The following is a 57671-nucleotide window of genomic DNA, read 5'->3' as shown; positions in this document are numbered from 1 at the left end:
ACAGCGAGCGTCATCAATAAGCTTTCGCGTGAGAGTCCGGTGACAAAGCCAGGAACCGTGCCAGAGAAAAGCGCTGCCGTCACATGCATGAGCACCTGCGAGAATGCCCAGCCAAGTGCCAGGCCGCACGCCAGCGACGTAGCGCCCACCAGCAGTGTTTCGCAGGCGGTTATCTTCAGTACATCGGAGGTTCGCATACCCAGCGTCAAATAGATGCCGAACTCGCGCTTGCGTCGACGAATGAGGAAACGGTCGGCATAGATGATCAGAAACGCCAGAATAACGGCGACGAATACACTCACGCCGCTCATAATGTATCCCAGCAAATCGCGCATCTTGCTGCCGTTAAAAGCATCTATCGCTTCTTGTCCGGTGATGGAGTTAAAGGCGTAAAACACCGCCACACCCAACACGATGGTGAGGAAGTATACGCCGAAATCACGCAGTGATCTGCGCACGTTGCCGAAGGCGAGCTTAGCGTACATAGTCGGCCTCTCCCCCCAGCTTCGCAGTTACGTTCACGATGTCGCGGTAGAACTCGCCGCGGCTCTTGCCTTTCCGCTCGATTTGTCCCCACAGCTTGCCGTCTTTTATGAACACGATGCGCGTGCAGTAGCTTGCCGACATGGGGTCGTGTGTGACCATGAGTAACGTGGCACCACGTGCGTTCATGAGCTCGAAGGTGCGCAGCAGCTGCGCGGCCGACTTCGAGTCGAGGGCTCCCGTGGGTTCGTCGGCAAGAATGAGGTGTGGGTTTCCCACAGTGGCGCGCGCCGCGGCTACGCGCTGCTTCTGGCCGCCAGATATCTGATAAGGGTACTTGTCTAGCACGTCGGCGATGTCGAGCGTGGCGGCTACGGCTTGCACGCGCTGGGTGATTTCGCGGGCAGGCGTGTGCTTGATAGTGAGTGAAAGCGCGATGTTCTCAAAACAGGTGAGCGTGTCGAGCAAGTTGGAGTCTTGAAACACAAAGCCCAGCTCGTCACGGCGAAACGCCGCCACACGGCGCGAGTCCATGGAAGTGATGTCGGTACCATTGATGATGATTTGCCCCTGTGTCACCCGATCGATGGTGGATATGCAGTTGAGCAGTGTCGACTTGCCCGAGCCGCTAGGGCCCATGATTCCCGTGAACTCCCCGCGGGCAACCGTCAGGCTCACACCATCGAGTGCCATCGTGGCGCTTTCCTGGTTGTTTCCGCCGTGTTTGCGTCCGAAGCGCGCCCCGTATCGTTTGGTGATGTTGCGTACATCGAGCACGGGTGCTTCTGCGCTTGGTGCCGCGTACGCGCCGGTAACACTCGGTGGGGTTGGGGCAGCTGACGCTGCGTTGCCGCCCGCTGCGCTGTTACACGCCGCCGTGTTGCCGCCCGTTACGTTGCCGCACGCTGTCGCGTTGTCGCCCGTTGCGTTGCCGCACGCTGTCGCGTTGCCGCTTTTCAGGCTGTTGTTCATGGAAGCCTCCTGTCGTTTCGGTTCGTTTTTCTACGTGCTTTCGTTGGTGTTCTAGTGTGAAAGCAGACACTTACGCCCTCCTTCGCCGTTCCTTACTTTTTCCTTACGCGGATAACTGACATACGTGGCAGCGTGCGGAGTGCGTGGTTTAATGGCGGAGAAGAGAACTGGCCGATTGGCATAAGGCGATTACGGGGCGAAAGGGCGCACATGAACGACGGAGACAGGCATTTGCTTGGCAAGCACGTGATGCTGGTCGATGACGAGCCAGGGTTGCTCGCTATGGTGGCGGCTATTCTGCGGCAAGAGGGCTTCTCTCGGGTGTCGCCGTTTACGAACCCGTTCGATGCGCTTGCCATGTGCCAGGAGGCAAGCGAGCGCGATCTTCCGCATTTGCTCGTGCTCGATGTGATGATGCCCGGCATGGATGGTCTGGCGCTTCTGTCGCAGGTGCGGGCGCTGCCACCACTTGCTCACGTGCCGGCGGTGTTCCTTACCGCAAAAGACGAGCCAGCCGATCGTGTGAGCGGGCTGGGGCTGGGTGCCGACGACTACATCGCCAAGCCGTTTTTGCCGCAGGAACTGGTGCTGCGCATTATGGCGGTACTGCGTCGCTGTTACGCTGCTGAGGCGACACGGGTCGATTTGCAGGCGTGTTCGGTCGACTTGTCCACTGCCGAGGTGACGCGCGCCGATGGGTTGGTGATGAGTCTAACGGCCAAGGAGCACGACATCTTGGGTGTGCTGGCGCGCAATCGCGGGCGTATCGTTACCATCGACGCCATCTGCGAAGCGTGCTGGGGCGACACTTTCGGCTATGAGAACACGCTTATGGCGCACATCCGTCGTCTACGCGAGAAGATAGAGGTTGACCCGTCGCACCCGGCGTCGCTGGTGACGGTGAAGGGTTTAGGCTACAAGTTAACCACGTTGCGGTAGCGAAAGGAGCGCATGCTGTGGGAGGATTGCTTCTCATGCTGTTCGCAGCTGTGGGTCTGCCTGTATGGGCGGGCTACCGGCTTGGTGTTAGCCGCTCGCGCGTTAGCAAGGAGCTGCCATCCCCGCCACGTCCGTTGGTTGACTCCTACGACGACGTTGATCGCTTGCGTCGCCGTCGCAGGGCGCGGCGACGTGGGTTTGCGGGTTTTTTCATTAAGCAGCTTACGAGTTTGCTGGTGTTTGTGATCGCGGTGGCGGTCATCGATTTTGTGTTGTTCGTCGGGCTTTCCATTCATGAGCGCGATCTTACGCAAGAGGGGACGCAGCTCGGCGTCACGCGAACGGTTGATGAGGGACTTGTATACGTGGGCGATGACGTTGATGCGGCCGATGCGGAAGGGGAAGCGGCAGCAGGTGATGCAACCGACGCCGGCGCGGAGGCTGGTTGGGAGCTGTCACAGGAAGCACGCGACACGCTTGATGGCATGGGTGCGTGGGCTATGTTGCTCGATGGTGCGGGGCAGGTACTGTGGGAATATCACGTGCCGGACGACGTACCGCGCTCGTTTACGTTAAACGATGTGGCTGTGATGGCGCGCCACACCAACATAAACGAATACTACGCCGCATTTTGGGACCGTGATGATGGTTTGCTGGTGATCGGATTTCCGCGTGAGGTGTTCTGGACGATGCGCTTTACCTATCCCGCAACGGTGGTCGAGCGACTTCCTCTGTATGTGGCACTTTTCTTCGGCGCGAATGTGGCGATGCTGTTCGTATATTTGTTAATTCTGCGGCGACGTACGCGCAGCGCCATCGACCCGATTGATGACGCGCTTGTGGCGCTGTCGAGGGGGCGGGCGGTTGATCTGAACCTTCGGGGCGACCTTGCTGAAGTGGGTGACTCAATCGCTCGGGCTTCCGAAGAGCTGCGGCGCAAGGATCAAGCTCGCGCCTTGTGGATACGCGGGGTGTCGCATGACATCCGCACACCGCTTTCGCTGATTACTGGCTACGCCGATGGTATTGCTGAAAGTGGCGCGCTGCCCGAGCACACACGTCTTGATGCCGCGCTCATCCGATCGCAAAGCATGCGAATTAAGGACTTGGTGTACGACTTGAATATCGCGTCGCGGTTGGAATACGACATGCAGCCGTTGGATGTAGGTACGGTGTCGCTTCCGCGCATGCTGCGGGAAACGGTGGCGGAGCACCTGAACGAGACGGCGTTCGATCGCTGTGAGTTCGATGTGAACATCGCACCTGATGCTGTCGATCTCGAGCTGAACGGCGACGCTCGTCTGTTGCAGCGGGCCATTCGGAATGTGTTACAGAATGCGGCGAGTCATAATCCCGATGGCTGCAAGGTGTTCGTTTCGCTTGCGGTGACTGATGTGTGTGGCGGGGCTCCGTCGCAGATGGCAGGCCCGCGTGCTCCACAGATGACAGGCCCGCGCGCGTACGATGAGTGCCAGGCGCGCATTGTGGTGCGCGATGACGGGTGCGGCCTGGCCGCCGACAAGTTGGCGCAGCTACGATGGAGACTGGAGGCGGCAGTGGGGCGCACGGCCGAAAGTGCTGCCACTTCCGCTTCGGATGCGTCTGCGGTACATGATGGGGAAGTAGGTGGCGCGTCTGTTTCAGTTGCTGCTTCCACTTCCGCACCTAATTCGGTTCCCACTTCCGCTTCTAATTCTGTACCCGACTTCGCTTCCTCAAGCGTTTCTTGTGTGGGCGCTGCGAAAGAATCCACGCGTGGCTTCGAGTCGGCTTTGGTCGGCAACGACGATGCATCTACACACGGTTTGGGTCTTGTGCTGGTGGCGAAGATCGTGCGGGCGCATAAGGGCGAAATGCAGGTTGATAGCGAAGTTGGCCAGGGGTTTTCTGTAACGATCAATCTTCCCGCGCACCACGGAGGAAAGGGCGCGCCAGCACGAACGGACGTGTGACGACTTGAAGCTTTTTTGCGCGGCGAGTGACGAATCGGTGGCGTTTTCGTTAAACGCTCCTAATGCGTGCACAATGGGGGTGAGGGTTGAAGGGAGGTGCTGCGATGGAGCAGAATGTCGACAAGGACTCGCCGGAAGTTGAGGGCGCGAAAAGTGTAGATAAGCTCGGCAAGCTTGGTAAGTTGGGCCAGGCTTTTGGTGATCTGTCGTTTTCCCAGGTTGTTGCCGCTGCGTTGGCGGCGATGACGTCGCTGTTGTTGTCGTCAAGCATTGGTATCGCCGGTTCGATCATCGGTGCGGCTGTGGGTTCGGTGGTTGCCACCGTGTCCACGCAGCTGTACAAGAACGCTTTGGCGGCCTCGGCTGAAAAGCTGCGTGATATTCCCGTCATCGTACAGAACGTTGCGGGCTCCACGCATGCTGAGGCCCCGCTCGATGGGTCGCACACCACAGCAGATGGCGATGCGGACGCCGGTGCACGCAGCGATGCGTATTCTGGCAAACGAAGCGTCGATTGCGACGATGAATCATGCGCTGTTCGTGATGTTTTGGCGTTTGACTCCAAAGACGATCACAAGGGGACAGCGTCTGAAACCGAAGGCGAAAGCGAAGCCGAAACGAGCACGCACAAGGGCGTGCAAACGAGCGAGCATGCTATCCAAGATGTCAAAGATCAAGCCGACCTCGACATGACACATGTTTCATCGTTTGCCGCATCACATGATGCCACGCTTGTTGCTCATGCGCGCGCCGATCGTGCACGGCGTCAGATGAAGATTCGCGCGTTTGTGGTGGGCGTTGTCGCATCACTTCTTGCTGTTGCTGCGGTGGCGATTATCGTGAATGTGGCGACGGCGGGCAATGGGTTAGGTGCCAAGCCAGAACCGGCGCGCTGGATGCCGTCGGCCTCGCAAAAGGCCACCGCTCCCGACACTTCTGCACAAGACCCTGCTGCAACAGCCGACAAAAACGAGTCGCAGAACGGAGAAGCAACGCCTGACGATCAGAAGTCGCAAGAGGGCGCTACGCCCGATTCGGGCAATAAGGACGATCAGGACTCGCCGGATGAAACGGGTGCTGCCCCAGAGCCGGGTACCGACGACGGCTCTGGCAATGCTTCCGGATCGGGTGACTCAACTGGCTCTGGATCAGGGTCGCCGGTGTCTCCTGGAGATACGGGCGGATCTGACGGATCGTCTTCGGGTGGTTCTTCCTCGGGCTCATCAGGCTCGTCAGGCACAACAAAGCCAGGTACGACAAAACCGGGCTCATCCGCGCCGTAGGGGTAGAGCCGCCAAAACACGGCAAAAAATTCATGAAATGCGCGATTGTGCAAAGTTAGCCTCCTCTTCTGCCACTTTTTCTACGAAATGTACGATTTGAAGCGGTAAAACGAGGAGAAATAGGCAAGAAACGAGAATTGCTCTTCATTTTCTAAGAATGCCTTTACGTTTTCCCTGGTCAGAGACGAGCGCTGTTTTCCCTGAAACTTCGGCGAGCTTTGCCGACTCCATCAAATCGCGCATTTCGTAGAAAAAGTGGCAGAAGGGGAGGCTAACTTTGCACAATCGCGCATATCGCGAATTTTTTGCCAGCTTCATCTGCGTGCACCTGTGCGCACAGCCTGCCCCTAGCTGATCTGTATGAAAAGTTACGGACTGATCCGTGGGAAGGGATTCATGGAAGGTAACCCTGGTCCGGGCCTTCGAGCCTTCAACCCTTCAGAAATTTCCCCAAAATTGGGGGTTGACCCAATTGGTGAAGCCGCTATACTGTCTCTTGCAGCTTTTTTCGGGGCCTTAGCTCAGCTGGGAGAGCGCATGGCTGGCAGCCATGAGGTCACGGGTTCGATCCCCGTAGGCTCCACCACCAATTGTCGCAGGTCAGAGGTAGTCTCTGGCCTGTTTTGTTTTACCCGCAACCTACCCTGTGGCGCAGACGATCCACATACGATGCGCCGCGCACGTGCACCACTGCGACGCGAGTGCGCCACCAAGGAGTCCACATGGAACAAAAGCACGCTTCCGAGCAGCGATACGCCCTGCTCATCGATGCCGACAACGTGTCTTCCAAGTATCTTAAGCCCATTATGGACGAGCTATCGAAATACGGCACCGTTACCATTAAGCGCATCTATGGCGACTGGACGCTCACCCTACACGCCAAATGGAAAGACGCCCTGCTGGAAAATTCAATCACACCCATTCAACAGTTCGGCTATACGCAAGGCAAAAACGCCACCGACTCCGCCATGATCATCGACGCCATGGACATCTTATATACCGGTTCGGTCGACGGATTCTGTATCGTATCGAGCGACAGCGATTTCACGCGTCTAGCTAGCCGCCTGCGCGAAAGTGGCCGCACCGTTATCGGCATGGGCGAGAAAAAGACCCCTACTCCCTTCCGCAAAGCGTGCGATATTTTCACCACGCTGGAGCTTTTGGTGGGTGAACGCGACGGAAAGAGTCGCTCAAAGAGCGAAGTAGCCAACACAAGCACAAGCAGTAGTCAGACCATGAGTAAGGCTGAGATCGAGCGTGCCGTGGTAGACATCATCACCGAGAACTTGAACAACGGTAAGTCAACCGGTCTTGGCGAAGTGGGTAGCCGTCTGCTGAAGCGCTATCCCGACTTCGACGTACGCAGCTACGGAACAAAACTGCTCTCCAAGCTGCTTGACGAGTTCACGCGCGTCAAGATCACTAAAGACCGCAGCTCGGTTACTGTCGAACTGGCCGACGACAAGGCACCCGCAACAGCACCAGCGGCAAACGACGCTGACGCTTCTCCAGCAAAACCAAAACGCACGAGGTCGCGCTCGCGCTCGAGAATGAGAAAGACCGCTTCCGCTTCGAATGAAACGAATTTGTCGGCTGTTGTTGCCTTAGCGACCAGCGAAAATGGCCAAGCTGCTGAACAAATAACTGTCGCAGAACAATCAAGCGTTGCTGAGCAGATGGGTAACACGACGCAGACGAACAGCCTGGTCGAAGTTTCCAGCGAAACTGAAGAACAAGTGAGCAGCACCGAGCGGGCGAGCCGCACCAAACAAGTGAGCGGTGCGGTCGAAGAGGCCGGCAAAACCGGCATGATTGGCAAACCCAGAAAAACTGCCGCCGTCGCCCAACCGGTGAACGAAACGCCAGCTGCACCCGCAGACACGGCGGCAGTCGAAGCCTACATTCGCCAGCTCATTCGCGACGCTGGACGCGAGGGTATCGCGCTGTCTACCCTTTCGCGACGTGTGCGCGGCAAGTTCCGTACGTTCAAAGTGCGCGATTTGGGATTCACGCAGCTAAAAAACTATGTCGCCAGCTTGGGTGATATCGAAATTGAGCAAACAGGATCGGGCCTCAACGCGCGCATGGGAGAGTAAGTACGCCGCCCTTTCCTGTCTGTGTGTTCCTTCTTATCGGGGTATCCCTTCTTGCTTGAGTGCCCCTTTTTATCTGTACGCCCCTGCTTGCTCAGACACCTCTCGTCTGTGTTCCCCTGCCGTGTGTTTCTCACAACCAAATCGTAAGGCGTGCGCAAGGTTGCCGCAAGGAGACGCGCGTAACATAGGTGCCATGAAGAACAAAACCGTACACCTGCGAACCATGGCATCATCGAGCAAGTAAGCAACGCTTACGGTTCGCGCACTGCGAGCAAGGAGCCGATCATGAAAGCGCTACTATTAGCACCCGTTGGCGCACTGATAGCCTTCGGCGTTTTCGTCAGTACGCAAAGCCCGAAATTGGAGCGTGCACGATGAACGATCTGGGGCGTTGGCTGTTCACTGGAGTGTGTGTAATTGTCATCTTGGCGCTTGGTCTAGCCGCAAGCTGGCTCGCCGGGGTTCAGCTCGAGCAGTAGCCCCAACCCCGCAAACGAACCGGCCATACGCGACCTTATATACACGGTGCGTGGGGTGCAGGTCATATTCGACAGTGATCTCATGATTCTCTACGGGGTGGAAACAGGCAATTTGAACAAAGCCGTAAGCGGAAACGCCAAGAGGTTTCCGAATGAATCCGCTTCAAGCCCACTTCCGACAAACGGACTCCATTTGCTCTTCCAAATTGGAAGAGCAAAGCCGGGGGTGCGGCAATAGACGAACGTCTCCTTACGCATAGAGAGAACAAGGTAGCTCTTGGGGTTGCTTACAGGACGATCTCTTCGTAGACCAGCCCTTTTTCTTCGTGTAGGTATGAGAAAAGTTCGGCGCAGTTAAGGACGGCGATTGTTGAGCGTTGGAAATCCTTTTTGTTTCGTGTGATGATAGCGTCGGCTTTCACCTGTCGAGCGCATTGATAAAGACATGCATCTTCAAAGTCATCCCAAGGAGAGTTGAGGGCGGCGTCAATAGCTCTCTCGCCAAGAGGGCACAAGCGAGCCAGCTTACGAACGGTTGCAAGGCGCGCTTTCGTTGTGTCGGCTAAGCTCTTTTTTCCGCCTTCCGACAACAGGTAGAATGCGTCTGTCATCTGAGAAGGGCTTAACCATAGCTCAAGTTCGCCCAAAGCGCCCAAAATGAGTAACTTTCTCGCATCGGTTGCAAATGGCTCACGACACTGCATACAATCGATGACAATGTTGGTATCTACAAGAAGTCTCATAAGGTAGCCTTAGAGGTTCAAGCGCCTGCGACGAACCTCTTTTAGCGACAGCTCAGACCAGGAGGTTTGCTGGCTATTCATCAGACTGTCCACGAGTGCCGTCGCCTTTGCAATCTCGTCCGGCGTGTGAGATAGGTGCGCTGTACCCTTGTTAAAGGGGAGGGATCGATGCTCTATCACGTAGTCGTACAGCGAGTTGATGACTTGAGACGCGTTCGTTCCTAGCGTTTCGAGGATCGCGCCGCCAAGCTCTTTTTTCTCTCGGCTCATGCGGGCGGTGACCATAGCTTCCGATGCTCCCATTGATCCTCCTAATATGTTGTACGTTGTACAAATCAGTATAACGGATTCGTGGTGCTGTTCAAGACCTCATTCGAGGTCATCCTTGTGATATTGGTGGCGATTGGCGGTTGCCGCCGGGGCGGGCCCAGTCCATCCAGGCTTCGGCGTCGGTGTTAGACAGGTCCCAGATAAGCTCGGTGGTGCCGCTAACGCCCGCGGCGGTGCGCGCGGCAACGGTTTGTACGCAGGCGGCACGTTGGAAGGGGTTTGTTTTGGTGGAGGCGAACTGCAGCTTCTTACGGGGTAGCGCAACGGTTTTCGATGCCAGACCCCCGTTGACAACAACCATGAAGCGTTCGTTGTAGCCAATGCCCGAGTGACGATGCCACAGCACGGCATCAATCGTGTTCACAACGAATGACAAGGCAAACAGCGCAAAGCAGCCATACACAACCGTTCGCAGCGCAGCCAACGCGATCGCGTCTTCCGCCGATGCGGTTATATCCCATGCGCCAGTTCCCACCGCTATGTTCAAGGCGACAAGCCCGATAGCTGCGCAAACGGCAAGCCAGAACGAAGCGCTACGAATAACACCCTTACGTATGATGGCGCGTCGGCGCGCTACGGGTGCGGGTTTCGCCATTATGCGGGGAAGGTCGGCAAGCTCGGGTGCGATACCCTGTAAGATTTCAGGCACGCGCGATGTTTTGACAAAAGGGTGCACCACAATGCCGTCTGATGGAGTGGCTGTCTGTTCGCCGTTTTGAGATTCCCTTGTGACTGAATCGATTTTTCCCAGCGACAGTTCGCAGTACCCAATGCAACGGCGGATGAACGACTGCTTAATTATCACCGACTGCACGCGGTCGATGTCCACGCCGTGAAACGTGCGTTGAAGCAGCCCATGCTCCACTTCGATACGGCTTTCGCGGCGGCGTACTTTAAAGCCGCCGTAACGCACGATGGTTCCTGCCGCCGACAGAAGCCACACAGCCACTACGCCCAGTGCGATCCAAGCCGCCAAGCTCCAAGCCGCTGCTGAAAAAAGCGAACTCAGAGCGTCGGTAGCGCTCGATGCGCTTACGTTCGCCATTGTTTCACCCAGCGACGATTCGAGCCATGACGCGATGGCGGACTCGAAGAACTCCATGCAGAAGCCTACAATGCCCAGTACGCCCACCAAGATGATGCCGAACGACGAACCCGCACCCGAAGCGCCCGCAAATACGAGTTCCTTGTTTGATAGGCCCGTTTCGTACGTGACAGTGCCTGTGGCAACGTGTGCGCCACCGAAGACGCCGCGCACGTCGGACAAGACGTCGTCAATTGCATCGAGTACGTTGCCGTATGCGTCAACGGCTGGCCCTGCGCCAGGCGCGTTTGCGGAAGGGAAGGGCGCTGGTGTGGGCGGGGTGCCGGGGGTTTGGGGTTGTAGGGACGCGTCCTCACGCATGCTGACGGCAGAGGCTGCGGAAACAGGAGAGGCTTGCGGGGTTGCGGGTTGCATCGGTGCGCCGAGCACGGCCATTGCTGCTCGCATATCGCCGCCAGTACAAGCGATCATCCATGCCGAGGGAACCACGGCACCCTGCACGCGAGCGTTGCCATATTGGTCGAGCTCCCCTTCGGCTAGCAGCACTTTCTTACGACGGAAGAGTTCGGCGCGCAATGCTTCGGCGTCGCTGTTGCGCACGTACTTCAGCATTACGGCGTCGTTTGACGCGCCACCTGCGGTGTCGATCTTCACGGTGCACAAGCCGAGCAGGCGCTGCAGCACCCCAGCTTGCTGGTTAACCGCCTGAACGCGCTGGTAGGGCACGTGTAGGCGTTTCTTGCTAATTATGCCCGAGAACAGGCTAAACTCGGTAGGCGATAGCTCGAAGGTGAGGTTTTTCCAGGAAAGCCACTGAATGAGCCCGACGATACCGCAGATCACCGCGAAAGCAAGTATCCCTATCAGTAAGGATATGCCTATTGTCACCAAAGGAGCCGTGCCCGCCGATCCGATTGAGGATAGTGCAGGAATCAGGCTGCCTATCGTCGACGCGATACCGGCGACAGCGATCGCCGCTACTGTCGACAGGCCTCCAAGCCATATGTAGGCGTGGTGTACGTGATGTTGTCCAGGGCGCAGCGATTCAGGAACGGAAGCGCGTGGGTCGGTGTTGGGGAAGTCGCGAGCGGTGTCATTCGCTGCGGCAAATACGGCGGCTCGGTAGGTCTCCCATTCGGGCGTGGGCGTGGGTGAAGTCGTTTGCGCGGGTGCGAATGATGCGGGCACGGGTGAGGTCGTTTGCGCGTGCGCAGATGCCGCGGCGTGCGCGGGTATAGGCATCGGAGTAGGCACAGACGTTGCGGCGTTTTGAGGGTTCTTTTCGGCGGTCATGGTTTACACATCCTCTTGGGCCAGGCGAGCCTGTTTGGCTATAAGGTCGCGCAGGCGGTCTGCTTCCTCGAAAGTGAGCCCAGGGATCACATGTTCTCCGGCGGCGGTGGCTGTTGTTACGCTGGCTAGGCCAAACGCGCGCAGAATAGGACCTTGTTTTGTATCGGTGTTTTGCACGCGAACGAAGGGGATAATAAAGCGCTTGCGCCAGATGATGCCGCATGCGATGTCAAGCTCGTGTTCGCCCACTTCGTAGCGCCACCGCGCATGGCGAATAGGAGGAAGAACAACGAGCCATATCACCAGGCATGCGGCGTATAGTGCCGTGGCGCCGGCAACAATCAGCCATGCCCACGATGCTTCCGGGTCAACTGCGGCTCCAATAAGAAACGGGCACTCGATACACACATAAGCGAGCGTGAGCCACAAAGCGTCGTTGATGCGCCAAACGCGCTTGATTTTAGGATTGAGGGTGTGGGAGGGTACTGCTCGCATGAATTCCTCGACTTTCTTGCCTGCATGTCAATGAGGCGGTCTGGGTTGTCGTGCGTGCGCCGACATGCTCGCCGACATTTCCTTCGCGAATCTGTTTACTATTGTAAGGGTTTGCAGGCTTCCCAATGAGCCGCATACACTTGTTTTTGTATTCAGACGCAATGTCGGGAGGATTCTCCCGAATCTTGTGGGATGCGTTCGTGTGCGTTCGCGCGTGCAAGGCGATGCGGTATGATGGGCTGAAGCTTTCGGCAAGAGAGAAAGAGGGCTTTCGTGGGACGATCGGGCGGTGGCGGCTTTTCCGGTGGGGGAGGCTTTGGGGGAGGCTTCGGCGGTTTTTCTGGTGGCGGCCGGTCGAGCGGAGGTTTTTCCGGTGGCGGCATCGGTGGGCGCTCGGGTTTCGGTGGTGGCCATGGAGGCGGCTTTGGCGGTGGCTTCGGTGGCGGCCCCCACTTCCATGGATGGGGCGGACTCTTTGGTCCTCGCATCATCGTGAATGCCCCACGTTTTTCCGGTGGACCGGGCTCGCCGAACGGATCGGGAGGCCCTTCCGGTATGCCACCCAACCAGCAGCCAAATGGATCAGGCGGACCAGACGGGCAGTACCCCGGCGGCAAAAGCGGGAGTGCGGGCGTGGTGTTCACCATTGTGGTCATTGCGCTGTTTGTGCTGTTTGCGTTCGTTATGCTGTCGGGCGGATGCAGCACGTCGGGGCAGGTGGCGGCGTCTACCGTGCAGCGTGAGGCGCTTCCTTCGGGCGCGGTGTCTGAAACCGCGTACTACACCGACGAGGACGGCGACTGGATTGGCTCTCCTGCCGAATTCGAGCGCGGACTGAAGTCGTTCTACGAAAAAACTGGCGTGCAGCCCTACGTGTACATTCTTCCCAACGACCAAACGACGTCAACGCAGGAACTCGGCGAACTTGCATCAGAACTGTACGGCCAGCTGTTCAGTGACGAAGGGCATTTCCTGCTCACGTTCTGCTATGACAGCACACGCGACGGCTATGCGTGCGGCTATGCGGTGGGCGCTCAGGCGAAAACGGTCATGGACGACGAGGCTATTGGTATTTTGAGCGACTACCTTGATCGTTACTGGTACGATTTCGATTCGGAAGAAACGTTCTTCTCGAACGCGTTTGCCGACACCGCCGAGCGCATTATGACAATTACCCCCTCGCCGTATCTGCCCATTGCGGTGGCGGCCATTGTGGTTGCCGTGGCGCTGGTGGTGTTTTTCGTGGTACGCAAGCGCAACGAGCGCGCTGCGGCAGAACGCGCCCATACCGAGCGCATTCTGAACACGCCACTGGAGAAGTTTGGCGACACCGAGCTGGCCGATTTAGAGAAGAAATACGCGGCGGCTGCACCGTCTGCAGAAACGCCGGCCGTGCCACCTGTTGCGCCGGCTGCAGCGCCTGTTGCGCCGCCGACCACACCACCTGCGGCACCGTCTGCAGCACCTTCTGGGAACTCTCCCGCTGGTAACGGCGGGGTGAATATGTCAACCAACAATCTGACAGGAGAGAACTGACATGGGCATTCTTGATCGTTTCAGCGACATCGTGAAGGCGAACGTTAACGAGCTGCTCGATCGGGCCGAAGATCCGGCGAAGATGATCGACCAGTACATGCGCAACCTTACCGATAGCCTGGCTGAGGTACGCGAGCAAACCGCGGGTGTTATGGCCGAAGAAGCCCGCTGCAAGCGCCTTGTTGACGCCAATGCTGCCGACGTTGCCAAGTACGATGGATTGGCTCGCACGGCGCTGGCTGCTGGCAACGAAGACGACGCGCGTACGTTCTTGGCGAAAAAGCAAGACCTGCAGGCACAGGGTCAGGCGGCAGCCGAAGCGTATGCGGCGGCGAAAGCTAACGCCGATAAGATGCGCCAGATGCACGACAAGTTGGTTGCCGACATCGAGGCGCTTTCCGCGCGTCGCGAGGGTATTAAGGCGAAGGTTGCCGTGGCGAAAACCCAGGAAATGGTGAACGACATTGCTTCTGGTGCCGACAAGGCGGCGGGTGCTATGAGCGCGTTTGATCGCATGGAAGCGAAGGCCGATGCAATGCTTGATCGGGCAAACGCCATGGAGGATCTGTCTAGCGCGCCGGCCGACCCCATCGCCGATCTGGAGCGCAAGTATGCAGCCGACGCTGCAGGTGCCCAGGTGGATGATGAGCTGGCTAAGATGAAAGCCGAAATGGGGCTGTAGCGCTTTTGGTCGTGTGCCAAAGTGTGACCTTTTGGTACGCAAAGAGGCGATGTGTGACATTTGGTGTGACTCTTTGACACACTTTGACACACAAGAAAGAGCCCGCAGCACGGTTTTTTAATCGTTCGCTGCGGGCTCTTGGCGTGTGGTTGGGAAAAACTGGCGTTTCCTATTCGGCGGCCTCTTCGTCAGCCTGTGTTGCGCCGAGTGCTTCGATCTGTTCAATGATGGGATCAAGCGCGCCCTTCACGTCATATTCTTCCACACGGCCCTCATCGCAGAGCTTGGCGAAGGCGGGGTTGATGGGCAGAGTGGTGTAGGCGGGAATTCCGTAGTGCTTTGCCACTTCGGCTCCCTGCGGCTCGCCATAGATGTAGTGTTTCTTGTCGCATTCGTCGCACACGAAGTATGCCATGTTCTCCACTAAGCCGATGACGTTAACATCCATGTGATGAGCCAAGTTCACGGCCTTGCCCACGATCATGGCAACCAGTTCCTGCGGGGCCGACACAGTGACGATGCCTTCGGTGGGCAGCATTTGGAACACGGTAAGCAGCACGTCGGAGGTTCCCGGAGGCATGTCGACCAGCAAGTAGTCGAGTTCGCCCCAGCAGGTTTCCTCGTAGAACTGCTTGATACAGTTCGACACTACCGGGCCACGCCACGCAACCGGCGCGTCGTCTTCGGGAAGCATCAAGTTCGTAGACACGATGCCGATGCCGCTGGCAGTTTCGCTGGGCAAAAGTCCTGCAACCGTGGCGCGCAGGCGGTCGGTCACACCGAACGTGCGGGGAATGGAAGGGCCGGTCACGTCGGCGTCCAGGATACCCACGCTATAGCCACGCCGGCGCAGTTCGGCAGCCACCAGGCTTGTCACCAGCGACTTTCCCACGCCTCCCTTGCCGGACACGATGCCTATGACGTGCTTGATGGTGGTGCCGGGGCGGGTTTGGGCCACAATCGGGCCTTGGTCGGTGCGGTCTCCGCAACCGGACACGCCGCATGAGCTGCAATTATGGGAGCATTCCTCTGCCATGTTGCCTTCTTTCTCGTCTTGTGCGCACATGGTTTTGCTGTGCGCCCTTCGTTTCTTCGGGCATAATAGCACAAGCTCATTCTTTCGTACCGAAAGGTGGAACACCGTGCTTTTCGAGAATGTTGACATCATAGACGAACGGTTCGAGCATCAGCCCAACCGGTGGGTTGGCGTGTGCGACGGCTTCATCACCTATGTGGGTGACAAGGCTCCCGCCGACGCTGCCTCCTTCGGCGAGCGCTACGACGGGCGCGGCAAGTTACTTATGCCCGCGCTGTACAACGCACATACGCATTCTTCCATGACACTTTTACGCGGGTACGCCGAGAATCTACCTCTCCAAATATGGCTGAACGAAAAGGTATTTCCCTTCGAGGCGAAAATGATGCCCGAGGACTGCTACTGGGGTACGCTGTTGTCGTGCGCCGAGATGGCGCGCTTTGGCGTGGTGTCGTTTTCCGACATGTACTATCACATGGACCACGTGGCTCGCGCGGTGGAGGAATCGGGTCTGAAAGCGAACTTGTGCGACGACCTGCTGGCGCTTAACGGCGAGCGGCTCGATGACCTGCCGTTGCGTGCGACTGTCGACCAGCTTATTTCCGAGGTACACGGGCGCGGTGGCGGGCGCGTGCTTATTGACTGCGGCGTTCATTCCGAGTATACGACGAACCCCGGCGCGGTTGCCGACATGGCAGAGTATGCCGCCAAGCACGGGCTGCGCATGCAGCTGCATTGCTCGGAGACGCGTTTGGAGCGTGAGGAATGCAAGCAGCGTCATGACGGCATGACTCCCATCAAGTATTTCGAGAGCTTAGGCGTACTCGATTTGCCCACCACGGCGGCGCATTGCGTATGGGTTGATGACGAGGACATTCGAATCATGGTCGAACGCGGCGTGTCGGTGGCGGCTAACCCGGTGTCGAACATGAAGCTGGGAAGCGGTTTCGCGCCCATCGCACGCATGTTGGAAGCGGGTGTGAACGTGTGCGTAGGTACCGATGGCATGGCGTCGAACAACAACTACGACATGTTGCAGGACCTGTACGTGCTGGCGCTTATTTCTAAGGGGTCGATGTTGGATCCGTCGGTGGTGTCGCCGAAGCAGGTGCTGTTTGCGGGCACCCGTGCCGGCGCGCTGTCGCAAGGGCGCGATGACTGTGGGCTTATTGCTGTGGGCATGCGTGCCGACCTGTGTGTGCTCGACGTGGCGGGGCCGTCGTGGACACCCATGACCAATCCGTTGTTTAACGTGGTGTTTTCCGGGCACGGCTCCGACGTAGTGTTAACCATGTGTGACGGGCGCGTGGTGTACCGCGACGGCGAATGGCCTACCGTGGACGTGGAGCGCGCGAAGGCCGAGGTGACCGCACGAACAAATCGCATCATCGGGTAGCTGTAGCGCGAGCATGTGAGCTTGTTGGCTCACAATGGTGTTACTGGCTAGACAGTAGTAACACCATTGTTGTTGTGGTGCGATCGTGCAAATTCGGTCTAGCGCTAAACGTTGTCGTGTGTTACCATGCAAAGGCTTGTCTTCGCCTTGGTCGGAAACCAAGGCTCGTAGAAGGAGAACCAGAGAATGAAACAAGGAATTCATCCGGAGTACATGGAGTGCACGGTTCGCTGCACCTGCGGCAATACGTTCACCACTCGCTCAACCAAGCCCGAACTGCGCATCGACATCTGCAACGCGTGCCATCCGTTCTACACTGGCACCCAGAAGCTGATCGACACCGGCGGACGCGTTCAGCGCTTTGCCAACAAGTTCGGCTCTGCAACCGAGATGGTTGCTGCTCGCGAAGCCGCTGCTAAGGCTAAGCGCGCTGCTGCTGTTGCCGAGCGCGAGGCCGCTAAGAAGGCGGAGCGCGAAGCGAAGGCCGCTGCTAAGGCTAAACGCGCCGAAGAGTTTGCGAAGAAGAACGTCGCTGCTGCCGCTAAGGCCGAGGCCGAGGCTTCCGCCGCTGAAGAAGTTGACGCCGAAACTCCCGCCGAGGAAACCGCCGCTGAATAAGCATCGTATTTCGTTATCGGAAACCAGAAACGGGGCTGCACAAGATGCAGCCCCGTTTTTATGCGAGCAGTATTGCGCTCGCATAAGACAAAGGGGAAAAGATCCAAAAGACGCGTCTAACTCTACACAGTTACGCATTTGTAAAATAGTAGTAGGAACTATGGCTAACGGCCGTGAACCAGATGATGAGGACGCAACGATCGATAAGTGACCCTTTTCTGTCGAATTGCCTTTCGTTGCATTTCTCATACAACGAAAGGGATGTCTTCTTGTTGCGCGCCGTTCGATGCTACCATGGTTTCGTGCACAGACGCGTGCTGCGGTGCTGTGTGTATCGCAGCTGGCATGAGTCGAAAGGGGATACGGATGGGTGTCGACAAGAAAGCATTTCGTAGTTTGAGTTACGGCTTGTACCTTATCACCGCGAAGAGCGATGGCAGTGCGAACGACGGCGCGGCGGGTTGCGTGGCGAACACGTTTGCGCAGGTTACTTCGTCGCCGTTTCAGGTGAGTGTTGCACTGAACAAGGAAAACGTTACGGCGAGCGTCGTGCAGGAATCGGGGCGTTTTGCTTGCACAGTGTTGGCGCAAAGTGCGACTATGGAGCTCATTGGGGCGTTCGGCTTTAGGACGAGCTCGGAGTTCGACAAGTTTGCCGACTTTCAAGTGGCACACGACGCCGCTGGTGTTCCCTATGTTGCCGAGCAGGCGGTTGCACGCTTCTCGGTGCGCGTGACGAAGTGTGTCGATGTAGGAACGCATGTGCTGTTCATTGGTGAGGTGGAAGAGGCTGAGAAACTTGCTGACGAAGAGCCTATGACGTACGCCTACTATCATCAGGTGAAAGGCGGCAAGACCCCGCCGAAGGCGTCGAGCTACACAGGAGCTGACGATTCCGAGCCTGCTAACAAGTCAACCAAGGGTGGCGAAAGCACTGATGAATCCGCATCAGATGCGGACGCACCCGCTGGTGAGACCGAAGGGCAGGATTCTGCCGCGCCCGCCAAGCGATATGGCAGGCGGTGTATGGTGTGCGGCTATGTTGTGGAGACAGACGAGCTGCCCGACGATTACGAATGCCCCATATGCGGTGCGGGAAAAGACATGTTTGAGCGCATCGAACTGTAAGGGTGTGTGAACCTATAGAGGAGTGTCTTATGCAAGTTGAGTTGTTGTACCATACGCCCGATCCCGAGCGCGCCATCGCAACGGCGGCGCGCTTATGCTACGCGCCCGTGGGGGCTGCCGAGCTGATGGAAACCATGCCGGAAGAGCGCATGCGCAGCGTGCTGTCAACGATTCTGGCGAGTGGGCATTTGTCGACGCTCGAACATGCAAGCTACACCTTCGCGGTTGACGGCGTGTCCCGCGCGCTCACGCATCAGTTGGTGCGCCATCGCATCGCCAGTTTCAATCAGCAAAGCCAGCGCTACGTGAAGTTTTCGGATGGTCTGGAATGCGTGAAGCCCCCAACCGTTGCGGCGGACGCGCAAGCCGAAGCGGTATTCGACCAGGCAATTGAGGCGGCTGTTACCGCGTATCGACAGCTGCTCGATGCAGGTATACCCGCAGAAGATGCTCGCTACCTGCTTCCCAACGCTGCAGAAAGCAAGATCGTTATCACCATGAACGTTCGCGAGCTGCTGCACTTCTTCAGTTTGCGCTGCTGCAACCGCGCGCAGTGGGAAATTCGCGACATGGCTCATCGCATGTTGGAGCTTGCGCGGCCTACGGCCCCGTTCATCTTCGCCGATGCCGGTGCACCGTGCGTGCGCGGTGCGTGCCCCGAGGGCAAGATGTCGTGCGGCAATCCTTATCCGCAGGTTCGGAGGGATTAGCGGTGGATGGTAGCGTTGAGGTTGAGCGCGATGGGCGCCGAAAAAGCGATCTGTCGCGCGCGTTTTCCGAGGATGGCGCGCTAAAAACGCACGTAGGAGGTCAAGCGCTCATCGAAGGCATCATGATGCGCGGCAAGCTGAACTGGGCGGTTGCTGTGCGTGAGCCAGACGGCGGCATCTACGTGGAAGAACACGAGCTGGGGCAGGCGTCGAAGGCGCGTTGGGCGTCGTGGCCTGTCGTGCGCGGGGTGGTTGCGTTTGTGAACTCGCTGGTGCTGGGTTACAAGGCGCTTGAGATAGCCGCCCTGCATGCGTTCGCTGACGAGGGAACCGAAGAGTGCGAAGGTGAAAGCGAGGCCGGTGACGGTGCCAAGGTGGATGGAATTGGAGAAGTCGGTGGGGGCGGCGAGCGCGAGCTTGATGGTAAGCGCGAGCCTGAATCTGAGTTTGAACTTGAGCCCGAATCCAAACTCGAGTCTGTGTCAGAACCCGAGCATCGATTCTCGTGGAAAGACGATTTTGGTAACCCCGAAGAGATGATCGACGCGCTGGGGGCTCAAACGACGCTCGACGTGGTTACGGAACCCGTGCCCGTGCCAGCGTCCGCTGCAGCATCCGAAGCCTCATCCGACAAAAAGTCATTTATGGACGAGGAAGTGGAGTTCGGACACCGCGAGATGATGGTGTCTATGGTGCTCGGTTTAGTGTTGGGTGTTGTGCTGTTTGTGGTGCTGCCCGCGTTCGTGACGAACCTGATCGTAGGCGAGTACGACGATCGCACGCTTGCTTGGAACATTGTCGACGGCGTGCTGCGTGTGGCTGTGTTTGTGTTCTACATGTGGCTGATCGGACGCATGAAAGACATTCAGCGCATGTTTGGCTACCACGGTGCCGAGCACAAGACTATCCATTGCTACGAGCACGGATTACCGCTCACGCCCGAGAATGCGCGTAGTTTCCCACGCTTGCACGTGCGTTGTGGCACGGCGTTTCTAATCATGGTCATGATCATCGCTATCTTGGTGTACACCGTCATTCCCGTAAAACCGCTCATCACGTCGTGGGGTGTGCCCGACGGCTTGCCGAAGCTGCTGCTGGTCATAGCGGTGCGCATTGCGTTTATGCCGCTTATTGCCGGCATCGCATACGAGATAACGGTGAAGTGGGCGGGAAGTCGTCCCGACAATCCACTTGTGAAGGTGATCCTGTGGCCCGGTATGCAGATGCAGCGCTTGACCACGAATGAGCCCGACGACTCCATGATCGAATGCGCCATTGCCGCCATGCAACGCGTGCTCGAATGCGAGCAAGCGGCTGAGTCACAAGCTCGCTCGAGTGTAGTCGCGAAACAAGCATCACCTTCGTAGCCTTAGTCAGTGTTTCCCTCATGCTATGGGGATTTGGTGCCGATTCGGTACCAAACTAGTGAACACCCTGCGACGGTTTCGTGAATCGCCCGATTTTGCGGGAAGCTTGCGTACCCTAAACGGTGGGGATGCCGTCGAACCGACAGCATCATCGCCGTGTGAAGCGCATTATCATCGCAGCAACGGCGGCGTCCTCGATGTGCGAACGGCTACGGAAGGAGCCGCCATGACGAACCCCTACGACCGCAACCGATTCCCCAATCAGCGTACATCTCCTAACGTGACGTTTGAGTACCCGGATCCCGCAAGCTCGGAGGCATTTGGCGACCAAAAGACGAAGAGCCTGGCCAACAAGGCCATCATCGCGTTCGTTGGTCTGATCCTGCTTATTGTTGTGGGTATTGGGGTGCTGGTGCTTATGCCCAGTGATGCCGATCAATCGGATGGTGCTGTTGGTGGAGACGCGACATCAGAAGCGTCAGAAGCTCCCTTCGGTCTGGAATTCCTGAATAACTGGAAGAGCAAAGCCGCGAACGCTGCGCTTGACGCATCGGGCGTGAAAGGTCAGATTGAAGGAGCCATCGAGTCGCAGCGGGAGAGCATTCAGCAGTGGACGGGCATGTCGGATGCCGAATTCGATGCTGCCGTTGATAACTTGGCTATTGAAGACTGGCAGGTTGCCACCTTGCCCGCCGATGCGGTGCAGACGGGCAGCGTGAGCGGCACGTACCAAGGCGTAGACGCAACCATCATCACATACGACGACCCTTCTTACCTTACTGTGCAGGCATATGGGCGCAACATTACCTTAAGCGTGCCTGCAGGTTCGCAAGACTACGTGTCACTGTTTAGTTCGGTTCTTCCTTAAAGTTTTCCTTTAAGGAAGGCAGCTATTCGCATCACTGCTGTAGCGGCATCTTCGTAACTCAGATCGTCATATAGAAGAGGAGCGGTGGCTTTCTCGTAGTCTTCCTGATAGACACCATAGCTTGCGATTCTTTGCAGAGTGTCAGATATATCAACGGCGGGATTTGCCGAAGGTGTACGGGAGCCGCCCAAGCGCTGACGGCGCACTATCTTCAGCAGTTCAAGCAGTGTTTCGTCTAATGGAACCCGATCAAGCAGCTTGCAAAGGTCATACATGTGGCGCGACTGTCGCGGAGGTATGCTGCCCGCTAAATAGTAGTCACACAAAGCGAAGGTTTTGTCACAGAAGGTTCGCTCCAAAGAGTTAGCTAATACTTCAAAGGGACCGAGGTCGTATTCTTCAGCAGCTTCGACAAAGCGCTGTTCTTCACAAAATATCCCAATAAAGCTCTGTAAACTACGATACGCTGCGGGATCGGCTGGAGTCATAACGGCTGTTTCTACCACAAGTTTATCGGCGAACGTTGTCTTATCGATATTAGGCAGTGGCATCTCGTAACGGTTGAACTCTCGGCGGCTGCGCGTTCGGTCGAGATTTTCGATAGAAAGTCCCAACGAGTAAGCGCTCTCTACCACTGCTTGTTTGATACGTTTTCTCATGCCCTCGGTCGCGTGTTCTGCTTGAATACCCAGGTCAATATCTTCAGAGAAGCGATTAATAACGCCGTAACACTTAGAGAGGCAAGTTCCACCCTTAAAGACAAGCGCCGGATTTCTTCGTGTCACCTCTTTGAGTATTTGAACAGCAAAATAATCTTTCACAATGAAAGATTGGGGCATCTGCTCGTATTCGGCCACTTGGCGAACGAGCTCCTTGAAATCAGCTGGATTCTCATGCAAATACACGATATCTCTCACACTCTGCCAATTTCTTGGCCGTTCTGTCTGGGTAACTGGCCGAGCAATCGTAAATCATAGATCTACCTGCTTTGCGAGCCAGCTTTTTAAGCGCATCCATTTCGTATTCATCGTAAAACTGGATTTGTTGATCGGTAATAAGATCGAGAAACCGTAGTGCGTTAACATTACGAGCATTAACAGGACGCCGAGGTTTTCGCAGTGTTATGCGTTTCCAGCCACCAAAAGGCTTAACCTCTCGCAAACGAGAACTCTCTTTGTTCGTAGTAATTTCCAGGGTATTAGGCACCTGATCAGATACTCCCGACTCATTTACCAGATTGAAACCGGAAACATAGCCATAAACATCGTTACCAGATTGAAGCCAGCGTTTTGTGGCAACTTGCGTTCCTAGAAGCGATGACTTCCCAAAGCGCGTTTCCGTCGGAAGGTAATACACGCCACGGTCATAGCGAGCAATCTTCCCCTCCGCCATAGCTGCATCAATTCTCTTGTATACAGCCTGACGGCTAATATCAGAGAACACGCAGAGTATCTCTTCGGTGAGAATGGGTTGATTCTTTCCGAAACGAACTTCGAGTATGTCGATAAAGGTTTCCATGGGTTTATTCTACTTTCAAGATTAGCGGTTGATAAAAATTACTATATATTGTCAACTTTTGTCAACCAAAATGTGGTCAGCACGTTTTGGGATGAGTTCTTCGTTTAACACATAGTTTGATGTACTCTATCTGCACGTAAAGTGCTGATCAAAGATGCCAGCTAGACCTAAAATGCGACACTATGGACGTTTCGTGCGTCATACTGAAACGCTCGCAACGCAAGCTGACGAGCGCGTATTCTATGCAAATAGCATCAGATTAGTGCTTGACCGCTCAAACTGGGGTGGATTTCGGGTAATAGAGGCTCGATACTACTAGTTTTGTGTATAAGATCGCATCACTTCATCGATGCAGTCTTGACGGGAATGAGCTCCGAGTTTCTTGAAAATATGCTTGTTGTGGGTTCTTACGGTACTTTGGGAAACAACGAGTTGTTTGGCTATGGTGGGGATGTCTCGCCCGTGGGCCATTAGTAGTAAAACCTCTTCCTCTTTATTTGTTAGACTGTATTCCAAGGCAACCGATGAGACTGCGTTATGTAAAGGGTCTTCCTGATCGCGATCGAGCATCTTTGCGCTAAAAAGCGAGATGCGTTCTATCGAGAGTCCTAGAGCTAGCGCAACCGCCGAGAACAACGAGGCCACAATTGCTGGGGGAATTCCCAAATCGGAACCAATTCTATGAAGAGGAATAAAGTATCCGAGAATAGTGATGAAGCAGACGCTGCCACTAAGGATACCGTAGGTGCCTACAGCGATACGTGTATTTCCATTGCCGTAGGCGCGGCTCGCTACTTGAAGAAGAAGTAAGCCTAGCGTGTGACATGTAGTTGATACTCCGAGGAATACAACGGTGAACGTGCTGTCGAGGAAGGGCACTGCTAAACAGGTTAGGGCCATGATAGGAATTGACCAAAGGACAATCTTCTTTACGTTGACTTGAACGCGAAAAACGAAAACAGTGATAAGTAAGACGATGCCGGCCAAGATAAGGGCGATCATTTCGGCGGCGGTGGCGAGTGGATTTGATCCTCCTCCCAGAATGGCTCGAGAGGAAGTTGATACGAAGCCCATGGCTCCCAAAGCAACAATGGTTGTCCCCTGACTCGAGAACGCCGATCGAACCCGGAAGCGTTTCTCGTTGACTTCGTTTTGGCAGTTATTCTCATTGGGTAGGTAGAGATGCAGGCAAAACAGAACGGCAAGAGACGAGAAGGAGAGCATCGAGAAAGCTGCAAAAGTGGGGATGACTGTGAACATGTAGTCAGTGAAGAAATGGATGACCGGAGCCAAGAATGATGAGGTGATAGCAAAAATCCAAACCTCGTCTTGGTTGAGGTGAACCACGTGGCGAATCCATGCGTCAAACGTTAGTGCGCTATAGATGCCAAATACCACAAGGGCGCAGGCTGTGAGAAATGATAGTGATGGGAAGAGAATTGAGACACACATGAATAGGCACCCGCAAAGAAATGAGACAAGTGAGGCAGCGGGCAAGAGTTTCAGTAAATCCTTCTTGCATTTTAGAATTAAAGCACCGATGCTCATTGAAGCTGTTGCAAAGGGGATGTAAGTAAGAGAACGCAAAGCTTCTTCGGAAAACTGGTAGGGTTCTGCCAGTAAAGTCACCGGTTCTCGTAAGTTAAACGTGTTTGCTGCGATGAAGAGGGAGTATCCAAAAAGAACAAAAGGGAGAACGCTATGAGTTTTGTTTCGTTTGTTTGAAAAGCCCATCGATCCCCTCTCTCCGGAAGCTTCTCACTATGGTGCGGGGAGATCGTGTTGATCTCCCCGGGCCTTGTTAAGTTAGGATCAGGCTATCATCTTTTTCGCTACCCGACGACCTAATCCATTGTAATGGCTGTCTGATAGAGTACTTAAGCTGAGATGTAATTTTCGTAAGCGTGCTGGACGGCTTTTCTGCCAGAGGCAATGCCCCAACCGCTGCAGGTGCCCGGCGTATCGATCGTATAAATGTTGCGATACAGCATGCAGCCATCGTTGCCGACTGCATACAGACCTGGAATGACGTTGAAGTGGTCATCAATTACTTCGGTGTTTCGGTTGGTACCGATGCCGCCGACAACACAGAATACCACCCACATCGGTCGAGCGATGTAGAAAGGCCCATTCTCAATAGCTTGCAGGTATTGAGGATCTTTGCCGAAGAACTCGTCATCGCCTGCGGCGCACATGCGATTGTAGTCCTCTATACATGAAACAAGGGCATCGGTATTGAGGTCGTAGCAAGCTGCCAGTTCCTCAATGGTATTGCAGCGATAGACTGAGCCGTCGCCAGATTGTACGGCGGCGTCGATCTGGTGAGGGAAATCGAGAGTGGAGTCGGTTCCCCATGAGCTATAGTCATCAACTATCTTTTGGTCAAAGATGATGAAGTAGTCCTTCTGGTTCCATTTTGGCGGGTTCGAGTAGGACATGTTGCTCACGACGATATCCTCGGCATAGAAACGCTCACATTCTTCATTGATCCATGGAATCTTCGGCTCCATACAGAACAGCATGTTAGTTTGTCCTTTGGGTAGAGAGCCGATCATCGGTGCGTTTTGGTCGCAGCAGCCGGGGATTGTGTCTTTGGCTCCGGCAGCTATAGCCATTTGGTACCCATATCCTTGGGCGGCTTCGAACATGCAGCCTAGCCGGTCGGGTTCGTAGCCGATCCGAGCAACGATTTCAGGGTTTGAACCAAAGCCGCCGCTGGAGAGGATTATCGCATCGGCATTAACTTGAATCCAACTACCATCGTTTCTCTCGGCATAGACGCCGATTACTTTGCCCGCATCATCCTGAATGAGCCGTTTTGCGGTGGTGTTGAAGATGAAGTTTACGCCCAGTTCTTCAGCTTTGGCGGACATCTGGGGAACGTAGCCCTCGGAAGCGTGTCCGTTCTTGTACCAGTGGAAGGTATTGAATTTTCCGGTGTGGTAGTTGTCGATGATACCGCTGAATTCCACGCCGTTTTTTACAAGCCAATCAATGTTCTCACCGGCTACATCGAATAAATCTTTCCAAAGTAGTGCATTGTTACGCTGTTGGGCTTGAGAAAGCTCGTCTTTTAGTATTGCTCGCTGATCAACCTCTACGCCGGAAACTTTCGCCATGGCTGAGTTGATTCCGAATGAACCTTCGACACCCATTCGAGCACCACCTCCGGCTGCGTCTGTCGATTCGAGAGCTACCACGTTTATCCCGAGTTCGCCTGCTTGCACGCAAGCTGCCAAACCTGAAAGGCCAGCACCAATGACGCATAGCTGGCAATTGATGGATTCGCTTGGCGTAATGGATTGGGCGGTTGGATTGGTTTCCTGCGACGTGTCGCCTCCATCTTGATTGGGATCTGGTTTGGTGGAGCAGCCTGTAAGACTGGCAACTGCTGCAATGCCGCCAGTGACAACAATGCTTTTCAGAAAGCTTCTTCTATTAAGTTCTCTCATTTTGTTCCTCCTTGTCAACCGTCTTGCCTGGTTATCCAGCGATGAGATAGGCCATCATGTAAGGTATCTAACAAATCGCTCGACGTGTTTATTTTGGAGAGCGATCAGAAGGCTTTTTTGGGACAAAAGATACGATGTTTAATATCCCCTAAATTGAGGTATGAAGTTGAACTGGGAATATGCCTTCATAACAAAACGGATTCGCAGCACTTCTCATGTTGTCCGTGTGCTTGTTTGTTTGGCCCTTCGCGGTTTTTAGTGGTTAGCACAGGGTGCCAGCTGTGGGAAGTGTAGTTACAAGCGGGGCCAAGCGGTATCATTTAGCATGTAAGTGGAAACATACGGAGATGCCAAAATGAACCCACAAACGAAGATGCTAGCAACGATCATTGCAAAATCATTGAACCTCGGAGATGAGTGGAGTGTTGTCGACGTTGAGATGAGGGATTGCGATCCCGATCCTGATGAACTGCATGTCTACATCGAAAGGACACCGGGGTATGCCTTAAGATGTCCGAGATGTGGGGCGATGCACGGCGTGTACGATACGCGCGAGCGCACGTGGCGCCATTTGGACATATGGCAATACAAGACCTACATCCACTGCAAGCTGCCGCGTCTTGATTGTGAGGGTAGCCCAATCACAGCCGAGGTGCCCTGGGCAGCCCCCGATGCCAAGCATTTCACCGCACTGTTCGAGGCACAGGTATTGGTCATGGCCATGTCGTCAATGCCAGTCGCAGGAATAGCGAAGGTCGTACGTGAGCACGACACGAGGATCTGGGCGATGCTAAATCGCATCGTGACCAAAGCCCACGCCGAGGCTAACTTCTCAGGAGTTAGCGACGTGGGTGTTGATGAGACCGCTCGTAAGCGCGGGCACAACTACCTTACGAGCTTTGTCGATCTGAAAGGCGAGAGAGTCATGGTCTGTGCTCTCGGGCGTGACGCCAGTACGGTGGCTGAGTTCGCTTGTGAGCTCGCCGAACACGGCGGTGACCCGGAGGCTGTAAAGGTCGTAACCTGCGACCTTTCACCTGCGTTTGCCAAAGGTGTCGCCGAACACCTACCTAACGCTAAGCGCGTGGCCGATCGGTTTCACGTAATTCAGCTTGCAACTAGGCAGCTCGACAAGGTGAGGGCGGCTGAGGCTCGAGAGTCAAAGGAGAAAAGAGCACTTTTGTCCCGCACCAAGTACATATGGCTCAAAAACGAAGCAAACCTCACCGAAGGACAAGCGGAAAGGAAGCGCAACCTGTCAAAGGAGCACCTAAAGACGGCCCGGGCCTGTGCGATGAAAGAAGCGCTGCAGACTGTCTATGAATGTGAAACCAGAAAAGAGGCGGAATCTGATCTGAATGCTTTGTGCAGCTGGATCATGCACTCGAACGTGCCACAGATGAAATCGGTCGCCAAGACAATACGTGAGAACTGGGCTGAGATTCTTAACTACTTCGACCACAGGCTAACCAATGCCGTGTTAGAGGGTATGAACTCAATCATCCAATCGGCCAAAAGACAGGCCCGTGGGTTCAGCAACCTGGAGTACTTCAAGACCATCATCTACCTGAACCTGGGAAAACTACACTTCCCACAGCTGGCACCCTGTGCTAACCACTAAAAACCGCGAAGGGCCTAAAAAATGAACAAAAGACCAGTTTGAAGCCCCTTTCTTTGTCATTTTATTCGGGGTGTAACAAAATGACTGTCCCTATTGTCACTATGGAGGAAAAAGCCCTGATTCTATTGTCACGTTCGGTTGCACGCAAATGAAGCTGGCAAAAAATTCGTGATATGCGCGATTGTGCAAAGTTAGCCGTGTCTTCTGCCACTTTTTTCATGATATGTACGATTTGAAGCGGAAAAACGAGTAGAAATAAGCAAGGAACGAGAATTGCTCTTCACTTCTTGAGAGCGCCTTTACGTTTTCCCTGGTCAGAGACGACTGTTGTTTTCCCTGAAGCTTCGACGAGCTTTGCCGACTCCGTCAAATCGTACATATCCTGAAAAAAGTGGCAGAAGACACGGCTAACTTTGCACAATCGCGCATTTCGTAGAAAAAGTGGCTGAAGGTGAGGTTTTCTCTACCCGACTGGATCTGAGCGTACCTGTCCATACCCGACCGTACCTGAATGCGTCTTTCGCGGTTCCTTTTGCGAGCAGTTCTGCATTTCTTGGAATAAGAGATTACTAAACCTGGCAGTAGGAGCGCAGTGCATTAAGAGAACGCTGCCGTTTTCTTAATGCTTCCCTGTAGCTGGCTGGCCCATGGGCAGCTAGAAACAGCTTGGATACACCGTTTACGTCATCGCTTGCAGCTTCTCTGATTTCGTGTATGCTATGCAACGCTGCGCCGAGCGGCTGCGTCGAGTGGCTGTGCCGAGCGCGGCGTTATCCCCGCACACGTTAATCAACGAATTGGGGCAATCGTGTGAGCGCATCGGCTGCGCGAAAAACGCTCAGCTGGCAGAACAAGGAGGGGTCTGCATGAGACTCGTGGTTACCGAGAAGAACGACGCTGCCCAAAAGATCGCCGATCTGCTGGGTGTGAAAAAACCCAAATCTGACAAGGTGTATTCCACGCCGGTGTACCGCTTTGAGGTTGATGGCGAGGAATGGGTGACTATCGGATTGCGTGGGCACATTCTCGAACCCGATTTCACGCCGTCTATGGTGTACAAACGTCGCGGCGGCTGGCAAGGTGTTACCGAAGAGGGCGAATCTGTTGCCGCTGTGGTTCCCGCTGAACTCCCGCGCCCCCCATTCAAGAAGAAAAAGCCGTTCACAGAAGATGGCGTGGAGCTGAAAGCCTGGAAGATGGACGCGCTGCCGTATTTGGCATACGCGCCCATTGTGAAGCTGCCCAAGGAAAAAGACATCATCCGCAGCTTAAAGAACCTGGCCAAGAAAGCCGATGCCATTATCATTGCGACTGACTTCGACCGCGAAGGTGAGCTTATCGGTGCCGATGCGCTTGCGTGTTGCCGCCAGGTGAACGAGACTGCGCCAGTGAGTCGCGCGCGCTATTCTGCGTTCACTAAAGAAGAGATAACACACGCCTTTAGTAACCTGGTGCCCATGGATAACAACTTAGCCGCTGCTGGTTCGTCGCGCCAGGATATCGATCTTATCTGGGGTGCTGCACTTACGCGCTACCTGACGCTTGTGAAGTTCGCCGGCTACGGGAACGTGCGCAGTTCGGGTCGCGTGCAAACACCCACGCTCGCGCTGGTGGTGGCGAAGGAACGTGAGCGTATGGCGTTTGTGCCGCAGGACTACTGGGTCATTCGCGGGCGTTTCGATGCGGCTGCTCAGGTAGGCCCCACCGACGGCGAGGGAGAGCTTGCCTTTGAGGCTCCGCACGCGACTACCCGCTTCAAGGACGAAGTGAGGGCGCACGCTGCTATAGCTGCCGTTGAGCAGGCTCGATGCGCCACCGTTTCCGCAGTGGAGAAGCGCACGCGCACGGTGGCACCGCCTGTCCCGTTTAACACCACCAGCTTGATGGCAGCCGCTTCCGCTGAGGGAGTTTCGCCGGCACGTACCATGCGTATTGCCGAGAGCTTGTACATGGACGGCTACATATCGTACCCGCGCGTGGACAACACGGTGTATCCGAAATCGCTCGATCTGTGTGGTGTGGTGCAGGCAATTTCTGGCAATCCCGCCTACGCGCCGTACTGTAAGCAGCTGCTAAGTCGGAGCTCGCTGCATGCCACACGCGGAAAGAAGGAAACCACCGACCATCCGCCTATCTATCCTACCGCCAAGGCGACCCCCGACGATCTGCCCGCTGCCAACTACAAGCTGTACAACCTGATCGCTCGCAGGTTTTTGGCCACGCTTTCCGACGCCGCTGTGGTGGAGGGGACAAAAGTATCGCTCGATGTTGCTGGCGAGCCCTTTGTCGCGAAGGGCGACGTGCTGGTGAAACCGGGCTTTCGTGCCATTTACCCGTACGGTTTGAAGAAAGACGAGCAGTTGCCTTCGTTTGAACAGGGGCAACGTATCGCATTCAATGGAGCAACTTGCACGAAGAAGCAGACCGAGCCGCCGGCGCGCTATTCACAAGGACGGCTTATCCAGGAAATGGAGCGCTTGGGGCTGGGTACGAAGTCGACGCGCCATAGCATCATTGAACGGCTGTACACGGTGAAGTACATCGTAAACGACCCCATCGAACCCAGCCAGCTGGGCATGGCGGTGTGCGATGCGCTGGATAAGTTTGCACCACACATCACGCATTCTGAAATGACCGCCGAACTGGAAGCCGAGATGGACAACATTGCCGCCGGCACTACCACGAAAGACGCGGTGGTAGGTAATTCTCGCAAGCTGCTGTCCGAGCAACTTGCGCAGTTGATGCCTCATTCCGAAGAGGTAAGTGCGGCGCTGGCCGATGCGGTGGCTGCCGATGCATACGTTGGGCCATGTCCCAAGTGCGGGCGCGACCTGCAAATTCGCGCGTCGCAGAAAACCCGTGGCATGTTTATTGGTTGCGCTGGCTGGCCCGATTGCGACGTCACCTATCCGCTGCCGTCGGGCAAGATTGAGGCGTTGTCCGAGGTGTGTTCCACGTGCGGTATGCCCCAGGTGAAGGTGACGGCGTTCCGCACGAAGCCGCGCACCATCTGTATTGACCCCAACTGTCCCACGAATGCTGAGCCCGATGTGGTAGTGGGGCTATGTCCCACCTGCGGCGATGCGGGTATCGATGCCAAGTTGATCGCACGCAAGAACCCACGCACCTTAAAACGTTTCATTCGCTGTGAGAACTATGATGAATGCGGAACGGGTTATCCGTTGCCGCAGTATGGCAAGCTCGAGCCCACCGACGAAGCTTGCGAGCACTGCGGCGCGCCTATTGTGGTGGTTACCACTGCACGCGGACCTTGGCGGCTATGCCCGAACTTCGATTGCCCCGGCAAGGAACAGGAAAAGCAGGGAAAGGCCGCGAAGGGCAAGGCTACACGTGGTGGCACCCGCAAGGGGAGTAGTGCGCGCAGTGGAAGCGGCACTCGCGGTGGCAAGAAGAAGGCCTCGACACCGTCGCGTAAGCGGACTTCACGCAGTGCGTCATCAAGCTCGGCAAGCTCGTCGAAATAGCTTTTCCCACGTGGTTCGCAGGGTCGGAAGACAGGGCGGAGGGAAGTGGTCTTTCGCCCTGCGAAACGTACGACAATTTGGGTTTGTGAGCGAACTGAACCGTACGCGTCTGCTACTTCTCGTTTCGATCGTCATCGAGGTAGTTGCGCAATGCCTGCATGCGGATGTCTAGCGACGATGCTGCTTCGGCCAAATCGGTGAGCTCTTGGGCAACATAGGCTGTTGCCTCTTCCGACAGGTTCTTCTTGTAGCGCAGCTGATGTTCTAGCGTGGCCCAGAAGTTCTGCGCGATGGTGCGCAGTTGAACCTCAACTTTTACCGAGCGCTTCTCGTGTTCGAGAAAAATAGGTATCTCGATGATCAGGTGCAAGCTTCGATATCCGCTTGCTTTCGGATCGGCGATGTAGTCTTTGCGCTCGATAAGTACCACATCGTCTTGCGCCAGCAGCGCTTCTGCCAGTGCGTACATATCTTCAAGGAACGTGCACACCACGCGCACGCCTGCGATGTCGTTGATGTTTTTCTCCAGCGACTCCATTGTCATGGGATAGCCTTTGACGTACAGCTTGCGCGCCAGGCTGTCGGGGGACTTCAAGCGCGATTTAATGCTCTCGATGGGGTTGCGGTCGTGCTGCAGGCCAAATTCCTCGTTTAACACACGGAATTTGGTTTCTGCTTCCATCATGGCGCATCGGTAGTACGACATGAGTCGTTGGTACGGTGCGATGTTGCGCTCGACCATAGCGGCGAATTCCTCGTTGCCGGCAACCTGCGCCACCAGCTGCTCGGTGAGCGCTTCGCGGTGACCAGCGCGGATTTTCGCGAGGGCCTCATGGCGTTCCTGTGCATTCGATATTCGGGTGAGGATGTTGGAAATGCCTCGCGTGAAGAAGTTCTGTGTGGTTTCGGCGGCCCCGGTCTCGGTCGCCGTGTTGTTTTCGGGTGTTTCGCCGTCGCTTGTTTGCTCCTGGGCCATTGAGACTCCTTCCCTTGCACAACCACGCATTTTATCATGCTTGTACAGTGTGTGTGCGGGGGTGTTCGTATGTGCTTATAATGCAGAAAGTGAGCAAAGAGCCCGATAAGGGTTGTTGTGTGGAGGACGGCTTCAATCAGTGTTTCCTCAGAGGTTTGAGAAGGGAAGGACCCATGGATCATCCGCCCATTGTCAGCGCCGATGCAGTAGCCGACGCTGTGCGGTGCGCTATCGCGCAAGCTGCCGTCACATTGCGCTGCGATGTTCGAGCAGGTATCGAAAAAGCTGCTCTGCGAGAAGAAAGCCCGCGTGCGCAGCGCGTGTTACGGCAAATTTTGGAAAACGCCGACATTGCTGCTCGCGATGGCGTGCCGTTGTGCCAGGACACAGGAACCGTGTGGGTATGTCTTGAAGTGGGCGAGCGCGTGGCCGTGCCGGGCAACGTGTTTACAGGCGTTGATGCGGCGGTGGCCGAGGCGTACGAGTGTGGTCGCTTGCGGATGAGTGTGCTTCGCGATGCGCTGTTCGATCGCACGAACACGAACACGAACGCCCCGGCGTTTTGTGAGATACGCTTCCGTCCTGGTGCGGGAGCGACCGTGTACGTGATGCTGAAGGGAGGCGGAAGCGATAACGCCTCACGCGTGGTCATGCTGGCGCCGGGCGCGGGTGTTGAAGGCGTGCGCCGCGTTGTGCTCGAATGCGTGCGCGAGAAGGCCGCCAACGCTTGCCCACCGCTTATCGTGGGCGTGGGTGTGGGTGCCACGTTTGACAAGGTGGCTGGCTTGGCGAAGCATGCATTGTTGCGCCCGGTGGGTTCTGTGGCAGCTCGCCCAGAAGCCGCGGCGTTCGAACGCGATCTGCTGGATGCTGTAAATGCCACTGGCATCGGTCCGGCAGCGTTGGGCGGCGCGTGTACTGCGCTTGCCGTGCACGTGGAAACCGCGCCGTGCCACATCGCCGCGCTTCCCGTTGCGGTGAACATGGGATGCTGTGCAATGCGATCGGCGTCTGTTGAGGTGATTCCCTGGGGTGATGAACGATGAGCGGAAACGAAATGAGCGGAAACGAAATAAGGAATAGCGCGCCCATTCGCCTGCAGCTGCCGCTTTCGAAGGCTGATCTTGCTGGGTTGCGCGCGGGGCAAGAAGTGCTTCTTTGTGGGCCGGTGTACACATCGCGTGATGCCGGGCATGCGCGCATATTGGAAGCGTTGCGACAAAACGGTGAGCTGCCGTTTGGTCTTGCGGGTCAAACCATCTTCTATGCCGGGCCTACCCCTGTGGCTGCGGGGAGGCCGCTCGGGTCGGTTGGACCTACCACGGCCAGCCGCATGGACTTCGCTACGCCCGCGCTCGTGGATGCCGGGCTGATTGCGTGCTTGGGGAAGGGAAAGCGCTCGCTCGAGGTGGTTGAGGCGTGCCGTCGTAACGGGGCGGTGTACTTTGCGTGCGTGGGTGGCATCGCCGCGCTTTTGGCCACGCATGTAACCGAGAGTCAGCTGGTGGCGTGGGATGACTTGGGAACCGAGGCACTTCGCCGCCTGCAGCTACACGATTTCCCGTGCTTCGTTGCCATCGACACCTGCGGGCGCGACTTGTATCGTAGCATTGAAGCAGGCGAGCGGGTATCTCCCTCGGTTGGACACCTTTCGGCTGGTGATAGCTGGCGGTGAATGCGACTTGCGGGCGACTTGCAGACTGGTTACAGCTGGTGGTGGCTCGATGGAGCGATGTCGCGTGCGGCGGATGCGGGGTGTAGAAAGGTATATAATCGACTTCACGCGCAGCGGGCGAAATGGTGCATTTTGCCCGATCGTGCTTTGCCAGCTGCATCGTGCGGCTGACTGCAAGGTGCTGTTGCGCGCTTTCAGGTGGCAATAGGGGTTTTGATCCCGAAGGGCAATACATGGAGGAAATGCCATGAACGACGCATCGAACGAGAGAACCCCGCACCGCGGTGTGTTCGTCACGTTCGAAGGCGGGGACGGCGCGGGAAAGACTACACATCTGCGTTTTCTGGCTCAGGTATTACGGGATCACGGCTACGAGGTAGTGTGTGTGCGCGAGCCGGGTGGAACGAAGGTGGGTGAGGCGTTGCGCTCTATCGTCCTTAACCCGGAAAATACCACCTTGTCAGATGAAGCCGAGTTGCTCATTTATGAAGCTGCTCGCGCTCAGATTGTTGCGGAGGTCATAGAGCCCGCACTTGCGCGAGGTGCGGTGGTACTCTGTGATCGTTTTTTCGATTCCACGGTGGCCTACCAGGCGTTTGGTCGCGGTCTTTCCCGTGACTTCGTGGATGCGGCGAACCGCTTTGCTGCCCGCGGCATCGTTCCTGATCGAACGTTGTTGTTGATGTGTGGTGGAACACAGGCGGGTTTGGTGCGCGCGACGAAGGGTGGCGCCGATCGCTTGGAGCAGGCAGGTGAGGTGTTTCATGACCGGGTTCGCGAGGGCTTTCTCGCACTTTCGCAAGCCGACCCCGATCGTGTGTGCGTCATCGATTCCGACGGCCCCCGCTCGTTGACAGCGGCGCAGGTGTTCAGTGCGCTGTCCGATTTGTTTTCCTGGATGGCCGATGCGTCGGTGTGTGACGAGAGCTTCTTTTCGGTACTAGACGATCGGCGCACGCAGGCTTCGTCTTCGGAGAGGTGCCATGGCTGACGCGTTCGACGCCGTGTTCGGACAGCCGCAAGTACGCGACTTTCTGCGTGCGGCGGTTTCAGGGGACAAAGTAAGCCATGCCTATTTATTGGTTGGGCCTGCTGGATCGAACAAGACCGCTGTGGCCTTCGCGTTGGCGCAGTCGGTGCTGTGTGAGCACGGCACAGGATGTGGTGAGTGTGACGAATGTCGCCGCGTGATGGCTCGCACGCATCCTGACGTGCACTTTTACGCTCCCGAGGGTGCGATGGGCTACCTGGTTGAGCAGGTGCGCTCCATTGTTGCCGATGTTTCGCTTGCACCTATCCGCGCGAAGCGCAAAGTGTATATTCTCGACCGGGTTGATCTTTTAGGTGTGCAGGCAGCAAACGCCTTTCTGAAAACCTTGGAAGAGCCACCAACAGGCGTGCTGATCATTTTGCTGGGACGTACTCAGGAAAGCGTGCTTTCCACCATTGTGTCGCGTTGCCAGGTGATTCCGTTTCGCACTATTCCTGCTGCTGAGGCTGCGGGGTTGGTGTCGCAGAATACTGGGGCGACGCGCGAACGTGCAGCTTGGGCGCTGCAGGCTTGTGACGGATCGGTAAGCAAGGCCGTGGCCTTTCTGAAATCAGGGGAATGCATGGAATTGCGACGGAACGTTTTAGGTACGCTCGCGGCGCTTCGGCTATCTGACGACTGGGACATCGTGCAGGCGGCGTCGAGCATGGTGGTGCAGGCGAAGGCTCCGCTCGACGAGGTTCGCAGCCAGCAGGCTCGCGATTTGGAGGATGCTTCCGAGTTTTTGGAACGTGCGGCGGTTCGTCAAATCGAGCAGCGAAATAAGCGCCTGATCACAGCAAAGAGCAACGAGCTACTTCATCAAACAACGGCCATTATCCGCGGGTGGTTGCGTGACGTGTTGGCTATGTGCGCTGGTGCGCCTGAAGTGGTGGTGAACTCCGACGCGCTTGATGCGATAGCCGATGCCGCCGCCAATACGGATGCCGCACGTGTTGCCGCCGCATTGGAAGCCGTGCGTCGCTATGACGAGGCGATCTCGTATAATGTATCCCCTGAAACGTGTATCGACGCCATGCTGCTCGATATGAGACATACGCTGTACGACGCATCCGGCTCTCATGCCGGGCGCGACTGAATACTATATAAGGAGTGGTGCTGAATGGTTCGGATAGCGCCCGTTACGTTGAGCAACAACCCCAAGACACTTTGGTTCGATGCGGGGGACATTACCATACATGAGGGCGACAATCTGGTGGTTTCCACCGCACGTGGCACGGAGTTTGGCCGTGCTGCCGGTGAGGTATTTGAAGCGAGCAGCGAGCAGGTGGATAAGCTGAAAACGCCGCTGAAGCCCGTGAAGCGCGTTGCTACCTCAGAAGACGAAGCGAACGCCCGCGTCATGGAGCGTAAGGCGGCCGAAGCCCTGCCCGTATTTAAGGAAATGGCTGCCGAAATGGGTGATGATATGCGCCCGGTGTCGGTCGAATATCTGCTCGACGGAGACAAGGCCGTTTTCTATTTCGAAGCCGAAGACCGTGTCGATTTCCGAGAGTTGGTGCGGAAGTTGGCCGCTCGCTTTCACGTGCGTATTGACATGCGTCAGATTGGCGTGCGTGACGAAGCGCGCATGATCGGTGGTTTAGGGCATTGCGGACAAGAGTTGTGCTGTAAGCGCTTGGGCGGTGAGTTTTGCCCGGTGTCGATTCGTATGGCGAAAGAGCAGGATCTGTCGCTGAATCCCCAGAAGATATCGGGTGTGTGTGGTCGTCTGATGTGTTGTCTGCGCTACGAGTATGACGCATACAAGGATTTCAACAAGCGTGCGCCGAAGCGCAACGCCACCGTGCAAACGCCGGTAGGTCCTGCCAAGGTGGTCGATCTCGACGTACCGCGCGAGATTGTGACGGTGCGCGTTGAGGGAGAGAAGCCGGTAAAGGTTCCCTTAGCCGATTTCGACGAGCCACAGGGCGAGGGCCGCCCGAACGTGATCGGTGAAGAGGCATGGGAGTGCGCGATCGAACAAGGCCGCGCGGCGTTGGGATCGGCTTCGTCGTCGCTTTTGACCGGTCAGTTGACGGCCGGTGACAAGCTAGCCGATCCGCAAACAGTTCGCCACACAGGTTCGGCGTCGGCTGGGCGAAAGCAGCGCGACGCAGCGGCTTCGCGGCCCGGTTCGCAGAAGCAGCGATCGAAATCGCAGGACTCATCGAAGGGATCGAGCAAGAGTTCCAGTTCTGCGAAGACACCTGTGCACAAGCGTGCGTCGTCTCAAACGCGTGATGGGGCCGTTGCAAACACGACATCTACGCGCACACCACGTCGGCGCCGTTCGACGAAGCTCGATGCGAGTGGGGTTTCGGTGACAACGCAAGCACCCGTGAGCCGTTCGCATGCTGCAGCCGAAACGTCGGCGGCAGGCAAGGGCGCTGCAGGTACTGCGAGTGCAAAAAAGCGCGAGGGTGCCGGCGGGTCGCAAGCGCGCAAGGGTTCGCAGGGTAAAAAGCAGGGAGCTCAGCAGGGACAGCGAAAGCAAACAGCTGCTTCCGCTACCTCTGTCAGAGGTGGCGCGCAGAAGGGTGGCGCCGAAGCGTCGCGGCAAAGCGGAAAGACAGCGGTGCGTCCTGGTCAGAACTCGTCGGGCGTGCGAGGTCTGCGCAATGCGAGTACTAGTCGCGAAGGAGCACATACCGACACGCATGCCGCGCCGCGCGATGGGCACGCGCCCGCCGATGCGCAGAAACGCGCAGGGGCGCATCGCCGCAGAAGGAATCGTAAGTCTTCAGGCGAGACGCCGCAGCAGCAGTAAAGCAATAATTTCGACGGACGAGAGACAGGTAGTGGACACGCGAACGTGCCCAGCTTAAAGGAAGGAGCAGACGTGCGGGACGGAGAATCCCTGACGGTCGAATATGAGCTGTTGACCGATTTGTATCAGCTCACCATGGCGCAGGGTTATTGGGAGAGCGGGCAAGCCGACATGCAGGCGTGCTTCCATATGTATTTCCGCGACTATCCGTTTGCGGGTGGTTACGCTGTTGCGTGTGGCATGGCACAGCTGGCTGATCTGGTTGATACGTTCCGCTTCTCGGAAAGCGACATCGCGTATTTGGCGAGTCTGGACGCTCCTGGTGGCGGAAAGCTGTTTAAACAAGACTTCCTTGATATGCTGGCAGATTTCAGGCTGCACGTTGACATTGATGCCGTAGTTGAAGGCACCATTGTGTTTCCACACGAGCCCCTTGTGCGCGTATGCGGTCCTATTCTCGACTGCCAGATTATCGAAACAGCGCTTTTGAACTGCGTGAACTTCCAAACGCTTGTGGCTACGAAGGCAGCGCGCGTTTGCGCAGTTGCCGGCGCTCCGGTTGCCGAATTCGGCTTGCGGCGCTCGCAAGGCGCCTTCGGCGGCGTGTGGGCGAGCCGTGCGGCGGTGGTGGGTGGCTGCGCGTCGACGTCAAACGTGTTGGCTGGCAAGTTGTTCGGGTTGCCTGTGTCGGGTACGCATTCCCATTCCTGGGTGATGTCGTTTCCCGATGAGCTCACGGCGTTTCGTGCGTATGCAGCGGCGTTCCCAAAAAACTGCGTGCTGTTGGTTGACACCTACGACGTGATCGAAGGTGTGAAAAACGCCATAACGGTGGGGTTGGAAATGCGCGAGCGCGGTGAGCGAATGGCTGGCATTCGTATCGACTCGGGCGACCTTGCCTGGCTTGCCAAGACGGCGCGGCGTATGCTGGACGAGGCGGGGCTTTGCGATTGCGGTATCGTACTGTCGAACGATCTTGACGAGCATACTATTAAGTCGATTCGCGACCAAGGGGCCAAGGTGGATTCGTGGGGCGTGGGCACGAAGCTGGCTTGTGCTTACGATCAGCCGACGCTTGGCGGCGTGTATAAGCTGTCTGCCACCAAGGTAGGCGAGGGGCCATGGACCGATTGTCTGAAAATTTCGGAAACGGCAGCGAAGCTTACCGTGCCGGGCGTGTTGGATGTGCGGCGCTACTATTACGATTCCGGCACCATCGCTGGCGACATGGTGTTCGATTGCAATGCCGGCGTGGCTGATGCTGAGACAATTGTTGATCCGTCCGATGACTTACGTCGTAAGACACTGCAGGGGCTGCGCTTTGAAACGCTTTTGGCTCCGTTGGCGCGCGATGGGAAGACTGTGCTGCCAAGCGAATGTCGCGATGCGCTGGCGGCGCAGCAGCGGTGCCACGCGGGGCTTCTCACTCTTGATGAGAGCCAGAAGCGCGTGCTGAACGCCCATACCTACCCGGTTGGATTGGAGCGCAGCCTGTTCGAGCGTCGCCACGAGTTGGCCATTAAACTGCGCGGTTTGGACTAACCGGGCTTTGGAGGCTGCAGCGGTGTAGGCGTGCGTTGGCTGTAGCGGCGTGTTGCTGACTGTAACGAACGAGAATGGAGGGCGCTATGGCGCAATGCAAATGCAACCTGATCATCGACTCGTGCTGCGATCTGCCTTTTGGTGTTGTGGATCGGGAAGGGGTCGAGCTGATTCAGTTTCCGTACCTCATGAATGGCGAGAGTCGTTTCGACGATCTGTATCAGTCCACCACCGCACACGACTTCTACGACGCCATGAGAGGCGGAGCGTGCCCCACTACTTCGCAGGTGCCCATCCCGGTGTTTCGCGAGGTGTTCGAGCGCGCGGCGGCAAGCGGGGTGCCCACGGTGTATTTGAGCTTCACCAGTGGTTTGTCGGGAAGTTATGACGCTGCCATGCTCGTACGTGAGCAGGTTTTGGCTGATCACCCCGACGCTGAGCTCCATGTGGTCGACACGAAGCTGCCCTCAATCGCCGAGGGTTTGCTGGTGTACGAGGCCTTGCGCCAGCGGGAAAACGGCATGACTGCATTGGAACTTGCTACGTGGGCCGAAGAAGCGCGGTACTTCGTGCGGTGCGAATTTATGGTTGACGATCTTGAAGCGCTGCGGCGCGGCGGGCGCATTCCTTCATCGGTGGCGTATGCGGGTGCGAAGCTCGACGTGAAACCTATGCTATCGGTTGATCTTGAAGGCAAGTTGTCGCTGGTGGGTGTTGCCCGCGGGCGAAAGAAGGGAATCAAGCAGCTTGCCGAGTACTATCAGAAAAACGGTGACGATGAAGGGGCCGATAAGCTGGCGTTAGTGGGAAACGCCGACTGCCCGAAGGACCTCGTTCGGTTGAAAGAGGCCGTGTCAAAACTGGATGAGCAAGCAGTGTTCTTGGAAACGTCTATCGGGCCGGTAATTGGCAGCCATGTGGGGCCGAACATGATTGCCATCGTATTCTGGGGTAAAGACCGCCGGTGCGGCCTGTCGGTTGCTGACCGCATTGCTCGCAAGGTAAAGAGCGAGGGTTAGCGGTTGGATAATGATTCGTGTGGCAGACGCTCTGCTGTCTGTTCGCGTGCGAAAGCGAAAGGGAAGCTTTCATGATTGAAACGTATGCGTTTGCGGGGTTCGAGTCTTGGGGTCGGGTTGTTGATGAGCGCTTGCAGGCGCAAGGTTTCGTGCGTGCGGAACGGCTTGCCGATGCCGATGCGGTAATCACGTACTGCGTGACACAGACAGAGCTCGAGGATGTCTACTTCGACACCGATGGCGTGGTGCAAGTGGCAAAACCTGGGGCAGTTGTGATTGATTTGTCTGCGTCGACGCCTAGTTTCGCGCGGGAAATCGGCGCAGTTGCCACAGTGAACGATCTTCACTTCGCCGAGGCACCCCTTGCTGTATGCGACATGTTCGCTGATGACGCTCTGGCTGATGCCGGCAATCTTGTTGGTTTCGTTAGCGGTGACGATACGGCAGTGCGCTTGGCACTTCCCGTGGTTCGCGCGCTGGCGGCAACGGTTCATGAGACGGGTGTTGCGGGAAGCGCGCAGCTTGCCAAAGCTGCGTGGACGCTGCGTGCGACGTCTTGTCTAGCGGCAGCGGTTGAAGCTCAGGCGTTGTTCCATGTTGCGCAGCATGCCGGTCTCGCTTTCGATGCCGGCCTGAGTGCGCCAGGCTCCGATGCGTTCGCTGATGCATGGCGGGCTATCGTCGAAGAGCGATTTGAGGGCACCTATACTGTGGAAATGCTGCTTGCAGAGCTGTCGGCGGCGCTGATGGCGGCCGATGACTACGAGCTTATTCTGCCTCATGCTGAATCGTGCGCACACATGCTTGAATTGATGGCGCTGATCGGTGGCGCTGATAAATCGCCCGCGGCGTTATCGTTGGCGTATGGCGATGAGGCAGCGTGTGCTGCTCATGGCCTTGATTGGACGCGCGCTGAGCAGGCGTATAGCGATGGTTTCGATGATGACGAATACGATGACGACCTGTATGATTGCGATTTCGATTGCGATGACTGCGATGACGACTGTTGCAACGAGGATGCTTGCTCCTCAGGGCGCAGTTGTCGGCATGGCCATGGGGGTTTGTACTCAGGCTTCAGTATGAATTAGGCGCAATTCTGATGGATTGTACTGGTGGAGAAGGGAATGTGGGCGCGGGATGCATGCTTTGCCCGCGCGCATGTGGCGTTAACAGGGGTCTTGGGCAGCGTGGCGTATGTGGCGCAACAGATGAGGTAGTACTCGCGCGTGCTGCGTTACATTTTTGGGAAGAGCCTCCGATAAGTGGTGAACGGGGCAGTGGAACGGTGTTTTTTGCGCATTGTCCGCTGAGGTGTGTGTATTGCCAGAACGCCGTAATTGCTGCTGGTAAGGCGGGTATCGCAGTGTCCGTTGATAGGTTGGCCGATATCTGTTTGGAGTTACAGGATCAAGACGCGCTCAACATCAATTTCGTCACGCCGACGCATTATGCGCCGCAGGTGCGTGTGGCGGTTGCGGAGGCACGCAAGCGAGGGTTGCGTCTACCTATCGTTTGGAACACGTCGGGGTATGAGACGGTGCAGGCGGTGCGAGACAACGAGGGTGCCGTTGACGTATACCTGACCGATTTCAAGTACGCCGATGCCGAGCTCGCAATGCGCTATTCGAGAGCTTCCGATTACCCGCGGGTGGCACTTGCCGCACTCGATGCTATGGTTGAGCAGGTGGGCGAGCCGGTGTTCGATGAGGTTGACGGGCTGCCACGATTAGTGCGTGGCGTGGTGGTGCGCCACCTCATGTTGCCGCAGGCGTATGACAACTCCGTTCAAATAGTGCGTCTTGTGCACGAGCGCTACGGTTCACGTGTGTTGCTGTCGCTCATGAACCAGTACACACCGGTGCTTGCTCAGGCAGCAGCTGCGGGCGACACGCATGCAACAAGCGTGCTTGCGCGATGTCCCGAGCTTGCCGAACGTGTACCTAATACAGACTACGAACGGCTGCTCGATTACGCGGATACGCTTGGTATCGAAGACTATTATTGGCAGGTAGGTGACGCTGCTAAAGATAGCTTCATCCCTCCCTTCGATTGCACTGGGGTGAGGTCTGTTTGATTGAGCCTGTCCGCAGACAGTGCGTCATGCGCTGAAGTGCCGATGTACTGCTGCTCGCTTGCGCGGACGGCGCGCGGCAGCGCCTCTTGCATCTCGGTGATGTTTTTCCAAAGGCGCATGGGCATGAACTGCCGTTGAAGTTCGGGATGGTAACGCGACTCTACCGATACCGAATCGTAAAAACGCTTCCAGGCGCGGCGCATAGGCGCTTCGTCGGGTGCGTAGCCAGGAAGCGTTATCTCGTCGGTGCGCACAAGTTGCCACGTTCCGTTTTCGCTAACGCCGGCCAGATGGTGTGTTTCGTCGTAGATGATGAATGGTTGCGTGTTAAACCGTGCGGCGAAGTGGGACATGATCAAAGGAACAACACTTGCTTTTGGGTTACAGCGCGCGAACCACACGCCGTTATCCATGTGTTCGAAGCGGATAAACTGTCTCATGCGTTCGGCTTCACATGTGGCTTCTCGGACGAGTTTGCGCACGCCTGCCACAGCTGGATGCGACAGGTCATTCAGTGTGCTGGGCTGAGCGCTGTTCGAACAAAGGCCCAGGTTACCTTCTCCAGTACCCGAACAACTTCGCTGTCGTTTGCAGCCAGCGCAGGAATGAGGGCGGTTTTGTGCCATGCCATGACGGATGAAGCGGTACACCGTCATGCTCATGGTGGGATTATCGGAAAGCGAGGCGGTGCGCACGGCGGCGAACCCCGCCGGTCCGCAGTTGCGGCACACGCCCACACGCACCCGCTCAGCGCGAGTAAGATCGGTGCTAATGCTTCTCACAGCTTGCCCGAGTCGCGGTTGGAAACTATCGGCGGGCATGATGTCTGCAGGATCTTCTCGGTTGGCGTAGGCAGCGAATACGCATGAGAGCAGCCCCTCAAGCGTTCCGTCGTAGGTGTAGGCAACCTTGCTGGCCGATGCATGCGAACTGACAGTGTCGCTTTGGGCGTCGCTTCCACATTCCATGGTTTGGACGGATGGGGAGGGTTCTATCATCTCGCCAAGGATGCGCCGTCGCTCGATGACGTCGGGAATGCGTGGTGCGGTACACACCTGGTTCGCTCGCTTATCGCCGCAGGTGGCGTTCGTTGCAGTATTTCGGCTGTTGTCGATGTTGGGTGTGAGTTTGGTTTTGATTCGCGTCATTAGGATGCCTCCAGCAGTCGGTTCCAATCGCTTGTAGTACACGAACGTGGTGCGTAACTGGTGAGTGGTGCAGCGTTCGGTGTGTTCTGACCGGGTTGCAGCCCGCGTGCCCGCAGTTTCTCTGGCGTGTCGACGCTTTCGAACAAGCTCATTTGGCCAGGTATTGCCTTATCGGCGCGGCGGCCGTGGCGCCCTCCATTGATAGGTGCTGAAAGCTGTGCATGCAGTACGTCGCGTGAGAAGTCGATACCAGGTGCGGCGTACGTTCCGTTGCACGTAATGAAGAATTTTGCCCGCTTGAAAGCAATGCCGAGCTTGCGCAACTCGTCTTCTCCAAGTTTTCGCTGTCTGCGTGCGGCGATGATACTGCGTGCTCCCTTTACGCCGATACCGGGCACTCGCAACAGCATTGCATACGGTGCGGCGTTCACTTCAACAGGGAACAAGTCAAGATGGTTAAGTGCCCAATTTGCCTTTGGATCAATGTCGGTCTCCAAGAAGGGGTGGCTCTCGTCGATGATCTCGGTTACGTCAAACTTGTAAAAACGTAGCAGCCAGTCGGCTTGGTAGAGCCGATGTTCGCGATTAAGCTGCATTGCGTCGTTGCTGGGTAGGCGTGGGTCGCTGTTTACGGGTACGTAAGCGCTGAAAAACACACGCTTCATGCTCATGGTGCGATACAGGGCGGCCGAAAGGTTCAGCACGTGGTAGTCGCTTTCTGGGGTTGCGCCAATGATCATTTGGGTCGATTGTCCGGCGGGAGCGAAGGGCGCTTGTTTGTGTCTTGTCTGTACCGACGTGCCATACACGGTATTCTTTCCCATGAGTGCACGGACGTCGCGGTCGGTTGCGATAGTGTCGCGAATTTGCCGCATGGGGGCAACGATGTTCTGCTTGCTCTTCTGTGGGGCGAGCAATGCCAAGCTTTGGTGCGAGGGAAGCTCCATATTCACGCTTAGGCGGTCGGCAAGCTGTCCGAGCTCGTTGATTAGTTCGGGCGACGTGCCGGGAACGGCCTTCGCATGCAGGTATCCCCGAAAGCCGTAGTCATAACGCAGGATGCGTAGCGTGCGGGCCATAAGCTCGCTCGTTTGGTCGGGGTTGCCGATAACGCCAGAGCTTAAGAATAAGCCTTCGATACAGTTGCGGCGATAAAACGCGATAGTCAGATCAGCGAGCTCCCGTGGTGTGAAAGCGGCTCGCGGTACGTCGTTGCTCGCCCGATTCACACAGTAGGCACAGTCGTAGATGCATACGTTGGTCATGAGTACTTTGAGCAATGTGATGCAGCGTCCATCGGGGGTGAAACTGTGGCAGCATCCGGCTGAACTTGCCGACCCAAGCTGTCCGAAAACCGCACCGCGATTGACGCCCGACGACGTGCATGCGACGTCGTACTTTGCGGCATCGGCAAGAATCTCTAACTTATCAGCCGTTTCCATAGCTTCCCTCTCAGTGCTCTTCGGCCATTTCGAAATACGATCAAACGTTCGTGCGAATGTATGTTCGTATTCTAACATGAATTTGAAGAGTAGGGGCGAGGAAAATCATTCGACTCAACGCTGCAACTCACCGCTGTGCTACTGGAACAAGGTTCAATCGTGGGTTCGTTGATGTTGAGCCTAGATCAGTTTCCAAAAATCTCAGTACTCAACACCCCTGTTGTGCTTGTTCTGGAACGTTGCCCAAAACTGAAAGTGGGTCAGACGATATGCCGTCTGACCCACTGTTTTTCTGGAGCCAGTGACAGGAGTCGAACCCGCAACCCACTGATTACAAATCAGTTGCGCTACCATTGCGCCACACTGGCAAACCGCACGCCTCGCATAGCGCGGCGTGCGGATCATTGTACGACAAAGCGTTCGTTTTGGGAAGGACGGACAAATTTCCCGAAAAAATTCCCGGTAACACTTGACGAAAAGCCAAGGGATCCGTAATATACCGTCTTGCGCTTACGTCTTGCCTCTGCGGTGGCGTAGATGCACCGAGAAGATGCCACTGGGGTGTCGTCTAATGGCAGGACAGCGGATTCTGGTTCCGTATGTGAGGGTTCGACTCCTTCCACCCCAGCCAGTTTTCGGTTGTACGAGCAAAGCGCACATGTGGCTCCGTCGTCTAGCGGTTTAGGACGCCGCCCTCTCAAGGCGGAGGTCGCCGGTTCGAATCCGGTCGGAGCTACCAAGAATGCTAAGGGCCGCCCTCCGGGGCGGCCTTTTTGTTACTGTTCACGGGTCAGCCAGTGGCAGTCAGCGTGTTCAGCTGCACGCAGATGAAGCTGGCTTCCCGGCCAGAGTCGAAGTCCAGCAAAATGTCCGGGCTCCCAATCTCATGCGGACGCATTTGTTCTACTCAATTATAAAGCGAACTGCAAAAGTTGGCGGGTGTAAACCCGAAAGTGAGACTGATGGCGATGCCGAGCATGCGTATGATAATCCGGCTCCGGATGATTGCATCTATTACAAAGATAGGTGGGTACGATGTCCATACAGATCAGGTGTAGACGATTGTAATCACGTAAGGTAAAGAATCAGTTTGTTTTCATGGTGTGGCGGCGTTCTTTGTATAATTTGGGCAAATAAGCATTCCTGAGGTTTAGGAGGCTAACGCAGTTGCAGACGTTAAACGCACCACAAACGAAGCCCAACGTAATGCACACCCTGCGAGCCGCCATATCGTTGATGATGGCGTGCGTGCTGGTGGCCACCCTTGCTCCTGTAGCTCCGCATGCTGTTGCTTTTGCTGATGAAAGCGAAAGCGACAGCTCTGCTGAAATATGCGGCAGCTGCATGGACGAAAGCGCCGGGGACGACGTTGAGTCCCGAGAAAAAGAAGCCGGCGCAAATCTTGCAGAAGCCCTCGCACAGGCTGAGGAAGACCGCGCTCGCGCCGAAGCGGAGGCGAGAAGCGAATACGACACTGTGCGTGAAGCTGAAGCGGCTCGCGTTGACACTTCCCTGACCGATAGAGATATGCTGTTGGCGGATGACGCTAGCAGCAACGCTTCTGGCAACGCTGGCGGTGAGTCCGATGCGTCCGATGCAGGTGACGCGCCCACAAAACGGGCTGCGCGGCGGGCGGCTGTCATGTCGTTACGCAGTGCTCCAACCTATTCTGCTGACATAACCTATAAAGACATCAAGTCGTTAAGCGTTTATGAAATGAACGGCGACGGCAGCGTTTTCAATGTCGGCATGCTGAACGTGAACAACTTTAACCCGACCGATCGCTTAGCGTACGTTGAGTGTTATCGGATACCGTCGTTTTATGCGGAAATAGAGTCAGCCAACGTTGTTGACGACAAGTTCTATCTCAAACTGAAGCTTCCTACGGCCGAAGGCGAGCAGCAACGGTATCTCGACGTGCTGTGGGGGTATGTGAACGGAAGCTATTCGCGTCCCGTAAGCCAACAAGTTACCGACGAAACGATTCTGACCTCGCTCGAACAGGTGCAGGGATACGACTCGGAGCGCAACAATGCCTACATCAATGCGTACAAACTTGCCCCATTCGCATCGCTCGAAGATATCGTGAAGTCGGGCAATGCGATTCCTGCCGACAGCCCGCTTGCTACGAAGACCATTGTGGAAAGCTGGCCGGTGCACAAAGACTCAGGTATGAAGGTGAGCCTGCGCTCTGGCCAGGTTGAAGACGTTGCGCGCGCTGTCGTTTGCTTTTCTGACGGAACGTCGCAAACGCTTGATGTTTCGTATATGGGAACGTCGCATCTGGCGGCATCGTATGTGGCCGCCGAGCCGGAGATTCTCTACCAACCAGACTTCTGGGTGCTTGACGATGGTGTTTCGGGCAGTGCTATCGAGAAAGTCGCCACGTTTATCCGAAGCAAAACGTGGAAGAGCTATTTCAAAGGCTTCTGCCGTAACATTGAGGTGCATCGCACGGTTCGCGACTACTTCGATAGAGACATGCATGACAACGCTGAGGAAGTTGCGGCAAACTTGCTTTCCAATGTGGGCGGGTGGTGCGCAACAGCTCCCAACACGAAGGTGTGGGATGCCATTATGACCAGGTCGATGGAGGCGAAGCCCGAAACAACGTTTACCTCCACTATACGCGAGTATAAGATGTTTGACCTGCTGTTCCTGTATACCTACTATGAGCGCTTCTGCGGTTTCGACACTGGCGGAAGCGAGTCGGTTGGCGCTCAAAAGAACGTGAACCCCTTTCTGCTCATGGCGTTTCGGGGGGATGTTATACGTCCTGGGTTGTCGCTTGTTGGCATGACCTCTGATGTGCGGTATTCGTCGGTTTACACGTTCTCCATGACCGACAAAACGTCTTCGGGCGCCTATTCGGCGTTCCTCGCGAAGCGAACGGGCGCGCCGGACGTGCCGTCGTTTTTGCAGATGATTGTTCAGCGGACGACTGGTTACGCTGATATGGCAAATTGGTTTGCCGATTATATGTCGTCGCGGTATTTCTACAAGGAGTTTAGACCCGAAGGTGCCGAGGGGGTAGACACCAGCAACTTGGTTTGGCGCGGTTGGGATCAGGTGAAACGCTTCCCCGACTATCTGTTGGCGTGGGTAACGCTCGACGACGCTTCGCAGTACATGGGTGTTACCGCCGGGCTTTTGGCAACGGGCACCAGCACGGGCTATTATGCGGAACCTGCGCTGGACGACGAGCACAGGGCGGCGTTTGAAAAGCTCATGAGCGATGCGGCGTTTAGCCACATGGCAAAGTACGCTGCCACCGCTTCAACTATTGTTGGAGTAGATAAGGTTAATGCCACGTGCGTTGTGTCTGTTGACCGAAAGTGGAACAAAAACGAAGGTACGGCGTATCTCGAGCGCGAAAAGCTGTGGGGAAAAACGCTGACCGAAGACGACTACTGCAAGAATTTCACCGACGCAATTGGCCTGTACAACAGCAGCGCTATGGGTTCCGCGGTTATGACGCTGAACATGGGCGTGAACTACAAGCGACTATTCTTCTTCTCTGGGGCGCTTGAATTAGGGTGGTCTATATGGTCGCATGAAATGGGTCATGCGCTGGACAACGATTGGTTCTTGCAGGGTGGTACAAGGCGCGCCGGCACCGAAGACTATACCGACGGGCTTCTGACGCAAGGGTTCGGTCAGTATTCCTATAGCATGAACTTGACGTACGACTACGACTTGTCGGCCGATGTGGCAACGAACCTCACTCGCGGGCGAATTAGTTCCACGGAAAAGCTCAGTTCTTACTACGGCAATATGTACGACGCGCTTGATGTTTTGGACTACGCTGCGTTGAAAGCGTTTCTGCGGCTTGAAAAAGACGAGCAAAATGCCGTAGCCTCGCAGGCGCAGTATGACGGTCAAAATGGCTCGAGCCCGTTGGACGTTGGTGCCACGGCAACCATTTTACGATCGAGAAATGCGGTTTTGAGCGACTACAAAGGAACCGCCGCTACGGCACCGGTCAATCTGTCAGCATTTGTTGACGGCACGCGGGAATTCACCACGGTCGAAGAAGTTTATGACAACCAGATCTTCCTGCGTCCGAAGATTTCCGATACCGGGAAGGTTTCATGGCTGTGGGATTTGTATGTGCAGGAGGACATACAGGGCGTGTGGTGGCATCCGATTCATGCGAACGGAAGTCATCCTGATTCGCGTTCGTTCAAGCTGCAGATGTATCGTATGTTGGGCGATTACGGCTACGACGCATTCGTTGAGTTCGGCAGCGGTAGCGAGGGAGACGTAGCCAAGCTACAGCGTATAACGGGCTTTGATTCCTTTAAGGAATATCAGCTTGCGAAGTGGGATGCGATCGAAAAAGATGCGAGCAAGCTGGAATACGTTGCGTTCGACGACCTGGTTTCTAAGTTCGAAGAAGCGCTGAAAACCGATGCCTCTAAGGCTGATCGCAACCTGTCGCAGATGTCGGCACTGCGCACGCGTATGTATTACCTGATGAAGCGCATGACGAACGATTTTACCTATGGGATATACGACAACCAGGCTCCTGTTACCTTCATACACAACCTCGATGAGCTGAGGGCTATCAAAAACAACCCGTATGGTAATTACGCACTTGCCAACGACATCGACACAAGCGCTTTTGAAGGGGCTGATGATCAGGCGCTTGTTGAAGGCGCGTTCTACGGGAAACTCGATGGGCGCGGTCATGCAATATATGCAGACGGCCGCGTATTGCCCAATTTGTTCACCAGTACGAAAAACGCGTACGTTAAAGACGTGACGCTGCGGGGTGGCGTGAGCGCCAAGCCGGCAACCGTGAGCATTAACAGCGAATTCGAGAAGATCCAGTACGACTTGTATGCGGAAAAGATATACACAATCAAAGACTTCGTGAACATTGCGAATGCGTCGTCTGAAACCACTCGGTTCATGCTGATGAACGATTTGGACTTTAGCGGCTGGCAGCCGGCGACTGCGGGCGGCTCTGTTGTTGCGGGCGTATTCGGCGGCACCAATAATAGTTACAAGGAGTTCAACGGTAACGGCCACAAGATCACGGGGCTGAAAGATGCGTCGCTCTTTGACAAGGTATGTTGGGCGAACATACACGACCTTGTTATCACGGGTTCGAGCAATATGCAGGATGCGGCCAGCGGCAGCGGTGTGTCGCTTGTTGCCAAGGCTTCTGCCGCGTCGCAGTTTTCGGATATCTTCTTCGAGAACGTATCGCTGCGGGGGAAGGACCGGATCGGGTTCGTTTCGGGAAGTGATGGTTTTATCAACTACCAGGGCAAAGTGCAGGAAACGTACGGTTCTCAGTTCGATCGTATTCAGGTTATGGGCGGCACAATTGAGAACGGCACGAAGAATGGTGGCGCACAAAACCAGACGTGCTACGTTGGCTTTGTGACGGGGCGCGCTCTGAACAGCGACTTCAACGACGTGTATGTGCAGGGAACCCTTACCACCTACGGAACGAGCTGCGGTGGCGTGGTAGGCGCAATACAACAATCGTCGCGCTTGAACAGGTGCATTTCCAACGTTGATATCAACAGGAAGTTCAACTATGGCTACACCGAAAACGAAATAACTAGAATCGGTTGCTTGCTGGGCGATATCGAATCGATTGGCGACAGTGCAAAATACGGCGAGACACTTATTTCGAGTTGCTTCGGATTGGGAAACCCTGCGAAGAACGTTAATCTCGCTTGCGGGCGTTTAGCGTGGAGTAATCCCACAGTTGGAGCGGCAGCAAAGGAGAAATTCTCAAATTGCTTCGAGAACGGCTACGTCACCGTAGGCGCGTCGCTTGCGGGATCGGGTGGGGTTACCTGGGTGAACACCGGTGACCGTTTCCGTGCATGGAAGGTTCCCAAGCCAACTTATGATGTTCCCGACCTGCGGAACAACAAGGAGTTCTACACCAACCTGGGATTCAGCGAGGATGTGTGGGACTTCGACACAACAATACCGGTGGGCTATCCGGTTCTAAGGATAGTAGACGAGTCATCGATCGCCTTCGACGTGGATATCAGTGTCGATTATAAGAACGAGAAGATTTTGCTTTCGGGTGCTGACTATAGTGCCGACAAGACCTATATCAAAAATCTTCCTATGTATCATAACGAGTATAAGGAAGTAATAGATGTACCAACTGATACGCTTCTTTCGGACTGGAATAAGTTTAGTATCCATGCCACGAACGATAACGAGATGGATCTAGCGGAAACGATCGAGTTCGATATTTTCGGCGAAACGCGCGAAGTTACGTTTAAGCAATACCCGATCGATTCGGGTAAAGCTGTTGTCTACGAGGCATCGGTTGCGGTACCGCCGCGTTTCGACAACCCGTATGCCGGCAGTATAGCAGGGATAGAAGCCGAAGAATCGGGCGGCATGGGCGCTATCAGCATTGATGTGGCGACACTGCAAGGTGCCGCTGGAGGGTTCGAATACCAGCGTGTGCCCGATGACCTGCTGCAGCATGAAACCAAGAGTGCCGACGGCTCACACACTATCATCCCATCCTCGCAATTCCCTCGCGATAAGTGGGTTGCCATAACCAGCGCGACCACGAACGTCGAGCCGGGGACGTATGCGGTGCGCCTGGGAAGCTACGAGAAGTCGTTTGCTTCCAACCCGGTTATTATTACAGTAGGCGACTACGATGCATCAGCTGTGCGTGCTGCTATTGAGTTCAACGTGAACGGAGGCGAGTGGATAAACGAAGCGAACGTTCCGGCGCACTACGTGCAGGGGAAAAAGCTGATACTTCCCGGTCCTGAAACTATGCGTCGCAATGGCTACAGCTTCATCGGTTGGTATGCGCAAGCTGATTTTTCGGGAGAGCCACTGCTCGAGATTTCGGAAGAAGAAACTGGCGCTGTGGCGTTGTATGCTCGGTGGAGTGCCGAAGAATATCCAGTTGAGCTAGTTCTTAATGGCGGCTATTTCGAAAGCTCTGAGGAAAACGTGCTGTCGTACCGATACGGGGCTGAAACCCCACTTCCGGTCTCGCCGTTGCGTGAGGGATACACATTTGCGGGCTGGTATGATAACGAGTCGTTTACGGGCGACCCGGTTGAATGCATAACCGCATCTGACCAGGGCGCAAAGCGCTTCTACGCAAAGTGGGATATCACGCCATGTAAGATAACGTACCATCTTGGTAGCGGCGGTGCGGGCAAGCCTGCCTTCGCGGCCGGTGTTGATACGGCGAAATATGCAAGCTATGTGCCAGGTCAGACGTTTATGCTTCCTACTGCAAGCGATCTTGTATGGGAGGGGTACACCTTTGAAGGCTGGTTCGATAACGAAGCTTGTGAAGGCGTGCCTATTGCGGAAATTCTCGCTGACGATACGGGCGACAAAGAGTTCTTCGCGAAATGGGAAAAAGACGTCTATGTTATTACGTACGTGACAGAAGGCGGGGTTTTTGAGCAGGAACCTCAAAGGGTGTATCACGTGGAGGATGGCTTTGCGGTGGGTAGCATCATTGAGCTTCCTACGGCTGACAACATTAAGAAGGACAAATACGTTTTTGAGGGCTGGTATAAAAAGGCTGACTATACCGACGAGGCTCTTGAGAGCATTGCCCTTGATGAGCCAAACGTAACGCTTTACGCCAAGTGGAGGTTGAACTGTTTTGATGTCACGTTGCACGCCAACGGAGGAACGTTTGCAGAAGGTGTAGATGATCGCTTTGCCTACGAGGGAGGCGAATCGATAGACCTTCCCAAGGCAGAAGAGGTACATCGTGAAGGGTATGTCTTTGACGGCTGGTACGACAACATGGAGTGCACGGGGGTTAGTATATCTTCGATAACCGCATCCGACAGGGGAGACAAGCAGCTTTGGGCCAAGTGGAAGCCAAACTCATACAGCGTAACCTTGCATGTTAATGAAGGTGTGCTTGCGGACGGAGTTTCCAGCTCGTGGATCTATCATGTTGGAGCGGGCGCAGTGCTTCCCAAAGCCGATGAAATAACCCGTAAGGGGCATGATTTCCGGGGTTGGTTCGACAATGCGGAATGCGTGGGTTCGCCAGTATTACACGTGTCGCCGACCGACATTGGCAACAAGAGCTTCTGGGCGAAGTGGGAGCCAAGCGTTTATGGGGTTACACTCGAATACAACGGCGGTGCCCTTGTAACGGGTCAAGTAAACGTTACCGAATACGTATACGGCAAGGGTGCTGTTCTGCCAACGCTCGAGCGAGACGGGTATGAGTTCTTGGGATGGTACGACAATCCCGAGTGCGCGGGTTATTCTGTTTTCGCCATAGACGGCGACTCTGTTGGTGAAAAGGCGTTCTATGCGGGATGGAAGACGTTGGAAGTTGACGATCCTGTTCCTGATGATCCTTCGATGAAGCCAGAAGACCCGCCGATTACACCCGACGTGCCGCCAACCACGTCAGACGTTCCGCCAGCTGCTCCTGATAACCCCAACACTTCAGGTACTCCGGGGTCTGCAAGTGGTGGTGGCAATCTGGGTAGCGGAGACGGTCAGGCCAATGGTGACGCCGCTCATGCGGGTTCCGCCGCGCCTTCGCAGGCAGGCGGCAAAAATCAGCTCGCTCCTACGGGAGACAGGCTACTCATTTCGTCTGCAACGTTGGCTGCGCTCGCGCTAACGTCGGCATGTGTGGTTGTCGCCTTACGCCGTATAGCAAGAAAACGCAGGTAACAAGTTAAGTAAGAGTGTTTGAGTAGTTATGTCGTAGCGGGTAGTGAAAAGCTGCCCGCTACGTGAGTGATGTGGAAATAAGAAGCAAAGAAAGTGCCGATGAAAGCTGTCAGTGCAAGGGATAGTGTATTCTGCCTTGCCGCTAAGGGGTGCTTCGACTTACCGTAGTGCGGGGGAGAGGAAGCATCCGTTCGATGTGAAGCGCTTGCGATAGGTAGAAAAACAAATTGCGACAATAGACAAGGTTGTTGCTGCAGAGATCATAAGCAAGACAACTATCTGGTATTTCGCTGCGATCATGGGGTCTGCGCCGGCAAGTACTTGCCCAGACATCATGCCGGGAATCTGAACGATGCCCGCTGCCGACATGGTAGCAAGAGCAGGGGTAAGACCCGAGCCGATAGCCTTGCGAATCGAAGGAAGGGCTGCTTCCTTTGGCGTTGCGCCAAGTGCTAGATACGCTGCAATCTCATCCGCGCGTGTGTCCATGTCTGAAAAGAGTCTGTCAACTGCCACAGCGGTCGCGCTCAGTGTGCTGCCAAGAACCATTCCTGATATCGGTACGAGCACGCGTGCGTCATACCACGGCGAAGCGTGAACAATAGCCTCGACCACCGTGAACGCTACGATCATTGACGACAAGAAGATTGACCCAAACACTTCCGGCCAAATGTTGAGTCCTTTGCCCTTCACGCGGCCTAAGGCAATTTGTGTGGCGGCAAGCGACATTCCCACCAGTACGAGACAAACGAGCCACCACGACTGGTATTTGAACAGGTAGACAAGCAGCAGTCCCATTGCTAGCAGTTGCAAGAAGCAGCGAGTGGTTGCAACCACAATAGCCTTGGTTTGCTTAAGTCTGAGCGCCCATGCAACAATGGCCGCTACAAGCATGAAGGCTGTAGCCCCGAAGAGTTCCAGATACCCTATGTCGATAACGCCTGCGTTCACGTTAGACCCCCTTATCTGTGCAATTGAGCTGCGTGATTGTGCCGTGTTCCAGCTTGAACATTCTGTCGGCGGCACCATCGGGAGGTCTGTGGCGAATGCGCAGGCAAGCCGTATCGTTGCGAACGAGCCTTCGCGTGAGGTTTGAAACCGCTCTCGCTGAAGCGTCATCGAGTGCAGCATCCACTTCGTCAAGCAAAAGGACGTTTGGTTTGGTGGCGAAAGCGCGCAGGAGCGCGACTCGGGCAAGCTCGCCGCCGGATAGCTGCGCGGCGTCTCGGTCGAGGTTCACTTCGCCAAGGGATGCTTCGTCCATGAGCAAGCGGAGTTCGGTGTCGCTTGGTGGGGTGTCGTTTCGGCGTACTCGAAAGCTCCAAGGTAGCAGCAGGTTATCGCGTACGGTGCCAGGGATGACGGTAGGCTTCTGCGGCACATAGCAAACGCGCTTTCGCCATTCTTCTGGTGAGAGCGAGTTTGAGCTGACCTCTTTGAGCAAGAGCGAGCCACTCGTATTAGGAAGAAGACACGCGCAGGCGCAGAGCAGACTCGACTTGCCCGACCCCGAAGTACCAATGAGGTCTGCGATCTGTCCCTCCGAAAGCTCGAAACTGATACTGTTGAACGGCTCGAATGTAACACCGTTTCGCCGATACGACACCGTGAGCTCTCTTATCTCAAAAAACGCCACCCGAGTCTCCCTCCTTACGTTCTTGGCGAGAAAGGTAGTGAACAATACATGCGCTTAAGAGCGAACCGCTCCAACTATACTATGAGTATGCTGTGGCTTTGTCTGAACCAGTGGCCTGTTTAAGAGAACTTACCGAGAACTTATCATTCGCCAAACCATGCTCTGATTTTTCCCACAATCCAAACGTCGGTTGTCCTTCAGAGACGCAAGATGTGCTGCCTTGCCTTATGCCAGTCGTGTCTTCTTTGTGACGGGGCAGACGATGTTGCCGCCGCGCTTTACGAAATGGAGCAGGAATCCGATGCCAGCGAGTGTGAGGGCGATTCCCAGGCCGGTGTAGAAGAAGGCGATAAACCAAACTGGAACCAGCCCAAAGGCGCGCAACGAGATTCCGCCACCCATCATGACAGCCATGATGACGTATCCTTTTGCGTCGAAAAACTTCAAAACGTGTATCTTTTCGTTGCCGTAGTTACGGATGCGATCGGAGTGCTTACCGACAAGCTTCGAAAACATCATATGGAAGACCAAAAAGACAAATGGAATACCTACTGCCATAATCCAAACCGGGGTGCTTCCTTCCAGGCATGCCAGAATACCCAGGCGAAGGATGTTTAGCCCAGCAAGAATCCAAACCGCAGAAGCTATTGTGAGTAAGTACTTTCCCTGAACCTTAAACATGTGACCTCCCAAAGACAGGATCTCGCAGTCTGGTGCGGTTGCAGTCAGGAATATGCACATTCGCAAGAAAACCTCTATTCCGAAAGCGACGGCCTTGCGGGTCTTTGTAGTATGTTTCGCGGTGGAGGACTCATCAGATCTGAGCTTTTTCGAAAATCGATCCCTTCCGTATGTGGGTTACCATTACCGACGCCAATCGGAAGGAATTAAGAGTGCAGTCTTTTTGAACGCATTGGCGATGCGCTCAGTGGAAGGGTGTGTCACGAAACGATGACGTTCTGACTTGAGGCTGGTAACGCAACCTAACGGGGAGAGTGTTTTCGGGTAAGCTGGGAAAGGTATGCTGCGGGTCTGCTGCGAGTGCTCTGCTCAAGGAAACACTGATTAAGGCCGTCTTGTCCCGTAAACATAGGGCTGGTGGAATTAATCAGTGTTTTCTTAACCCCGTTGACTCGAAGATGAAGCGAGGTATAGCCCTATGGAAAGCTCAACCCTTATTGGTATGGCCGTGGCTCTTGTCGTGCCTTTTGCGGGTAATGCGCTCGGCGCGGCGTTTGTGTTTCTGTTGCGCCACGGCATGTCCGAGCGGTTCTCGAAGGCGCTCGTGGGTTTTGCGGCGGGCGTGATGATTGCGGCTAGCGTGTGGAGCCTGATTATTCCTTCGCTCGAGGCGGCCGAGGGTACGGGTGTGCCCGCCTGGCTTCCCGCTACAGTTGGTTTTCTGAGCGGTGTTGGGTTTCTGCTGGTCATCGACCACTTCACGCCGCACTTGCACATAGGATCCGACGAGCCGGAGGGCAGGCCCACCGCACTCAAGAAGCCCACGATGATGATGCTCGCGCTGGCAATCCATAACCTGCCCGAGGGTATGGCGGTCGGCGTGGTGCTTGCAGGCTTTCTTGCGGGGAATGCGGGAATGGCACTGTCGGGTGTTATCGCACTTTCGGTGGGTATTGCGGTACAGAACGTGCCGGAAGGCGCCATTGTGTCGCTGCCGTTGGTTGCCAGTGGCATGTCGCGCCCCAAGGCGTTCGCGCTTGGTGTGGCGTGCGGTGCAGTGGAGCCTGCTGGTGCGCTGCTTATGCTGGCTATCGCAGGTTTGGCGCTGCCGGTTTTGCCTTACCTGTTGGCTTTTGCCGCCGGTGCAATGATCTACGTGGTTACCGAGGAACTTATTCCGCAAACCCAGCAGGGTTGTCACACTAACATCGGTACTGTTGGCGTGGCGATCGGCTTTGTGCTCATGATGATCCTAGACGTTGCGCTGGGGTAGAAAGGCAACTGGGGTTGGGAAACATCTGACCCATATCGTTAGGGGTTTGATGAGTAGGCTCACCCGAGCTTGCTTCTCGGGTGAGCCTATAAATCCCTCTTGACGCTATTGCCGCTTGTATGAATTCCCGGGTACTAATGGTAGTCACCGTTGATGCGGTTGTTTCCAGCAGTTCCTTCGTCAATACAAAAAGGCAGAGGACAGA

The 57671-nt window shown here is 55.8% G+C and carries 43 protein-coding genes and 4 tRNA genes (1 of these 47 running past the window's edge); 29 read left to right on the top strand and 18 right to left on the bottom strand.

From position 1 onward, the window contains the following. On the bottom strand, positions 1–485 hold the 5' portion of the coding sequence (locus tag G7Y44_RS05545; protein ID WP_165248228.1) for an FtsX-like permease family protein. Its footprint begins 1645 nt before the window's first position; only the first 485 of its 2130 coding nucleotides appear in the window; its start codon is at positions 483–485; its stop codon lies off the left edge, out of view. Further along, a complete protein-coding gene (locus G7Y44_RS05540; RefSeq protein WP_165248226.1) occupies positions 475–1455 on the bottom strand; it encodes an ABC transporter ATP-binding protein in 981 nt (326 codons plus the stop codon). Before G7Y44_RS05540 ends, G7Y44_RS05545 begins: the two co-directional genes overlap by 11 nt. 210 nt (positions 1456–1665) lie before the next feature. On the opposite strand from G7Y44_RS05540, the gene G7Y44_RS05535 reads away from it, so the two are divergent. From G7Y44_RS05535 to G7Y44_RS10555, 6 genes are all read left to right on the top strand, one after another. Next, positions 1666–2394, top strand: coding sequence for a response regulator transcription factor (locus G7Y44_RS05535; protein WP_165045081.1), 729 nt, complete (start codon positions 1666–1668; stop codon positions 2392–2394). A 17-nt stretch (positions 2395–2411) separates the two neighbouring features. Beyond that, positions 2412–4346, top strand: a complete 1935-nt coding sequence (locus G7Y44_RS05530) for a sensor histidine kinase (protein WP_165248224.1) — start codon at positions 2412–2414, stop codon at positions 4344–4346. Positions 4347–4450: 104 nt separating this feature from the next. Then, positions 4451–5629: a hypothetical protein gene (locus tag G7Y44_RS05525; protein WP_165248222.1), complete on the top strand. Its 1179-nt coding sequence runs from the start codon at positions 4451–4453 to the stop codon at positions 5627–5629. A 510-nt stretch (positions 5630–6139) separates the two neighbouring features. Beyond that, a tRNA-Ala gene (locus G7Y44_RS05520) sits at positions 6140–6215 on the top strand. Positions 6216–6351: 136 nt separating this feature from the next. Next, positions 6352–7725, top strand: a complete 1374-nt coding sequence (locus tag G7Y44_RS05515) for an NYN domain-containing protein (protein WP_165248220.1) — start codon at positions 6352–6354, stop codon at positions 7723–7725. 525 nt (positions 7726–8250) lie between these two features. Further along, on the top strand, positions 8251–8442 hold the full coding sequence (locus tag G7Y44_RS10555; RefSeq protein WP_371807462.1) for an ORF6N domain-containing protein: 192 nt from the start codon (positions 8251–8253) through the stop codon (positions 8440–8442). A 49-nt stretch (positions 8443–8491) separates the two neighbouring features. Here G7Y44_RS10555 and G7Y44_RS05505 read toward each other — a convergent pair whose 3' ends face one another. From G7Y44_RS05505 to G7Y44_RS05490, 4 genes are all read right to left on the bottom strand, one after another. Further along, positions 8492–8947, bottom strand: a complete 456-nt coding sequence (locus tag G7Y44_RS05505) for a PIN domain-containing protein (protein WP_165248218.1) — start codon at positions 8945–8947, stop codon at positions 8492–8494. Between the two features lie 9 nt (positions 8948–8956). Continuing rightward, positions 8957–9250, bottom strand: coding sequence for a type II toxin-antitoxin system RelB/DinJ family antitoxin (locus G7Y44_RS05500; protein WP_165045596.1), 294 nt, complete (start codon positions 9248–9250; stop codon positions 8957–8959). 76 nt (positions 9251–9326) lie between these two features. Beyond that, positions 9327–11615 (bottom strand): PH domain-containing protein, encoded by a 2289-nt coding sequence (locus G7Y44_RS05495; RefSeq protein WP_165248215.1) that lies wholly within the window; start codon positions 11613–11615, stop codon positions 9327–9329. 3 nt (positions 11616–11618) lie between these two features. After that, the gene (locus tag G7Y44_RS05490) at positions 11619–12110 is read right to left on the bottom strand and encodes a PH domain-containing protein (protein WP_165248213.1); all 492 of its coding nucleotides are present in this window, start codon (positions 12108–12110) and stop codon (positions 11619–11621) included. Between the two features lie 273 nt (positions 12111–12383). Here G7Y44_RS05490 and G7Y44_RS05485 point away from each other — a divergent pair, with 273 nt between their 5' ends. Together G7Y44_RS05485 and G7Y44_RS05480 are read left to right on the top strand one after the other, a co-directional pair. After that, positions 12384–13646, top strand: coding sequence for a hypothetical protein (locus G7Y44_RS05485; RefSeq protein WP_165248211.1), 1263 nt, complete (start codon positions 12384–12386; stop codon positions 13644–13646). A gap of 1 nt (position 13647) precedes the next feature. Then, positions 13648–14328 carry a PspA/IM30 family protein gene (locus tag G7Y44_RS05480; protein WP_165248209.1) on the top strand — a complete coding sequence of 227 codons (681 nt, stop codon included), beginning with the start codon at positions 13648–13650 and terminating at the stop codon, positions 14326–14328. 169 nt (positions 14329–14497) lie between these two features. Here G7Y44_RS05480 and G7Y44_RS05475 read toward each other — a convergent pair whose 3' ends face one another. Further along, positions 14498–15364: an Mrp/NBP35 family ATP-binding protein gene (locus tag G7Y44_RS05475; RefSeq protein ID WP_165248207.1), complete on the bottom strand. Its 867-nt coding sequence runs from the start codon at positions 15362–15364 to the stop codon at positions 14498–14500. A gap of 106 nt (positions 15365–15470) precedes the next feature. Here G7Y44_RS05475 and G7Y44_RS05470 point away from each other — a divergent pair, with 106 nt between their 5' ends. The 6 genes from G7Y44_RS05470 (at position 15471) to G7Y44_RS05445 (ending at position 21451) form a co-directional block, all read left to right on the top strand. Then, positions 15471–16760 (top strand): amidohydrolase family protein, encoded by a 1290-nt coding sequence (locus G7Y44_RS05470; RefSeq protein WP_165248205.1) that lies wholly within the window; start codon positions 15471–15473, stop codon positions 16758–16760. Between the two features lie 186 nt (positions 16761–16946). After that, positions 16947–17378 carry a 50S ribosomal protein L31 gene (gene rpmE / locus G7Y44_RS05465; protein WP_165248203.1) on the top strand — a complete coding sequence of 144 codons (432 nt, stop codon included), beginning with the start codon at positions 16947–16949 and terminating at the stop codon, positions 17376–17378. A gap of 366 nt (positions 17379–17744) precedes the next feature. Continuing rightward, entirely contained in the window at positions 17745–18506 is a 762-nt protein-coding gene (locus G7Y44_RS05460) for a flavin reductase (protein WP_165248201.1), read from the top strand. A 29-nt stretch (positions 18507–18535) separates the two neighbouring features. Continuing rightward, on the top strand, positions 18536–19216 hold the full coding sequence (gene thyX / locus G7Y44_RS05455) for an FAD-dependent thymidylate synthase (protein ID WP_165248199.1): 681 nt from the start codon (positions 18536–18538) through the stop codon (positions 19214–19216). A gap of 2 nt (positions 19217–19218) precedes the next feature. Beyond that, the gene (locus tag G7Y44_RS05450) at positions 19219–20583 is read left to right on the top strand and encodes a DUF1385 domain-containing protein (RefSeq protein ID WP_241159199.1); all 1365 of its coding nucleotides are present in this window, start codon (positions 19219–19221) and stop codon (positions 20581–20583) included. A 226-nt stretch (positions 20584–20809) separates the two neighbouring features. Further along, positions 20810–21451, top strand: coding sequence for a hypothetical protein (locus G7Y44_RS05445; protein WP_165248197.1), 642 nt, complete (start codon positions 20810–20812; stop codon positions 21449–21451). Here G7Y44_RS05445 and G7Y44_RS05440 read toward each other — a convergent pair. The 4 genes from G7Y44_RS05440 to G7Y44_RS05425 form a co-directional block, all read right to left on the bottom strand. Continuing rightward, complete coding sequence (locus tag G7Y44_RS05440) at positions 21448–22368, bottom strand: nucleotidyl transferase AbiEii/AbiGii toxin family protein (RefSeq protein WP_241159198.1); 921 nt, start codon at positions 22366–22368, stop codon at positions 21448–21450. The genes G7Y44_RS05445 and G7Y44_RS05440 overlap by 4 nt on opposite strands. Then, positions 22343–22969: a hypothetical protein gene (locus tag G7Y44_RS05435; RefSeq protein WP_165248195.1), complete on the bottom strand. Its 627-nt coding sequence runs from the start codon at positions 22967–22969 to the stop codon at positions 22343–22345. Before G7Y44_RS05435 ends, G7Y44_RS05440 begins: the two co-directional genes overlap by 26 nt. A gap of 315 nt (positions 22970–23284) precedes the next feature. Continuing rightward, positions 23285–24703 carry a response regulator transcription factor gene (locus G7Y44_RS05430; protein WP_165248193.1) on the bottom strand — a complete coding sequence of 473 codons (1419 nt, stop codon included), beginning with the start codon at positions 24701–24703 and terminating at the stop codon, positions 23285–23287. Between the two features lie 143 nt (positions 24704–24846). Continuing rightward, on the bottom strand, positions 24847–26421 hold the full coding sequence (locus tag G7Y44_RS05425) for an FAD-dependent oxidoreductase (protein WP_165248191.1): 1575 nt from the start codon (positions 26419–26421) through the stop codon (positions 24847–24849). 355 nt (positions 26422–26776) lie between these two features. Here G7Y44_RS05425 and G7Y44_RS05420 point away from each other — a divergent pair, with 355 nt between their 5' ends. Next, on the top strand, positions 26777–28042 hold the full coding sequence (locus G7Y44_RS05420; protein ID WP_165248189.1) for an ISL3 family transposase: 1266 nt from the start codon (positions 26777–26779) through the stop codon (positions 28040–28042). 866 nt (positions 28043–28908) lie between these two features. Continuing rightward, on the top strand, positions 28909–31527 hold the full coding sequence (locus G7Y44_RS05415) for a DNA topoisomerase I (protein ID WP_165248187.1): 2619 nt from the start codon (positions 28909–28911) through the stop codon (positions 31525–31527). Positions 31528–31639: 112 nt separating this feature from the next. On the opposite strand, the gene G7Y44_RS05410 is transcribed toward G7Y44_RS05415, so the two are convergent. Continuing rightward, positions 31640–32503, bottom strand: coding sequence for a GTP pyrophosphokinase (locus tag G7Y44_RS05410; RefSeq protein WP_206214409.1), 864 nt, complete (start codon positions 32501–32503; stop codon positions 31640–31642). A gap of 173 nt (positions 32504–32676) precedes the next feature. Between G7Y44_RS05410 and G7Y44_RS05405 the strand changes: the two genes are divergently transcribed. From G7Y44_RS05405 to G7Y44_RS05365, 9 genes are all read left to right on the top strand, one after another. Further along, on the top strand, positions 32677–33549 hold the full coding sequence (locus G7Y44_RS05405) for a fumarate hydratase (protein WP_165248185.1): 873 nt from the start codon (positions 32677–32679) through the stop codon (positions 33547–33549). A gap of 11 nt (positions 33550–33560) precedes the next feature. After that, positions 33561–34178, top strand: a complete 618-nt coding sequence (locus G7Y44_RS05400; RefSeq protein ID WP_165248183.1) for a FumA C-terminus/TtdB family hydratase beta subunit — start codon at positions 33561–33563, stop codon at positions 34176–34178. Between the two features lie 247 nt (positions 34179–34425). Continuing rightward, positions 34426–35169, top strand: coding sequence for a dTMP kinase (gene tmk / locus G7Y44_RS05395; protein WP_165248181.1), 744 nt, complete (start codon positions 34426–34428; stop codon positions 35167–35169). Further along, the gene (locus G7Y44_RS05390; protein ID WP_165248179.1) at positions 35162–36307 is read left to right on the top strand and encodes a DNA polymerase III subunit; all 1146 of its coding nucleotides are present in this window, start codon (positions 35162–35164) and stop codon (positions 36305–36307) included. The genes tmk and G7Y44_RS05390 overlap by 8 nt, the downstream gene beginning before the upstream one ends. A 24-nt stretch (positions 36308–36331) precedes the next feature. Beyond that, complete coding sequence (locus G7Y44_RS05385; RefSeq protein WP_165248177.1) at positions 36332–37978, top strand: PSP1 domain-containing protein; 1647 nt, start codon at positions 36332–36334, stop codon at positions 37976–37978. 72 nt (positions 37979–38050) lie between these two features. Further along, a complete protein-coding gene (locus tag G7Y44_RS05380) occupies positions 38051–39520 on the top strand; it encodes a nicotinate phosphoribosyltransferase (protein ID WP_371807461.1) in 1470 nt (489 codons plus the stop codon). 86 nt (positions 39521–39606) lie between these two features. Then, positions 39607–40539, top strand: a complete 933-nt coding sequence (locus G7Y44_RS05375; RefSeq protein WP_165248175.1) for a DegV family protein — start codon at positions 39607–39609, stop codon at positions 40537–40539. Between the two features lie 71 nt (positions 40540–40610). Next, a complete protein-coding gene (locus G7Y44_RS05370; RefSeq protein WP_165248173.1) occupies positions 40611–41627 on the top strand; it encodes an NAD(P)-binding domain-containing protein in 1017 nt (338 codons plus the stop codon). Between the two features lie 11 nt (positions 41628–41638). Continuing rightward, on the top strand, positions 41639–42613 hold the full coding sequence (locus tag G7Y44_RS05365; RefSeq protein WP_165248171.1) for a radical SAM protein: 975 nt from the start codon (positions 41639–41641) through the stop codon (positions 42611–42613). Here the strand turns inward: G7Y44_RS05365 and G7Y44_RS05360 are convergent. The 3 genes from G7Y44_RS05360 to G7Y44_RS05350 form a co-directional block, all read right to left on the bottom strand. Next, complete coding sequence (locus G7Y44_RS05360; RefSeq protein ID WP_241159197.1) at positions 42538–43761, bottom strand: TIGR03915 family putative DNA repair protein; 1224 nt, start codon at positions 43759–43761, stop codon at positions 42538–42540. The genes G7Y44_RS05365 and G7Y44_RS05360 overlap by 76 nt on opposite strands. After that, positions 43761–45203: a putative DNA modification/repair radical SAM protein gene (locus tag G7Y44_RS05355; protein ID WP_165248169.1), complete on the bottom strand. Its 1443-nt coding sequence runs from the start codon at positions 45201–45203 to the stop codon at positions 43761–43763. Before G7Y44_RS05355 ends, G7Y44_RS05360 begins: the two co-directional genes overlap by 1 nt. Before the next feature lie 293 nt (positions 45204–45496). Then, positions 45497–45571: transfer RNA gene (locus G7Y44_RS05350), tRNA-Thr, on the bottom strand. A gap of 189 nt (positions 45572–45760) precedes the next feature. On the opposite strand from G7Y44_RS05350, the gene G7Y44_RS05345 reads away from it, so the two are divergent. The 3 genes from G7Y44_RS05345 (at position 45761) to G7Y44_RS05335 (ending at position 53876) form a co-directional block, all read left to right on the top strand. Further along, positions 45761–45834: transfer RNA gene (locus tag G7Y44_RS05345), tRNA-Gln, on the top strand. A 31-nt stretch (positions 45835–45865) separates the two neighbouring features. Next, positions 45866–45942 (top strand) — tRNA-Glu (locus G7Y44_RS05340). A 467-nt stretch (positions 45943–46409) separates the two neighbouring features. Further along, complete coding sequence (locus G7Y44_RS05335; protein WP_165248167.1) at positions 46410–53876, top strand: InlB B-repeat-containing protein; 7467 nt, start codon at positions 46410–46412, stop codon at positions 53874–53876. A gap of 159 nt (positions 53877–54035) precedes the next feature. Here G7Y44_RS05335 and G7Y44_RS05330 read toward each other — a convergent pair whose 3' ends face one another. The 3 genes from G7Y44_RS05330 to G7Y44_RS05320 all read right to left on the bottom strand — a co-directional run bounded on the left by G7Y44_RS05330 (position 54036) and on the right by G7Y44_RS05320 (position 56193). Next, on the bottom strand, positions 54036–54827 hold the full coding sequence (locus tag G7Y44_RS05330) for an ABC transporter permease (RefSeq protein WP_165248165.1): 792 nt from the start codon (positions 54825–54827) through the stop codon (positions 54036–54038). A 1-nt stretch (position 54828) separates the two neighbouring features. Beyond that, entirely contained in the window at positions 54829–55512 is a 684-nt protein-coding gene (locus tag G7Y44_RS05325) for an ABC transporter ATP-binding protein (RefSeq protein ID WP_165248163.1), read from the bottom strand. 225 nt (positions 55513–55737) lie between these two features. After that, entirely contained in the window at positions 55738–56193 is a 456-nt protein-coding gene (locus tag G7Y44_RS05320) for a hypothetical protein (protein WP_165248161.1), read from the bottom strand. Positions 56194–56671: 478 nt separating this feature from the next. Here G7Y44_RS05320 and G7Y44_RS05315 point away from each other — a divergent pair, with 478 nt between their 5' ends. Further along, positions 56672–57466 (top strand): ZIP family metal transporter, encoded by a 795-nt coding sequence (locus tag G7Y44_RS05315; RefSeq protein ID WP_165248159.1) that lies wholly within the window; start codon positions 56672–56674, stop codon positions 57464–57466. The last annotated feature ends 205 nt before the right edge of the window (positions 57467–57671 follow it).

Origin of the sequence: Adlercreutzia sp. ZJ141, assembly GCF_011038965.1 — a bacterium.
GTDB lineage: Bacteria > Actinomycetota > Coriobacteriia > Coriobacteriales > Eggerthellaceae > ZJ141.
The sequence above is the reverse complement of the archived record's forward strand: the minus strand, read 5'-3'. Positions and strand labels throughout refer to the sequence as shown.

Coding starts and splice junctions, on each gene's coding strand:
- G7Y44_RS05385 (WP_165248177.1), top strand. CDS start 36,332: ATGGTTCGGATAGCGCCCGTTACGTTGAGCAACAACCCCAAGACACTT.
- G7Y44_RS05375 (WP_165248175.1), top strand. CDS start 39,607: ATGGCGCAATGCAAATGCAACCTGATCATCGACTCGTGCTGCGATCTG.
- G7Y44_RS05355 (WP_165248169.1), bottom strand. CDS start 45,203: ATGGAAACGGCTGATAAGTTAGAGATTCTTGCCGATGCCGCAAAGTAC.
- G7Y44_RS05445 (WP_165248197.1), top strand. CDS start 20,810: ATGACGAACCCCTACGACCGCAACCGATTCCCCAATCAGCGTACATCT.
- thyX (WP_165248199.1), top strand. CDS start 18,536: ATGCAAGTTGAGTTGTTGTACCATACGCCCGATCCCGAGCGCGCCATC.
- G7Y44_RS05430 (WP_165248193.1), bottom strand. CDS start 24,703: ATGGGCTTTTCAAACAAACGAAACAAAACTCATAGCGTTCTCCCTTTT.
- G7Y44_RS05370 (WP_165248173.1), top strand. CDS start 40,611: ATGATTGAAACGTATGCGTTTGCGGGGTTCGAGTCTTGGGGTCGGGTT.
- G7Y44_RS05405 (WP_165248185.1), top strand. CDS start 32,677: ATGGATCATCCGCCCATTGTCAGCGCCGATGCAGTAGCCGACGCTGTG.
- G7Y44_RS05505 (WP_165248218.1), bottom strand. CDS start 8,947: ATGAGACTTCTTGTAGATACCAACATTGTCATCGATTGTATGCAGTGT.
- G7Y44_RS05425 (WP_165248191.1), bottom strand. CDS start 26,421: ATGAGAGAACTTAATAGAAGAAGCTTTCTGAAAAGCATTGTTGTCACT.
- G7Y44_RS05390 (WP_165248179.1), top strand. CDS start 35,162: ATGGCTGACGCGTTCGACGCCGTGTTCGGACAGCCGCAAGTACGCGAC.
- G7Y44_RS05460 (WP_165248201.1), top strand. CDS start 17,745: ATGGGTGTCGACAAGAAAGCATTTCGTAGTTTGAGTTACGGCTTGTAC.
- rpmE (WP_165248203.1), top strand. CDS start 16,947: ATGAAACAAGGAATTCATCCGGAGTACATGGAGTGCACGGTTCGCTGC.
- G7Y44_RS05535 (WP_165045081.1), top strand. CDS start 1,666: ATGAACGACGGAGACAGGCATTTGCTTGGCAAGCACGTGATGCTGGTC.
- tmk (WP_165248181.1), top strand. CDS start 34,426: ATGAACGACGCATCGAACGAGAGAACCCCGCACCGCGGTGTGTTCGTC.
- G7Y44_RS05490 (WP_165248213.1), bottom strand. CDS start 12,110: ATGCGAGCAGTACCCTCCCACACCCTCAATCCTAAAATCAAGCGCGTT.
- G7Y44_RS05480 (WP_165248209.1), top strand. CDS start 13,648: ATGGGCATTCTTGATCGTTTCAGCGACATCGTGAAGGCGAACGTTAAC.
- G7Y44_RS05360 (WP_241159197.1), bottom strand. CDS start 43,761: ATGACGCGAATCAAAACCAAACTCACACCCAACATCGACAACAGCCGA.
- G7Y44_RS05495 (WP_165248215.1), bottom strand. CDS start 11,615: ATGACCGCCGAAAAGAACCCTCAAAACGCCGCAACGTCTGTGCCTACT.
- G7Y44_RS05435 (WP_165248195.1), bottom strand. CDS start 22,969: ATGGAAACCTTTATCGACATACTCGAAGTTCGTTTCGGAAAGAATCAA.
- G7Y44_RS05540 (WP_165248226.1), bottom strand. CDS start 1,455: ATGAACAACAGCCTGAAAAGCGGCAACGCGACAGCGTGCGGCAACGCA.
- G7Y44_RS05420 (WP_165248189.1), top strand. CDS start 26,777: ATGAACCCACAAACGAAGATGCTAGCAACGATCATTGCAAAATCATTG.
- G7Y44_RS05400 (WP_165248183.1), top strand. CDS start 33,561: ATGAGCGGAAACGAAATAAGGAATAGCGCGCCCATTCGCCTGCAGCTG.
- G7Y44_RS05320 (WP_165248161.1), bottom strand. CDS start 56,193: ATGTTTAAGGTTCAGGGAAAGTACTTACTCACAATAGCTTCTGCGGTT.
- G7Y44_RS05500 (WP_165045596.1), bottom strand. CDS start 9,250: ATGGGAGCATCGGAAGCTATGGTCACCGCCCGCATGAGCCGAGAGAAA.
- G7Y44_RS05410 (WP_206214409.1), bottom strand. CDS start 32,503: ATGGCCCAGGAGCAAACAAGCGACGGCGAAACACCCGAAAACAACACG.
- G7Y44_RS05365 (WP_165248171.1), top strand. CDS start 41,639: ATGGATTGTACTGGTGGAGAAGGGAATGTGGGCGCGGGATGCATGCTT.
- G7Y44_RS05335 (WP_165248167.1), top strand. CDS start 46,410: ATGCACACCCTGCGAGCCGCCATATCGTTGATGATGGCGTGCGTGCTG.
- G7Y44_RS05525 (WP_165248222.1), top strand. CDS start 4,451: ATGGAGCAGAATGTCGACAAGGACTCGCCGGAAGTTGAGGGCGCGAAA.
- G7Y44_RS05475 (WP_165248207.1), bottom strand. CDS start 15,364: ATGGCAGAGGAATGCTCCCATAATTGCAGCTCATGCGGCGTGTCCGGT.
- G7Y44_RS05315 (WP_165248159.1), top strand. CDS start 56,672: ATGGAAAGCTCAACCCTTATTGGTATGGCCGTGGCTCTTGTCGTGCCT.
- G7Y44_RS05415 (WP_165248187.1), top strand. CDS start 28,909: ATGAGACTCGTGGTTACCGAGAAGAACGACGCTGCCCAAAAGATCGCC.
- G7Y44_RS05515 (WP_165248220.1), top strand. CDS start 6,352: ATGGAACAAAAGCACGCTTCCGAGCAGCGATACGCCCTGCTCATCGAT.